The 57,671-nt window shown below is 70.4% G+C and carries 51 protein-coding genes (1 of these 51 running past the window's edge); 19 read left to right on the forward strand and 32 right to left on the reverse strand.

Annotated elements, in window-relative coordinates:
• Window positions 1–300 precede the first annotated feature (300 nt).
• Window positions 301–1,353, reverse strand: coding sequence for a hypothetical protein (locus tag AB0I41_RS12660; RefSeq protein ID WP_357105679.1), 1,053 nt, complete (start codon window positions 1,351–1,353; stop codon window positions 301–303).
• A gap of 584 nt (window positions 1,354–1,937) precedes the next feature.
• Here AB0I41_RS12660 and AB0I41_RS12665 point away from each other — a divergent pair.
• Complete coding sequence (locus tag AB0I41_RS12665; RefSeq protein ID WP_357105680.1) at window positions 1,938–2,666, forward strand: sulfotransferase; 729 nt, start codon at window positions 1,938–1,940, stop codon at window positions 2,664–2,666.
• 64 nt (window positions 2,667–2,730) lie between these two features.
• On the opposite strand, the gene AB0I41_RS12670 is transcribed toward AB0I41_RS12665, so the two are convergent.
• Window positions 2,731–3,777 carry a transposase family protein gene (locus AB0I41_RS12670; RefSeq protein WP_357105940.1) on the reverse strand — a complete coding sequence of 349 codons (1,047 nt, stop codon included), beginning with the start codon at window positions 3,775–3,777 and terminating at the stop codon, window positions 2,731–2,733.
• A gap of 206 nt (window positions 3,778–3,983) precedes the next feature.
• Between AB0I41_RS12670 and AB0I41_RS12675 the strand changes: the two genes are divergently transcribed.
• Both AB0I41_RS12675 and AB0I41_RS12680 read left to right on the forward strand, forming a co-directional pair.
• On the forward strand, window positions 3,984–4,589 hold the full coding sequence (locus tag AB0I41_RS12675; protein WP_357105682.1) for a hypothetical protein: 606 nt from the start codon (window positions 3,984–3,986) through the stop codon (window positions 4,587–4,589).
• 129 nt (window positions 4,590–4,718) lie between these two features.
• Entirely contained in the window at window positions 4,719–5,174 is a 456-nt protein-coding gene (locus tag AB0I41_RS12680; RefSeq protein ID WP_357105685.1) for a DUF4304 domain-containing protein, read from the forward strand.
• Between the two features lie 119 nt (window positions 5,175–5,293).
• Here AB0I41_RS12680 and AB0I41_RS12685 read toward each other — a convergent pair whose 3' ends face one another.
• The 3 genes from AB0I41_RS12685 to AB0I41_RS12695 form a co-directional block, all read right to left on the reverse strand.
• Window positions 5,294–5,764, reverse strand: coding sequence for a hypothetical protein (locus AB0I41_RS12685; RefSeq protein WP_357105688.1), 471 nt, complete (start codon window positions 5,762–5,764; stop codon window positions 5,294–5,296).
• A 509-nt stretch (window positions 5,765–6,273) separates the two neighbouring features.
• The gene (locus AB0I41_RS12690) at window positions 6,274–6,879 is read right to left on the reverse strand and encodes a hypothetical protein (RefSeq protein WP_357105689.1); all 606 of its coding nucleotides are present in this window, start codon (window positions 6,877–6,879) and stop codon (window positions 6,274–6,276) included.
• Between the two features lie 306 nt (window positions 6,880–7,185).
• Window positions 7,186–7,509: a hypothetical protein gene (locus AB0I41_RS12695; protein WP_357105692.1), complete on the reverse strand. Its 324-nt coding sequence runs from the start codon at window positions 7,507–7,509 to the stop codon at window positions 7,186–7,188.
• On the opposite strand from AB0I41_RS12695, the gene AB0I41_RS12700 reads away from it, so the two are divergent.
• Window positions 7,508–7,825, forward strand: coding sequence for a hypothetical protein (locus AB0I41_RS12700; RefSeq protein ID WP_357105695.1), 318 nt, complete (start codon window positions 7,508–7,510; stop codon window positions 7,823–7,825). The genes AB0I41_RS12695 and AB0I41_RS12700 overlap by 2 nt on opposite strands.
• Before the next feature lie 311 nt (window positions 7,826–8,136).
• On the opposite strand, the gene AB0I41_RS12705 is transcribed toward AB0I41_RS12700, so the two are convergent.
• The 3 genes from AB0I41_RS12705 to AB0I41_RS12715 form a co-directional block, all read right to left on the reverse strand.
• A complete protein-coding gene (locus tag AB0I41_RS12705; RefSeq protein ID WP_357105697.1) occupies window positions 8,137–8,571 on the reverse strand; it encodes a hypothetical protein in 435 nt (144 codons plus the stop codon).
• Window positions 8,572–8,696: 125 nt separating this feature from the next.
• The gene (locus AB0I41_RS12710; protein ID WP_357105700.1) at window positions 8,697–8,951 is read right to left on the reverse strand and encodes a hypothetical protein; all 255 of its coding nucleotides are present in this window, start codon (window positions 8,949–8,951) and stop codon (window positions 8,697–8,699) included.
• Window positions 8,948–9,262 carry a DivIVA domain-containing protein gene (locus tag AB0I41_RS12715; protein ID WP_357105702.1) on the reverse strand — a complete coding sequence of 105 codons (315 nt, stop codon included), beginning with the start codon at window positions 9,260–9,262 and terminating at the stop codon, window positions 8,948–8,950. Before AB0I41_RS12715 ends, AB0I41_RS12710 begins: the two co-directional genes overlap by 4 nt.
• A 276-nt stretch (window positions 9,263–9,538) precedes the next feature.
• On the opposite strand from AB0I41_RS12715, the gene AB0I41_RS12720 reads away from it, so the two are divergent.
• Complete coding sequence (locus AB0I41_RS12720; RefSeq protein WP_357105705.1) at window positions 9,539–10,375, forward strand: helix-turn-helix transcriptional regulator; 837 nt, start codon at window positions 9,539–9,541, stop codon at window positions 10,373–10,375.
• A gap of 14 nt (window positions 10,376–10,389) precedes the next feature.
• Complete coding sequence (locus AB0I41_RS12725; protein WP_357105708.1) at window positions 10,390–10,596, forward strand: DUF397 domain-containing protein; 207 nt, start codon at window positions 10,390–10,392, stop codon at window positions 10,594–10,596.
• A 70-nt stretch (window positions 10,597–10,666) separates the two neighbouring features.
• Here AB0I41_RS12725 and AB0I41_RS12730 read toward each other — a convergent pair whose 3' ends face one another.
• Window positions 10,667–11,284 carry a DUF6082 family protein gene (locus AB0I41_RS12730; RefSeq protein ID WP_357105711.1) on the reverse strand — a complete coding sequence of 206 codons (618 nt, stop codon included), beginning with the start codon at window positions 11,282–11,284 and terminating at the stop codon, window positions 10,667–10,669.
• Window positions 11,285–11,470: 186 nt separating this feature from the next.
• On the reverse strand, window positions 11,471–12,886 hold the full coding sequence (locus AB0I41_RS12735; RefSeq protein ID WP_357105714.1) for a hypothetical protein: 1,416 nt from the start codon (window positions 12,884–12,886) through the stop codon (window positions 11,471–11,473).
• A gap of 259 nt (window positions 12,887–13,145) precedes the next feature.
• On the opposite strand from AB0I41_RS12735, the gene AB0I41_RS12740 reads away from it, so the two are divergent.
• A complete protein-coding gene (locus tag AB0I41_RS12740) occupies window positions 13,146–14,933 on the forward strand; it encodes an endonuclease/exonuclease/phosphatase family protein (RefSeq protein ID WP_357105716.1) in 1,788 nt (595 codons plus the stop codon).
• A 451-nt stretch (window positions 14,934–15,384) separates the two neighbouring features.
• The gene (locus AB0I41_RS12745) at window positions 15,385–16,527 is read left to right on the forward strand and encodes a site-2 protease family protein (protein ID WP_357105719.1); all 1,143 of its coding nucleotides are present in this window, start codon (window positions 15,385–15,387) and stop codon (window positions 16,525–16,527) included.
• A 15-nt stretch (window positions 16,528–16,542) separates the two neighbouring features.
• Here the strand turns inward: AB0I41_RS12745 and AB0I41_RS12750 are convergent, their stop codons facing one another.
• Window positions 16,543–17,139 carry a TetR family transcriptional regulator gene (locus tag AB0I41_RS12750; RefSeq protein ID WP_357105722.1) on the reverse strand — a complete coding sequence of 199 codons (597 nt, stop codon included), beginning with the start codon at window positions 17,137–17,139 and terminating at the stop codon, window positions 16,543–16,545.
• Between the two features lie 64 nt (window positions 17,140–17,203).
• Here AB0I41_RS12750 and AB0I41_RS12755 point away from each other — a divergent pair, with 64 nt between their 5' ends.
• Window positions 17,204–17,590 (forward strand): nuclear transport factor 2 family protein, encoded by a 387-nt coding sequence (locus AB0I41_RS12755; protein ID WP_357105725.1) that lies wholly within the window; start codon window positions 17,204–17,206, stop codon window positions 17,588–17,590.
• Window positions 17,587–18,069 carry an anthrone oxygenase family protein gene (locus tag AB0I41_RS12760; RefSeq protein WP_357105727.1) on the forward strand — a complete coding sequence of 161 codons (483 nt, stop codon included), beginning with the start codon at window positions 17,587–17,589 and terminating at the stop codon, window positions 18,067–18,069. The genes AB0I41_RS12755 and AB0I41_RS12760 overlap by 4 nt, the downstream gene beginning before the upstream one ends.
• Before the next feature lie 65 nt (window positions 18,070–18,134).
• Here AB0I41_RS12760 and AB0I41_RS12765 read toward each other — a convergent pair whose 3' ends face one another.
• The 4 genes from AB0I41_RS12765 to AB0I41_RS12780 all read right to left on the reverse strand — a co-directional run bounded on the left by AB0I41_RS12765 (window position 18,135) and on the right by AB0I41_RS12780 (window position 22,472).
• Window positions 18,135–19,013, reverse strand: a complete 879-nt coding sequence (locus tag AB0I41_RS12765; protein WP_357105730.1) for an AraC family transcriptional regulator — start codon at window positions 19,011–19,013, stop codon at window positions 18,135–18,137.
• Window positions 19,014–19,240: 227 nt separating this feature from the next.
• Window positions 19,241–20,485, reverse strand: coding sequence for an FAD-binding protein (locus tag AB0I41_RS12770; protein WP_357105732.1), 1,245 nt, complete (start codon window positions 20,483–20,485; stop codon window positions 19,241–19,243).
• Complete coding sequence (locus AB0I41_RS12775; protein WP_357105734.1) at window positions 20,482–21,228, reverse strand: hypothetical protein; 747 nt, start codon at window positions 21,226–21,228, stop codon at window positions 20,482–20,484. The genes AB0I41_RS12770 and AB0I41_RS12775 overlap by 4 nt, the downstream gene beginning before the upstream one ends.
• A 314-nt stretch (window positions 21,229–21,542) precedes the next feature.
• Window positions 21,543–22,472, reverse strand: coding sequence for an LLM class F420-dependent oxidoreductase (locus AB0I41_RS12780; protein ID WP_357105736.1), 930 nt, complete (start codon window positions 22,470–22,472; stop codon window positions 21,543–21,545).
• A gap of 141 nt (window positions 22,473–22,613) precedes the next feature.
• Here AB0I41_RS12780 and AB0I41_RS12785 point away from each other — a divergent pair, with 141 nt between their 5' ends.
• Both AB0I41_RS12785 and AB0I41_RS12790 read left to right on the forward strand, forming a co-directional pair.
• The gene (locus AB0I41_RS12785; protein ID WP_357105739.1) at window positions 22,614–22,919 is read left to right on the forward strand and encodes a metalloregulator ArsR/SmtB family transcription factor; all 306 of its coding nucleotides are present in this window, start codon (window positions 22,614–22,616) and stop codon (window positions 22,917–22,919) included.
• Between the two features lie 2 nt (window positions 22,920–22,921).
• On the forward strand, window positions 22,922–23,464 hold the full coding sequence (locus AB0I41_RS12790) for an SRPBCC family protein (RefSeq protein ID WP_357105742.1): 543 nt from the start codon (window positions 22,922–22,924) through the stop codon (window positions 23,462–23,464).
• Window positions 23,465–23,595: 131 nt separating this feature from the next.
• Here the strand turns inward: AB0I41_RS12790 and AB0I41_RS12795 are convergent, their stop codons facing one another.
• A complete protein-coding gene (locus tag AB0I41_RS12795; protein WP_357105745.1) occupies window positions 23,596–24,810 on the reverse strand; it encodes an FAD-dependent monooxygenase in 1,215 nt (404 codons plus the stop codon).
• 70 nt (window positions 24,811–24,880) lie between these two features.
• On the opposite strand from AB0I41_RS12795, the gene AB0I41_RS12800 reads away from it, so the two are divergent.
• Complete coding sequence (locus tag AB0I41_RS12800; protein WP_357105748.1) at window positions 24,881–25,459, forward strand: helix-turn-helix domain-containing protein; 579 nt, start codon at window positions 24,881–24,883, stop codon at window positions 25,457–25,459.
• Between the two features lie 34 nt (window positions 25,460–25,493).
• Here AB0I41_RS12800 and AB0I41_RS12805 read toward each other — a convergent pair whose 3' ends face one another.
• From AB0I41_RS12805 to AB0I41_RS12835, 7 genes are all read right to left on the reverse strand, one after another.
• Window positions 25,494–26,465 carry a TIGR03560 family F420-dependent LLM class oxidoreductase gene (locus tag AB0I41_RS12805; RefSeq protein ID WP_357105750.1) on the reverse strand — a complete coding sequence of 324 codons (972 nt, stop codon included), beginning with the start codon at window positions 26,463–26,465 and terminating at the stop codon, window positions 25,494–25,496.
• Between the two features lie 115 nt (window positions 26,466–26,580).
• A complete protein-coding gene (locus tag AB0I41_RS12810; RefSeq protein ID WP_357105753.1) occupies window positions 26,581–27,618 on the reverse strand; it encodes a hypothetical protein in 1,038 nt (345 codons plus the stop codon).
• Entirely contained in the window at window positions 27,618–27,887 is a 270-nt protein-coding gene (locus tag AB0I41_RS12815) for a hypothetical protein (RefSeq protein WP_357105756.1), read from the reverse strand. The genes AB0I41_RS12810 and AB0I41_RS12815 overlap by 1 nt, the downstream gene beginning before the upstream one ends.
• A 496-nt stretch (window positions 27,888–28,383) precedes the next feature.
• Complete coding sequence (locus tag AB0I41_RS12820) at window positions 28,384–28,761, reverse strand: hypothetical protein (protein WP_357105942.1); 378 nt, start codon at window positions 28,759–28,761, stop codon at window positions 28,384–28,386.
• Between the two features lie 209 nt (window positions 28,762–28,970).
• The gene (locus AB0I41_RS12825) at window positions 28,971–29,870 is read right to left on the reverse strand and encodes a carbohydrate ABC transporter permease (protein ID WP_357105758.1); all 900 of its coding nucleotides are present in this window, start codon (window positions 29,868–29,870) and stop codon (window positions 28,971–28,973) included.
• Complete coding sequence (locus AB0I41_RS12830) at window positions 29,867–30,853, reverse strand: sugar ABC transporter permease (protein ID WP_357105761.1); 987 nt, start codon at window positions 30,851–30,853, stop codon at window positions 29,867–29,869. Before AB0I41_RS12830 ends, AB0I41_RS12825 begins: the two co-directional genes overlap by 4 nt.
• Before the next feature lie 69 nt (window positions 30,854–30,922).
• Window positions 30,923–32,209 (reverse strand): extracellular solute-binding protein, encoded by a 1,287-nt coding sequence (locus AB0I41_RS12835; protein ID WP_357105764.1) that lies wholly within the window; start codon window positions 32,207–32,209, stop codon window positions 30,923–30,925.
• A 387-nt stretch (window positions 32,210–32,596) separates the two neighbouring features.
• On the opposite strand from AB0I41_RS12835, the gene AB0I41_RS12840 reads away from it, so the two are divergent.
• The 3 genes from AB0I41_RS12840 (at window position 32,597) to AB0I41_RS12850 (ending at window position 36,781) form a co-directional block, all read left to right on the forward strand.
• Window positions 32,597–33,628: a hypothetical protein gene (locus tag AB0I41_RS12840; RefSeq protein WP_357105767.1), complete on the forward strand. Its 1,032-nt coding sequence runs from the start codon at window positions 32,597–32,599 to the stop codon at window positions 33,626–33,628.
• Window positions 33,629–33,901: 273 nt separating this feature from the next.
• Window positions 33,902–34,264 (forward strand): hypothetical protein, encoded by a 363-nt coding sequence (locus AB0I41_RS12845; protein WP_357105769.1) that lies wholly within the window; start codon window positions 33,902–33,904, stop codon window positions 34,262–34,264.
• A 3-nt stretch (window positions 34,265–34,267) separates the two neighbouring features.
• Entirely contained in the window at window positions 34,268–36,781 is a 2,514-nt protein-coding gene (locus tag AB0I41_RS12850; protein ID WP_357105773.1) for a DUF4132 domain-containing protein, read from the forward strand.
• 106 nt (window positions 36,782–36,887) lie between these two features.
• On the opposite strand, the gene AB0I41_RS12855 is transcribed toward AB0I41_RS12850, so the two are convergent.
• The 7 genes from AB0I41_RS12855 to AB0I41_RS12885 all read right to left on the reverse strand — a co-directional run bounded on the left by AB0I41_RS12855 (window position 36,888) and on the right by AB0I41_RS12885 (window position 49,711).
• Window positions 36,888–42,899: a ThuA domain-containing protein gene (locus tag AB0I41_RS12855; protein ID WP_357105776.1), complete on the reverse strand. Its 6,012-nt coding sequence runs from the start codon at window positions 42,897–42,899 to the stop codon at window positions 36,888–36,890.
• Window positions 42,900–42,997: 98 nt separating this feature from the next.
• Window positions 42,998–43,849 (reverse strand): sugar phosphate isomerase/epimerase family protein, encoded by an 852-nt coding sequence (locus AB0I41_RS12860; protein WP_357105779.1) that lies wholly within the window; start codon window positions 43,847–43,849, stop codon window positions 42,998–43,000.
• Entirely contained in the window at window positions 43,846–45,021 is a 1,176-nt protein-coding gene (locus AB0I41_RS12865; RefSeq protein ID WP_357105782.1) for a substrate-binding domain-containing protein, read from the reverse strand. The genes AB0I41_RS12860 and AB0I41_RS12865 overlap by 4 nt, the downstream gene beginning before the upstream one ends.
• A 31-nt stretch (window positions 45,022–45,052) precedes the next feature.
• Window positions 45,053–46,066 (reverse strand): ABC transporter permease, encoded by a 1,014-nt coding sequence (locus tag AB0I41_RS12870; RefSeq protein ID WP_357105784.1) that lies wholly within the window; start codon window positions 46,064–46,066, stop codon window positions 45,053–45,055.
• On the reverse strand, window positions 46,063–47,088 hold the full coding sequence (locus AB0I41_RS12875) for an ABC transporter permease (protein ID WP_357105787.1): 1,026 nt from the start codon (window positions 47,086–47,088) through the stop codon (window positions 46,063–46,065). The genes AB0I41_RS12870 and AB0I41_RS12875 overlap by 4 nt, the downstream gene beginning before the upstream one ends.
• Window positions 47,085–48,587, reverse strand: coding sequence for a sugar ABC transporter ATP-binding protein (locus AB0I41_RS12880; RefSeq protein ID WP_357105789.1), 1,503 nt, complete (start codon window positions 48,585–48,587; stop codon window positions 47,085–47,087). The genes AB0I41_RS12875 and AB0I41_RS12880 overlap by 4 nt, the downstream gene beginning before the upstream one ends.
• On the reverse strand, window positions 48,584–49,711 hold the full coding sequence (locus tag AB0I41_RS12885) for a Gfo/Idh/MocA family oxidoreductase (RefSeq protein WP_357105792.1): 1,128 nt from the start codon (window positions 49,709–49,711) through the stop codon (window positions 48,584–48,586). Before AB0I41_RS12885 ends, AB0I41_RS12880 begins: the two co-directional genes overlap by 4 nt.
• A 132-nt stretch (window positions 49,712–49,843) precedes the next feature.
• Between AB0I41_RS12885 and AB0I41_RS12890 the strand changes: the two genes are divergently transcribed.
• The 3 genes from AB0I41_RS12890 (at window position 49,844) to AB0I41_RS12900 (ending at window position 53,420) form a co-directional block, all read left to right on the forward strand.
• On the forward strand, window positions 49,844–51,028 hold the full coding sequence (locus AB0I41_RS12890) for an ROK family transcriptional regulator (protein WP_357105794.1): 1,185 nt from the start codon (window positions 49,844–49,846) through the stop codon (window positions 51,026–51,028).
• A gap of 517 nt (window positions 51,029–51,545) precedes the next feature.
• Window positions 51,546–52,337, forward strand: a complete 792-nt coding sequence (locus AB0I41_RS12895; protein ID WP_357105797.1) for an SGNH/GDSL hydrolase family protein — start codon at window positions 51,546–51,548, stop codon at window positions 52,335–52,337.
• Between the two features lie 306 nt (window positions 52,338–52,643).
• Window positions 52,644–53,420, forward strand: coding sequence for an MFS transporter (locus AB0I41_RS12900; protein WP_357105800.1), 777 nt, complete (start codon window positions 52,644–52,646; stop codon window positions 53,418–53,420).
• Window positions 53,421–53,785: 365 nt separating this feature from the next.
• Here the strand turns inward: AB0I41_RS12900 and AB0I41_RS12905 are convergent, their stop codons facing one another.
• Window positions 53,786–56,458 carry a DEAD/DEAH box helicase gene (locus tag AB0I41_RS12905; RefSeq protein ID WP_357105803.1) on the reverse strand — a complete coding sequence of 891 codons (2,673 nt, stop codon included), beginning with the start codon at window positions 56,456–56,458 and terminating at the stop codon, window positions 53,786–53,788.
• Window positions 56,459–57,503: 1,045 nt separating this feature from the next.
• Window positions 57,504–57,671: the final stretch of a hypothetical protein gene (locus tag AB0I41_RS12910; RefSeq protein WP_357105806.1), read on the reverse strand. The gene runs 183 nt beyond the window's last position; only the last 168 of its 351 coding nucleotides appear in the window; its start codon lies off the right edge, out of view; it ends in the stop codon at window positions 57,504–57,506.

The following is a 57,671-nucleotide window of genomic DNA, read 5'->3' on the forward strand; positions in this document are numbered from 1 at the left end:
TCGGCCAGGGTTCGGTCGGCGGCAGCCTCGACGGCTGGTCCGCAGCTGACGTCTGTCCGGTCCTGAGCCTACCCATGATCACGTGCACGGATCTGCCGCCGAGCGGGCGCGCCGGAAGGCAGGAACGACGTCATCCTCCGACGAGGTCTGGCGCAGGCATCGGCTCGATCGCCGTGCACGCACATGCCGAATTGAGTACGCCGTCTGTCGGCTGGTGTCGTGGGCTCGGTCTCCGGTCCTCTCAAGAACTGTGGGCGACCTGGTGTGCTCCGAGGTGCTCGACGACCTCCGTTCGCGGCATTAGAACGGATGAGCGTACCGAGGGCCTTTCCTGCGGTCGTAGATCTCGCGCAGCCAGGGCTGGCGGACCTCGGGCAGCCGGGCCAACGTGGAGAGGAACACGTCCCGGTCGGGTCGGAACGGCCCGAATGGCATCAGCGGCGGAGGGTCGTCGCGACGGGCGTCGTCGGGGATCGTGCCGGCTCCCGGTACGGGCCTGCGGTCGTGATGGAAGGCCAGATACGCCCAGACGTCCCAGGAGAGCGGCACCATGTCTGCTGTCTGGGACGGCGCCCAGTGCTCGCCGGTCTGCGGGTGTTGCGGGACGAGGGCGAGGTCAGCGGTGATGGCAGGCAGGCCGGGTCCAGCCAGGGTTAGGGTCTTGGTCGGCGGTCCCGGCGGGAGCAAAGCGTCGAGCACTCGGCGGAAAGTGTCGGCGACAAGGCCGTCAGGGACAGTTACCCGGGTGCCGGCCGACACGGCCAGCAGGCGGGCCAGCGCTGCCGCGACGGCGGCCGCCCACAGCGGGTTCCACTGCCCAGGCGGCTCGACCGGCGGTATTCCTGGCCGTTGCTCTCGCAGTGCCTCCCAGCCGGCCGTCCGATGGGGGGAGGCGTCGCCGGTGACAGGGTGGACCGCCTCTGGGTCCAGCCACACCGCCTGCCAGAACCCGCAGTCGTCGATGCGGGTCGCCACCGGCCGTCCGCATCGTGCACACGCCAGATTGAGGCCGTCTCGGCCGTCCAAGCCGCAGCAGTGGCCACCGGACCGCTCCGGCATGAAGACGGTCCCGCGGACGTCGCCCGGCGCGACCACGACAGCTCCTCGAGGCCCCCACGACAGCGCGTACACCGGCGCGTACACACCACGGGCTTCCGCCTCAGCCGTACCGACCTCGGCCCAGGGCCGCCACGGCGGTCCGAAAGGATCGGGATGCACTGCGTACGTCCGGGGCTCCATCAGTACACCGAGCAACCCGTGGCCGTACTGCTGGCCGGCGTGGATAGGAAGCGCCACCCGCGATACCGGCACCGTGAGCGTGGCACCGCAACCCCCGCACGCGAACACCGTCATGCAACCCCCCGAGTGCTCACGCCCAAACTATCTTGCAGCGCAGCCCACGTGTTCACCGCGGTTTACCGGAAAGGCCACGTGCACGCTGCTGCCGCCGTCCGCGCATGCTGACCGGCCGAGGCCACCACGCTCGGTAGCTGGCCGCCGAGTTGGACGGCTTCCGGACATGTCGAGATCAGCGCGTCGCTGTGTGAGGGATGCGGCGCGTTGGGAAGGTTCGATAATTCGTTGCTCGCTTGTTGGAGCCGGCCGTCCGGCACGCACTCGGTGCGGCGGGTGCGGGTCCGGACCGTAGCAGCGGGTGAAAGGGATAAATGGCTTGCACAGGCGCCGGGCTGAGCGCTTGACTGCTCGCCATGCCTTCCCCCTCACCGATCTTCGTTGCGGGTACGGGTCGTTCGGGAACGTCACGGGTCGCCGACATCATCGGCGAACATCCGCTGATCCATCGGATTCCCATGGAGACCCGGTTTCTCATCGACCCGGGTGGCCTGCGGGACCTGGCCGACGCGCTCACCGATCGATACGACCCCACCGTCGGTGAGGACGCCCTGCGCCGGCGGAGCGACTTCCTCACCGTACGAGTGCCCGGCCGGCGCGACGATCGCGGCAAAACCGTTCCCGAGCTGGTCGGCGAGCGGCGCTACCGGGACGCGGTGCAACAGCTCTGGCCGCAGTTGATCGCGTACACATACGACGAACCTGCGCTCGCGGAAGGCTTCGGGAACGCCGACCGGCCTGCCGGGCCGTTCGGGCCGCTGAGCCGCCGGCGGGTACTTCCCAGGTATTTCAGCGACCGGGGCGAACTGCTCGGAATCTTGCGGGGCCTGATCGACACCATGTTCGGCGGAGCAGCCGCCGACGCGGGCAAGCCGACCTGGTGCGAGAAGACACCGTTCAACCTGCTGTGCATGGAGTTCCTCTGGGAACTGGTCCCCGAAGCGACCATCGTGCACATCAAGCGTCATCCGGTCTCAGTGCTCGCATCCCACCTGGCCCAGCCATGGGCGCCGCCCACCGTCGACGGCGCGCTCGCCTACCTCAAGCCGGTCTACCACCGATGGCTCACCTGGAAGAACACGGTCGACCTGACGGGCAGGCGATACGTCGAGGTGAAAGCAGAAGATCTCGCAGCCGACTGGCCCGGGCAGCGCCGCGCCTTGTTCGAACGGCTCGACGTCGACGACTTCGCCACCCCTTCAACGTTCCAGTCGCACAAGCTGACGAACCGCAACGACCAATTCGACGACGAAACCCGCGAGTTCATCGAAGAAGCACTCGGCAAGGTCATCCCGGCCATGGGATATGAGTGACGGCTCTGGCTCTCCACCTTGACGGCGCCGCGTCGCGCCCCTCGAACGCCCGGTAAACGCTGCTTCAGCCGAACCGCATCGCAGACCACTCGTTCCTAACTTTCCGGCCGTCTCTTGAGCCCGCGCTTACGAGGTTGTGCACGATTAGGACCCGGTGATGCTGTCTGTCGGGTTTGGTTGTTGGTGGGCTACCGTTCGGCGCTGCGGTCGGAGACCAGGCTGGCGATGGCAAGCATGGTGTCGTTGAAGTGTTCACGGCGTCCGATGTAGCGCTGCAGAGGCCGCCACGCCTTGGGTTCAGCGATGGCGTGTTCCACACAGATCCGTTGTGAGGACTGGGATTTACGCGCAAGGTGTATTCGGCCCGCTGGGCGTTGGTGGCGTCCGCCGGTGGTTTCTTCGGCGGGGCGCTGATCTGGTCGCTGAAGTCGCGGGCCAGGCCTTGGTAGCCGGAGTCGACCCTGGCCCGGACTGTCGGGTACTGCCGTAGCAGGTCTTCGATGCCCTCGGTGCGTAGCGCGGTGGCGTCGTGCATCCGCCCTGGCCGGGTGGCCCCGCACCACAGCAGCCGCCCTCGTTCGTCGCTGATCACGGTGGGTTTGATGGTGTTCTGTTTCTTCTTGCCCGACACGAACGCCCGCCGTCCAGGGCGGTTGGCCTTGGGTCGTCTGACCTGGACCTCGGTGCCGTCGATGCGTAGCTCGACATCGTGGGCGGCGGCGTAGGCGAACACGTCTGCGAGGGTCTTGAGCCGTAGGCCGGGCTTGCCGGGTACGGCGAAGCCCCGGGCTGCCAGCAGCGGCCGGATCTCACCCACCGCGCGGGTGATGGTGGACCGGTCCACCTTGTACAGGAGGGCGACCGCGGCATGTGGCAGTTGCAGACGCAGACAGGTCAGGGTGGCGATGACCCGGTCGGTGAATGCCAGCTCGCGCCCTGGCCCGGCTCCGGCCTCACGCAACCGGTCGCCTCCGCGGCGTTGGCGCAGCCTGGACTCCTGCTGGGCGGCCCACGGGTCGGCCAGCTCGATGATGAGCTTGCCCAGCCGACGACGGTCGATGCCGGTGAAGATACGATGAGACAAGGCCGCGCGGGCCCATCCTGACGTCACAATCAAGATCGTCCCGCGCGGCCACCTTCATGATCAAAGCAGGTTCCGCCATCTATCGCGCACCAGGTCGTTATGGGCGGGTGCACGCTTCTGCCGCAGAGCGCTCGCTACGCACCGTGATGACCATTGATTGGAGCGGACGCACGGTCATCGGACCTGCCGGGAAGCCGCCGCTGGAGCTGGCGGCACGTCGGTACCGTGACCCGGTGACCCTCGTTGACGATCTGCGGCGTTGCGCCGATGCGTCGGGAGGTCCGCTCGCCAGGCTCGACGCAGGCGGTGACCGCTTCGGTCCTGTCGCTGCGATCCTGTCCGGCTCGGGCGGATACGTCAGTGTCCGCCAGCGGGATCACGATGGTTACACGGTGCCTATCTGGGCTGGTGACGAGCTCGAGGCCTGGGGGATCACGCCGAGGTTGGACGACATCGTCACCACCATGCGCAGCTGGCAAGCCGGCCACGCGGTGCAAGCCCTGACCGAAGCGTCGCCATACCTGACGACCGTCGATCAGCAGACCGCTGTCGACATCCTGTGGGGCCTGCTCTCTGGCAACAGCGATCCGCACGTGAGCGCGATCGTCACTGCGGGGGCGGCCCATCCGGTGCTGCGCGCCCAGAGACCGTGGATAAGCCACGCCACCCTGCACCTGCTCCATCCCGGAGATCCTGCCGGTTCGACGCGCCGCGGCTTGGCGTTCCTGCCGGTCGATGAGGCCAGGTTCACGGTACTCGTATACGGCGGTCCCACTGGCCCCGTTCAAGACGCTGAAACGGCTGCGGCAACGGCGGCTGCGGCAGCCTCGGCGTGGTGATCGGACGGCATCCGCTCCTGCCGCACTGCGCGCGCTCATGCCGATGAGCGGAAGTGTCCCTTGTAGCGTTACCCGCGGCACGAAAGCCCGTCGTAACCCTGCCTAAGCCCCCGGGGCGGAACGGTCGACATGACTCCTCGCGACGCGATGAACCAGGCACTGAAGGGTGCAGTCCGCGAACACCTGCGACCGCGAGGGTTCACCGGTGCAATGCCGCACTTCCGCCGCCGCTCGTCGCAACAAACTTGCCTGCTGAGCATCCAGTTCTACTCCTCGGGTGGCAGTTTCGTTGCCGAGGTTGCCGAGTGCGGACCTGACGGTTACGAGACCAGCTGGGGAGAGCGAAAGACTCCCCAGAAGGTGACTGCACAAGACATACCCGATCCGCGACTTCGCCTCGGCAGTCCGAACTTCCCCGACGGTGACCATTGGTTCATCTTCGGGCCTCGAAACTACGAACCCGGCGCGGCAGTCGTCCATCCCCGTGAGCGGTATGACGCCATCGCGACACACCTCATCCAACTCATCGACGAGCAGGCGGAACCCTTCTGGCGTGAGCAACTGGATGCCCGCACCTCGGCGTAGAAATCTGGCTCTTCTAGCAGGCGCTCCAACGTCCGGTCATGCCGCAGACCGCGCGTCACGCAGCGTGGTCTGGCGAGCCGCGCGATCCACGGCAGGTGCCCTGGCCGGGGGCAGCATCTCTAACTCGGGCTGACCGCTCCACGCACCGCGACCGCGATGGCGAGCCAGACGACGTACGCGACGACGCTGACGCCAACCATGATCAGCGCCTTGACGACGGATGGGGTCCGGGTGCGGGCGTCGGCCAAGTTCGCCACGAAGCCCAGCGCTCCGATCAGTCCACCAAGGGCCCCACCGACAGCGACCAGCAGGATCGGCAGCGGGGCCAAGACTCGCAGGACGACCGGTACCGAGGGCCCGGTCCGATGCTGGACGCCGTTGACCTCCACCGTCGGGTAGGGGTCAGCGAACGCGCTGCGTACAGTGGCTTCGACCGCACCACCGGCCACTGCCGACAACGCGTACTGGCGCTTGCCCGTCCTGGGGGCCGGCACTCCGCCGACGGTGACGGCAGTGCGGCCCCAGAAGGCGTTGGTAGTAACGACAATCGGGCCGGCTACGCCGTCGATGCTGATAGGTTCCGTGTTCACCGACATGATCGTAAGAAGCGTGCTCAGCCGCGTCTACCCCGTCTACTCGGAGGCCTCGCCCGGTCACCGAAGCGGCCATGCCGCCGCTCCGGTCGCGTGCGCGCCCGGCGTGTCCCATGCCAGAACTCGTCGCACGCTTGGTGAGATGGGAGTCTCAGGCTCTGGCGCGAACCTGGTGATCGGCGTTTGTTGATGCCGGTCGGCGAGGAGGACCAAGCGGCGGAGTAGGTCGGGGTTGGCTCGGCCGCACATCTCCCTTTTGATCATTTTGATGCTTGCTCGACATTGTGCTGCACAAAACCGCCGGGCGCGGTGACTCGTCGATTCGGCATCCCTCTGGATCATCCCGGAAAGACGGCTTCACAGCGCCTCGGGCATCCGGATCTGCCGCCGGGCGGAGCGCACCGGGCAGACGGCCCTCCGTCACCGTCCGCAAGGATGCCCTGCTGTCGCCGGCTCACGCCGAGGTGAGGGCGTTCGTGAGTGGAAGTTGGCAGGTGGGCGTCTGGTCACGTCGGCGTGCGGGTGTTCAGCTCGGTGATCTGCAGGCCCCAAGGCCGAGCGCCCTGGAATCTGTTCTTCCACAGCCCGTGCCGGACGAGGAACACGTACCAGTCACCGTCGAACGGCTCGAAGACAAAGCCCTCGGCGTCGTCGTTCATCGGAACACGCCCTGGGCACCAAGCGAACCCAGCGCCCCGCGCCATGCCGGGGTCACGCACCCCGAACAACACGCAGCCTTGTGCTCGGCTGATGGACTCGAACGAGTAGAGCCCCACGTCTCCATGGCCTAACGAGGGGGTAGCCGCCTCCTCCACGGCCACTCGCTCCAACTCCGACCGGTGCACCGAGAACGTCGCGCGCCCAACCAGGTCACCCGACGCCGCCGTCCAGCTCGCCGCGAATACGGTCGGCACCAGGAGCAGGGGCCACAACCGCCCCAGACGGCGACGACGAGGCCGAGGTAGCGCCACGACGTTCGACACACCCACCACCAGCCACGCCATGCCGACCAGTGACCAGGCCACCAGTGCCGCCACCAGGACATCGAAGTAGCCACCGGGCACGCTGACGCCCCAGAGCAGCAGCACCGCCGGCGCCACCACTGCAGCCACCGGCGACCACGGAGACCTCCACCACCCCACCGCCACCAACCCCCTTAGTCAAAGGACCCTGAGCGCCCTCCGGTGGTCATGACGGCACCGCCGCCGGCCCACCAAGGACGGCTTGAAGTGGCACCACCGGGGGTGGCCCTACAACGAGTTCGATGAAAGTACCTATAGAGGCAGGTGACCACCCCCTGACGGACACGCTCGCATACCGAGAACAGTGCGTCGCTATCTTGTTCGTGGATCATGGGGAGGGGATCGACGTGGCTCTACTGATCGACGCAGACATCCTCTTATGCCGCTGACCGGGCGTCACGGTACGTGACAGAGACGCACCAACGCTGGGCGCGCGGTCGTGCCGAGATGAGTGCCTTTCCCTTTGTGGCAGGCGCTGTGCGGCCCGGGGATCGGCGAGGTGATCGAGCCGAAGTTCAGCGCGTGCAGCTTGGCGGCGGTGAGGTTGTGCAGGGCCGGCACCTCGGGCACCAGCGCGCAGAGCAGCACCGTCTTGATCAGCTTGTCGAGCTGGAACTGCTGGTGCCCGGCGGCCTGCTCCTCGCCGATGCCGTTGGGGTTGAACAGGATCGGGCGCAGCTTCTGGGTGTAGAGGGTGCGGGCGGACTGGAAGAGCTGCATGAGTTTGGGCCGGTCGGGCAGCGAGGGCGATCTCGCCGAACCGGCCCTGGACGCTGCGCATGACGTGCGCCAGGGCTTCACGCTCGGTGCCGCCGACCTGGGGGCCGAGGAAGTCCTCCAGGTTGCGCTGCTGGGCGACGAACGAAATCAGCGGCAGCGGCCGGGTGGCGTCGGCCGACTCGACGAGCTTGTTGAGCTTGGCGCCCTCGGTGTTGACGAAGGTGTGGTCGCTGATCTTGGTGGAGAGCCAGAGGATCAGCTCGTCGAGGAAGAGCACCAGCGCGTCGTACCCGAGGGCCCTTGGCGTGCCGGGTGATCATCGCAAGGCCGGTGTCCAGGTCGAGGTACTCGCCGCTGCGGACCGCGCCGGTGAAGAACGTGCTGGTCAGCGCGCTGACCAGCCGGTCCCGCTCGGCGGTGCCGGGCGGCGCCGCCGCGGCGGCGGCGTAGCTCTGCGGGGTCCAGCCGGCGGCCCGGGTGACCAGGGCGGCGAGCCCACCACCGCCGGCCGCGGGGGCGCCGCCGCCGTCGTGCAGCGCGGCGATGGACCGTTTCGACCGGGCCGGCCTGCCGGGCGGGTAGTCCCACGCTCACCACAGCCGCAACCGCCGGGAGCACTCGCGGCGATCAGCGCTGCGCCCGGGCGTCTTCCTTCCGCCCGGCCACCGGCCCCGTTACGCCCCGCCCGGCGCCCCTGCGGGCCAGCAGGTCTTCGGCGATGAGCAGCCCGGCCGGGATGAAGCCCAGCAGGAAGCCGCTGGGACCGATGAGCAGCGCGCACCCGGCCGCCCAGCCGCCCAGTGTCCAGCCGACGTAGGCGGGCGGGCGTTCGCCGCGCTGCCCCAGCCGCGCCACGAGGAGGCCGAACAGGACCAGGGGGACGACGAAGCCCCCGGGCAGCGCCCAGAACATGGACAGGGGCGCGTCACCGCCTTCGCCCGAGCGCAGCCCGCCGGTGAGCCACTCGCCCCAGTAGGGGTGGGGCAGGAAGACTGCGGTGTGCAGGATGCCGATGGCCGCCATCGATCGTCCGGCGCCGATCGTCAATCGCTTCTTGGTCATGTCCCCAGCCTTCGCCTCCTGCCCGGGGCCGCGCCTCCCCCGGGAGAGCGGCCCCGGTCCCTCGTGGGAGGAACAATGCGCATGGGCGCGTGCCGGGGCGTGCGGCGATCCGCGGCCGACCATGCTCACCGCGGCCGGAACCGCCGGGAGCACTCGCCGTCGTGGTCGGGCCGGAGCAGGCACCGCCGGCCGCCGGGCATGAGCCGGTCGCAGAAGACCCAGTGGCGTACGTTCTGGCTGTCCTCGGGCGAGACGGTGGTGCCGCCGGGGTCGGTTTGCGGCAGGATGTGCGTCCAGTGCGCCACCACCCGTGCGAGCCGCTGGGCGGAGACCAGGTCGCTGACGACCACCGGCAGGTGGATCACCCACCGCTCGCTCACCGGTCGTACCCGCGCTCGCTGCGGGCCCGGGCCTGCTCGGACTGCCAGCGGCGCAGCGCGTCCTTGACCCGGTCGGTCTCCCGCCGGCTCTGCGCGAGCGCGTCGTAGACGACGGCCAAATCACCGGCGACCCGGTCGAGGAACTCAAGCACCTCCTGCGGGTCGAGCCCGCGCCGGCCCAGCGGGGTCGGCCGGAACCGCCGCTCGCGCACCTGCCACGGCCGCAGCGGATGGTAAGCCGCCGAGCGGTAGCAGGTCGGCCCGCTGACCGACCGCTGGCGACGCCGGACACGCCGGAAGAAGACGCGCATGACAGGACCTGCCTCTCACCGTCGAGCTTGACCTGTGGATGGGGTGGGCCCACCGGCCCGCCGCGCACCGGCGGACCCACCCCGGCACCTGCCACCGCAGCCTGAAGATCAGCAGCACGACAGCAGGGCCAGTCGAACAGTCCGGAAGCGAGCATTTTTCGTCACTCAGCCGATCCGCGACCTCACTCATCGTGCAGCGAGCCACGCCCTTTGCGCAACTCCCGATTAGGGACAATGTCGTTGCGATGTCGGTCCTCTTCCGGAACACTGACGACCATGACTGGAAGTCCGACTGTCCGACGTCGACGCCTGGCCGCAGCGCTGCGTCGCCTCCGCGAGCAGACCGGGATGACCGCCGACCAGGCCGCGAAGGAAATCGGCATCTCGAAGTCCGCCCTGAGCCGGATCGAAAATGCCCAGGTCTCCGTGATGCCACCGGTCGCCCGCGGTCTCCTTGAGCTGTACGGAGTGGAGGGCGAGGAGATCGACGCGCTGGTCCAGGTAGCGCGAGACGCCCGCAAGCGCGGCTGGTGGCAGGCGTACGACGATGTGCTGCCGGAATGGTTCGAGGTCTATGTCGGACTGGAGGCTGAGGCGTCGGAGATCCGCGCCTTCCAGCCGCAACTGATCCCCGGCCTGCTTCAAACAGCCGACTACGCCCGCGCCGTCATCCGTGCCGAGCACCCAGACGCCCCCACCGAGGAGGTGGAGCGCCGAGTCGAGCTGCGGATGCGCCGCCAGACGAGCGACACCCCGCCGAATCTCTGGGTGGTGCTGGACGAGGCGGCCCTGCGGCGGCCGGTTGGCGGAGCGGAAGCGTTCAAGGCCCAGTTGCGCCGACTGGTCGAGGAGGCCGAGCAGCCCGGCAACACCCTCCAGATCCTTACCTTTGCCGCCGGCGAGTACGGTTCGATGGGCAGCGCCTTCAGCGTGCTGGCCTTCCCGGAGCCTGCCGACCCGGGGGTTGTCTACATCGAAACCCGCGCGGGTAGCCTCTATCTCGAAGGCCAACAGGTCAGGGAGTACAGCCGCGTCTTCGAGCACCTGGTCGCCACGGCGGCGAGCGCTCGAAAGTCGCGCGACCTGATCCAGGGGGCGATCAACGAGCTATGAGAGGACGGCGCGCGGTGGAAGAGCTCAACACGGCCCGCGTGACCTGGCGGAAGAGTACCCGCAGCAACGGGTCCGGCGACTGTGTCGAGGTCGCCGACAACCTGGCGGGCAAGATCGGACTGCGGGATAGCAAGGACCCGATCGGACCGATCCTCGCGTTCAGCCAGGCGGCATGGTCGCACTTCGTCGCCGGCGTCAAGCACGGGACGTTCGCCAACTGAGTTTCAACCCTGAGGGAGTGCCGTCCGGTCGGGCAGCACCCCCTCAGGCCGAACCAATCGGTGCGCCGGTTTACTCGGCCGCTGGCGCGGAAGGCCTTCTCAGCCTCGCCAGCGCGCGCAAATACTCGTCTTCCACAATCTTGTCGAACGCTGCAGGCTTTGCACCGGCGTGCACGACAGCTCGCGTCAGCCGAGCATGTTCCCAGAACTTCAAACCGATCTCGGTACTGAACACGTCAGCCGCCAGCAATCCCCTTACCTGACTCTCGGGGATTCCACCGAGCTGCCAGGTTGAGGCCCAGTAGTTCAGGATGAGGTTGATGTACGCCCGACTCCTCCGCGACTCAGGGTCAGAATCGCCTGACGACAGCGACCCCCAGCACTCCATCAACGAGGGGTCATCTATGGCCATCTTCAACAACATCGCATGCTGGTCGCGCTGCGCGTATTCCAACGAGATTCGCAGTTGCCTGTTCTGAATCATGGATGTGGCGACCACCCCGACCAGGGCAAGCGCCGAAACAAAAACGGAGACCGAACCATACGCCTGCCCGATATTCGCTAAGCGAACCCAGTCGGTCTCCGAGCCAGAGATGTAGCCTATCAAGGGTGGCGACACAACTATCCCGAATCCTCCCAGAAGAGTCACAATCACCGCAATAGCTATTCTGCGCCTGCCACCCATCATTCACGCAAGAATAGTTCACTTATTTAGATGGATCAAGATCCGATTGATACCGGGCTATGGCAGATCTGGCACACGCGCGGAACACCCGGCAGGTTCAGCCGGCGCGGGTCAACGCGTGAAGAACGACTTCGGCGGCCCAGATAGTTTCGCTGGAGTTCGACGTACTGGCAGATGATCGCCAACGAGTCAGAGCGTGACGCCGCTGTAGTGCGGGACCTGGCAGTCCTCGTACCCGCCGTACCCGGTGAGCAGCGTCGGGCCGGCGGGCGAGTGCGGATCCCCCACCACGAAGTACGGCACCTGTGTGCCGTCGGCGGAGGTGGCGAAGAACTGGTGGACCGCCAGGCCGTCCGGGTCAAAGAACGTCGGCTCCCGCTTCAGTGCCTCGACCGCGCCGCCGACCTGTCCGAGCCGCAGCGTCGCAGACTGGAGGAACCCTGCCGAGGCGAGCAGGTAGGCGTCGCCGTGGTCCGGGTCGGTGTCCACGATCCAACTCTGGTCGTCGTCCGGCAACCCGGCGAGCGGCTCCCGCCGCCAGCCCGTCTCGCCGGGCGTCAGCACCTCCAGCCGGCTCTGCACGTCGACGAGGGTGGCCAGGATCAGGTGGTTCCGGGTCCAGACGTGGTAGCTCAGCGCCGTGCGGTCGTCCGGCCGGAACAACACCGCCAACTCCCGCCCGCCAGCGAGGAATTCGTCGAACCGGGTCGCCAGCAGCGCCCCCGCCGGATGGGTCACCCCGCCGACCGCCCACGGCGAGCGCAGCCGGATCAGCAGCCACTCCCGGTGTACGTCCCACTCGGCGTCCTCCGGCACCGCGATCCGGAGCCGCTCGCCCGCCTCCGTCAGCAGATAACTCTCGCTGCGGTAGAAGTCCAGGCTGCAGCCCACAAAGTCGCGCTCAAACCCGGGTGTCGGGTCGTGCGAGGCGCCCACGCCCACGTCATCGGCACGGCCCTCGTAGACGACCTCAGCCTCGGCCAACGGCGTGCCCCGCCGCCACCGCTTGGTGATGCGCGGGTACCCGGAAGTGGTTAGCGACCCAGGCCCGAAATCGGTGGCGACGTAGATGTGGTCCGCGTCGATCCAGCAGACATCGCACTTGGCCTCCGGGAGCGTGAAACCGTCCTCGACGAAGGCACGGCGGCCCAGGTCGAACTCCCGCACCACGACCGCGTCCGCACCGCCCCGGGACAGGCTGATCAGGCAGCGCTGGTAGCCGGGACGCAGGACCGTCACTCCGCTCCAGACCCAGTTCTCACCCTCCTCGGCGGCCAACGCATCGACGTCGAGCAGCGCGTCCCAGTCCGGCTCGGACCGGCGGTACTGGTCGAGCGTGGTCCGCCGCCAGATCCCCCGCGGATTCGTCGCGTCCTGCCAGAAGGCGTAGAAGAAGTGGTCGCCGCACCACCCGGGGTAGGGAATGCGATCGTCGGCGTCGAGCACCTGCCGGATCTCGGTCCGCAGGGCGGCGAACCGCTCGCTCCCGGCCAGCGCGGTTACGGCCTCCGCGTTGCGGTCCCGCACCCACCCGGCGGCGTCCGCACCATCAAGATCTTCCAGCCAGAGGTACGGGTCGTCGTTCTCATCGATCAGCGTGGCCACTTCGCAACTGTCCCCGACGACTGACCCGCATCCATGTCCAGCGTCAGGATGGCGACTCAGGCATCCCGGGATGCGACGCGGGAGACTTCAGCCGTGTCCCGGACCACCGTCGTCGGCGAAGAACTCGGCGGCCCTGGACCGGATGTCTACGTGCTGTCCTATCTGCTGTCATGTCGCGGCCACCGGCAACACATCAGATACCTTCAATGTCAGCCCGGCCGGCCCAGCGGTCGGGCTTTCATCGGAAGAAGGAGCACCCGTGCGAACGGTACGACTCAGGCTGGCCACGACCAGCCTGGCTGTGACAGCGATCGCGGCGACCATCCTGGTTGCGCCGGCCCCGGCTCTTGCGGCCCCGACGACCATCCACGCCGTTCAGGGCACCACGCGCAAGTCGCCCCTGAGCAACACGACCGTGACCGTGACCGGAATCGTGACGGCGATCCGCTCCGGCGCCGGATTCTGGATCCAGGACGCCAACCCGGACGGCGACTCGCGTACCAGCGAGGGCCTGTACGTCTACACCGGTGCCACGCCGAAGACCGCCGTCGGTAACAAGGTCACGGTGACCGGGCGGGTGTCGGAGTTCTACCCGGGCGGCTCGTCGGCCGGTGGCCAGTCCATCACGGAGCTCACGTCGGCGTCGTGGTCCACCGTGTCCACGGGCAACCCGCTGCCGGCGCCGGTAGCGCTTACCGACGCGCTGATCCCGAACGCCTACACCGCGACCGGCAACCTGGAATCGCTCACGCTGAACCCGTCGGCGTACGCGCTGGACTTGTTCGCATCCCTCGAGGGTATGCGGGTCGAGGTGGGCAACGCCCGGGTGGTCGGCCCGACCACCCCGTACAACGAGCTGTGGGTGACCGCGAAGCCCAACCAGAATTCGACCCCGCGGGGTGGCACCGTTTACGGGTCGTACTCGTCGCAGAACTCCGGCCGGGTCAAGGTGAAATCGCTGCTGGCCAGCACGTTCCCGCAGGCCGACGTCGGTGACGTGCTCACCGGCGCCACCACGGGCCCGCTGGACTACGACCAGTTCGGCGGATACCTGATCGCCGCCACCAGCCTCGGCACTCTGCAGGACAACCGGCTGGCCGGCGAGCAGACCGCGGCGCAGGCCGCTGATCAGCTCGCCATCGCCACCTACAACGTGGAAAACCTCGACCCGACCGACCCGCAGTCGAAGTTCGACCGGCTCGCCGCCGGGATCGTTGCGAACCTGCGCTCCCCCGACGTCGTCGCCCTTGAGGAGATGCAGGACAACAGCGGCCCGACCGATGATGGAGTCGTCGCCGCCGATCGGACCTTCACCAAGCTGATCAACGCCATTATCGCCGCTGGTGGTCCCAGCTACGGCTACCGCCAGATCAACCCGCAGAACGGCCAGGACGGCGGCGAGCCCGGTGGCAACATCCGCGTCGGCTTCCTGTTCAACCCTGCCCGGGTGGCGTTCACCGACCGTCCCGGCGGCACCGCCACCGCCGCGACGACCGTGGTCAACAACGGTGGGAAGGCCCAGCTGTCGTACTCGCCCGGCCGGATCAGCCCGACCGACAGCAACTGGTCGGCCACCCGGAAGCCGCTGGCCGGCGAGTTCACCTTCCAGGGCCAGACGGTCATCGTGATCGCCAACCACTTCAGCTCCAAGGGTGGCGACCAGCCGCTGTACGCCCGGGTCCAGCCGCCCACCCGCAGTTCGGAGACGAAGCGGCAGGCGCAGGCGAGCATCGTGAACACGTTCGTCAAGCAGATCCTCTCGGTGCAGCCCACCGCCCGCGTGGTGGTTCTCGGTGATATCAATGACTTCGAGTTCTCCACCACCATGGCCAACCTGGTGAGCGGCACCAGCCTCACCGACCTGGTCACCACCCTGCCGGCGGGCGAGCGCTACAGCTACGTCTACGACGGCAACTCGCAGGTGCTCGACCACATCTGCATCAGCTCGTCGTTCACCGCCTACGACTATGACGTCCTACACGTCAACGCTGAGTTCGCCGATCGGGCCAGCGACCATGACCCGCAGGTTGTCCGCGTGCGCGTCTGACCCGCCCGCGCCCGGGTCCCGCCGCTGGGCGGGGCCCGGCCGACGACTACTGGCCGACGCATCCATGTCCGCGCGCGTGTCGGCATGGCGACTCAGGCCGCCCAGGGTGCGAGGTGGGAGACTTCGGCCGTGTCCCGGACCACCGTCGAACTAGTGGCCGAAGCCGCAGGCGCAGCTCCTCGGCGGACATCACCGCGCCGCGGGCATCCAGCAGCGCCACGATCTCGTTACGCACCGCCTCCAGCGCCGGATTGCCCAGCCAGGTCCTGGCGTGAGTGTTGAGCGGCTTGCGTGCCGCTCCGGCTCAGCTCTCGCACCCTACCGTTCGCCTGCCCGATCAGCGGAAGGCCGCCGGCCACCACTCGGAAGGATGTTCGGTCGGCACGGCCAACCGGTCGGACGGTAACGCCGGCCTTGGCATGAGACGGCTTCCCGGGGGTATGACGGGGGCATGAGGGCGACCTTCCGGCTTGGCCGGATCGCGGGCGTACCCGTCGGAGTCAACTGGAGCGTCCTGTTCATCTTCCTGTTGATCGCCTGGGCGCTGGCGGCCAACCAGTTCCCCAGGGCCTACCCACACCGGCCCACCTGGGAGTACGTGCTCGCCGGGCTGGTCGCCGCGGTGGTCTTCTTCCTCGGCCTGCTGGCCCACGAGGTCTCCCACGCGGTGATCGCCAAGCGCAACGGCCTCCAGGTCGAGGGGATCACCCTGTGGCTGTTCGGGGGCGTCTCCGAGCTGCGCGGAGAGGCGCGTGATCCCGGCGCGGAGCTGCGCATCGCCGGGATCGGCCCGCTGGTCAGCCTGCTGGTCGGCGCCTTCTTCGGCGCCATCGCCGTGGTGCTCACGCTGGCCGGGCAGCGCGGCCTGGTGCTCGGCTCGCTGGCCTGGCTGGCCGGCATCAACATCCTCCTGGCGATCTTCAACGTCCTGCCGGCGGCGCCGCTGGACGGCGGCCGGCTGCTGCGCGCCGCGGTGTGGAAGGCCACCGGCGACCGGACGAAGGCGTCCGTGGTGGCCGCGCGGGCCGGCTGGGTCCTCGGCGCGCTGCTGATCGGCCTCGGGCTCGTGCAGTTCCTGACCGGCTTCGGGGTCGGCGGGCTCTGGCTGGCGCTGATCGGCTGGTTCCTGATCGGGGCGGCCGGCGTGGAGGAGCGCCAGGCCCGGATGGGCAGCGCCCTGCACGGGGTGCGGGTCGGCGACGTGATGACCCCGCAGCCGCAGACCGCCTCGGCGGACATGACGGTGGCCGACTTCATCGACCACTACCTCTTCGCGTACCGGCACTCGACGCTGCCGCTGACCGAGGACGGCCGGCCGATCGGCCTGGTCACCCTCGACCGGGTCCGCGGCATCCCCGCCGACCGTCGGGGCACCGCCACCCTGGGCGAGGTGTCCTGCCGGGCCGAGGATCTGGTACTCGCCCGGCCGGAGGAGCAGCTCAACGACCTGCTCCCCCGGCTCAGCCAGTGCGCGGACGGCCGCGCGCTGGTGGTCACCGACCAGCGGCTGGTCGGCATCATCTCGCCCAGCGACATCAGTCGCGCCGTGCAGCGCGGCAGCCTGCGCGACCAGATGGCCGGCAGCCGCCGCTAGGCCGCCCGGGCGCCGTCAGGCGGGCGAGGACGGGGTGGCCCCGTACACCCGCAGGACGCTCACACGCAGCGCGGCCTCGGCGGCGGCGGCGGACATCCGGCCGGCGGCGACCTCGTTTCCGGCGGCGTGCCCGAGGGCGACGGTGGCGGCGATCAGCCAGGCCGGCGTCACGGCCGGGTCGAACTCGCCGGCGCGCTGCCCGCGTCGGATCAGCCGTTCCAGCCGCTCGAACACCGGCACATGCAGCTCCACAGCGTCGGTCTCGGGGATGGTGCTCAGCAGCGGAAGCTGCTCGAAGGCCCGCCAGTTGACGTCGAGCAGCCGCAGCAGCGCCTCGACGGCCGGGCCCTGGTCGAGGTGGGCGGCGTCCATCGCCGCCACGACCTGCGCGGTGATCCGGCGCGCCACGGCGCCGAGCAGCGCGTCGCGGGACGGGAAATGGGCGTAGACAGTCTGCCGGGAGACTCCGGCCATGCTCGCCACCTCGTCCATGCTGGCGTGCGGCCGCCGTTCGCCGAGGATCCGGATCGCCGCGTCGAGGATGGCGACCACGCTGCGCCGTCCCTCGGCACGCATCCGTCGCGGCCGTTCTCCGGAATTCACCTCTGACACGCTTGTCAACGCTACACGGAAACCCTTAACCTTTACGGCATCGTCAAGGCTAAGGGGAAGCGACATGACAGCACTGCCCGGCAGCGACCTCGCCGGCTACCTACGGTCCTACGTACAGGAGATGGCCTTCGGCGAGGAAGAGCCCGCCGTCGTCCTGGACCGTTACCACACCCCGGACCTCGTCTGGCACAACGACGGCCTCCCGCTCAACCGGCAGCGGCTGATCGACCACGCCCGACCGGCCCGCCGCAACGCGACCGAATGCCGGCTCGACATCCACGACACACTGACCTGCGGTGACCGGGTCGCGGCCCGCTACACCCTGCACGCCGTCTCGCGTGGTCGCCCGGTGGCGAGCGACATCCACCTCTTCGGCCAGCTCGCGCCCGACGGTCGGCTGCGCCGCGTCGACACGCTCACCCGGACGCTCACCGTCAGGCAAAAGGCGTGACCGAGCACCCACGACTGGTCCCCGCCGTACGCGCGCTCGCGCTGCTCTTCACCGGCCTGCTCGCCGGGGCCTTCGGTTACGGCGCGGTCAACGTCGCGCAGACCTTCAAGGCCGTGCCGCTGGACGTCCGGCTCACCTTCCACACGGCGCTGATGAAAATGAACGGCCCGGTCATGCAGACCACGATGGGCCTGGCGATGCTCAGCTCGCTGGCACTGGCCGTGCTGCTGCGCGGCGCCGCCCGACGGCTGGCCGCCGTCGCGTCCGCACTGGTGGCGACCTCATTCCTGGTCACCCGGTTCGGAAACGTGCCGATCAACAGCCAGATCAAGGTGTGGGCCGTCACCTCGGCCCCGCCCGACCACGCGGCGATCCTGCGCCGCTGGGAGCTGTTCAACGACGTGCGGACCGTCGCCGCCCTGGTGGCGTTCCTGCTGCTGCTCACCCTGGTCACCCCGCTGGTACGGCAGGCGCGGTGAGAACCATCCACCGCGCCTGCCGGCGTCGCCAGCAGGCGCGGTGAGGTGCGGCCCGCCCCGCCCGGCTACAGCACGGTGTTCGTGACGGCCCGCTCCACCGGGATCCACAGCTCGGTGTCCACGTGCGCGCCGTCCTCCGAGATCCGGTTACGGGAGATCTCCGGTCCCGGCCGGCCCCGGTACGGGTTGGACGGGAACCACTGCGTGAAGACGTCCCGCCACAGCTCCTGCACGGCGGCCGGGAACTCGCCGGAGGTCTCGAAGACCGCCCACGTCCCGGCCGGCACGGTCACCTGGTCCAGGTCGGCCGGCGCGTCCGCCCCGGTGACCACCCCGTGCCAGTAGTCCAGCTCGGTGCCCTCCGCCCGGTCGCTGCCCAGCCTGTCGCTGACGTTGACGATCCCCGCCGGCTCCTGGTCGGACAGGGCCGCGATCCGGGCCACCGTCTGCTTGTCGATGCTCCGGATGAACTCCACGATCGCCGGGTTCATCCCCTGGTGCACCAGGGGCACCCGGGCCCGCCGGCCCACCAGCCGGAACTCCGGCTTCTCCACCACGCGGTACCGCATGCTGCCACTCCCTTCGACGACGAGGCGGAAGGACAACCGCTGCTGGGAGCGCAGCACCGCGCCGGTCCGCCGGGCCTCACCGGGCCCGACCCCGTGCAGCGCGCGGAACGCCCGGGTGAACGCCTCGGTCGAGCCGTACCCGTAGCGGACCGCGATGTCGAGCAACGTCCGTTCGCCGGCCATCACCTCGGCGGCGGCCACGGTGAGCCGCCGGCGGCGGACGTACTCGGACAGCGGCATGCCGGCCAGCGCGGAGAACATCCGCCGGAGGTGGTACTCCGACGTGAGGGCGATCCGCGCCAGGTCGGCGACCTCGATCCGCTGGTCGAGGTGACGCTCGACGTGGGCCATGGCCTCGTTCAGCCGCTCCAGCACCTGGTCTCCTTCCCGTTTGCCGAGATCCACGCTAGGCAGCCGGGCGCGCCCGTACCCGACACCTCGTGCCCGCTTCGGTCGGGGGCTGCGGAGAGTGGTGTCCGTCGGCGCGGACGCCGCGCGCCCGGTTGTTGCGCTACGGAGAGTGGTGCCCGACCGCCACACACTGCTGACCGTCATGCCTGTGAGTCAACGCCCGGCCCGACCCGCCCCGGGGGTACGCCGGCTCAGCGCGGGAAGTAGCGGTCGAGCAGGTCGGTGCGGAACGTGCCGGTCGGGTCCAGCTCGGTCAGCAGGGCGGCGAAGTCGGCGTACCGGGGGAAGGCGGCGGCCACCGACGCCGGGTCCAGCGTGAACACCTTGCCCCAGTGCGGTCGGGGCGCGAAGGGGGCCAGCCGGTCCTCCACCTCGGCGACCACCGGCAGCACCGCCGCCGGGTCGTCGACCCAGGTGAAGTGGACGGCCAGGCTGTCCCGCCCCTGCTGGGGGCTGAGCCACAGGTCGTCGGCGGCAACCGTGCGCAGCTCACCGACCTGGAGCACCGCGGCGATCCGGTCCCGCATCCCGTCCAGCGCGGCCAGCGCCCCGGCCGCTGCCGCGCGGGGCAGGTGGTACTCGGACTGGAGCTCGTCGCCGCTGCTCGGGGTGAAGCCGAGCCGGAAGTGCGGCAGCCGCTCGTGCCACGGGCCGGGCTCGCCGAGCTGGGCGGTGCAGGTGACCGGGTCCAGGCCGGGTACCGGGTGCAGCGGGGCGTCGGCGGCGACGGTGCCCAGCCAGTCCGCCGGGGGCGGCGGCTGGTCGGCGAGCTGCTTGCGCCAGACCTGGTCGATCCGGGACGACCGCCAGGAGGTGAAGCCGCTGACGCTGTACGCCGAGGCGAACGCCGCCTCGATCCGGTCGGCGGGCAGCTCGCGGCGGACGTACTGGCGGATCGCGAAGGTCGGCACCACGTCCAGGGTGACCCGGGTGACGACGCCGAGCGCGCCGAGCGACACCACCATGCCGGCGAACCGGTCGCCGTCGGCCCGGCCCACGGTGAGCAGGTCGCCGTCGGCGGTGACCAGTTCCAGGCCGGCCACCGCGGCGGCCAGGTTGCGGTTGCCGTCGCCGGAGCCGTGGGTGCCGGTGGCCACCGCCCCGGCCACCGAGATGTGTGGCAGCGAGGCCAGGTTGGCCAGGGCCAGCCCCTCGGCGTGCAGGCGGGCCGCCACGTCCCCGTACCGCAGGGCGGCGGCGACGGTGACCGTGCCGCGCTCCCGGTCGACCTCGACGGTGCGCGGCAGCCCGGTGAGCGAGACCAGGTCGCCGGCGGTGTCGCCGAGCCGGTTGAAGGAGTGGCCGGTGCCGACCGCCCGGACCCGGTCGCTGCCGGCCACCAGCCGGCGCAGCTCGTCCACGCTGGCCGGCCGGTGGAAGCGGCGGGCCGCGTACGTGACGTTGCCGGCCCAGTTGCGGCGGGGGACGTCGGTCACGAGGCGTCCTGGTCGGCGGCCTCGTCGGTCAGCGCCGCGGCGAGGGCGTCCAGCGCCTGGTCCACCTCGAGGGTGCCGTAGCCGCGCAGGTCGACCGGCAGGCCGGCCTGCCGGGCCTGGGCGATCTCGGACCCGGCCGTTCGGCGTCGCGTCGGATCGCCCGAGGCGAGCGCCTCCTGCCCGCGCCGGATCAGCGCGTCGACCACGTCGACCCGGTAGCCGCGCAGGCCGAGGGTGAGGTCGGGGTCGGGGAACGCGCCCCGGCGCAGCGCGCGGGCGTCGAGGAATCGGTCGCCGGCGTACCGGGCCAGGGCCGTCGCGATCTCCTCCGGCGACTCCCGGATCCCGGCGAGGTCGAGCAGCTCGACGGCCGGCCGGTCGTCGAGCGGGTGCCGGGCGTCCAGCGGGCCGATGCCGGCGCCGGTGGCCGGCACGGCGAGCAGGCGCGGGGCGGCCGGTACGCCCGAGCGGGGTGCCGGCTGGTCGAGCACCACCGCGGCCAGCTCCGGCCAGCGGATCGCCCGGCGCAGGCCCGGACGACGGACGGTCAGGCCGTCGGCGTCGACGACGAAGCGGAACGGCCGCAGCGCGCCGACGAGCACCACCACGCCGAGCGCGATCCCGCCGAGGGCCACCAGGGTCCGCAGCAACCCACCGCCGTCACCGACCGTCAACAGGACGATCCCGGCCAGAATGCAGATCGCCGGCAGCAGGTGCCGGCCCGGCCTGCGGTGCAGTTCCACGTCATACCCCCGTCGGTGACCACCGTGTGCATCATCCGGCACGGTTGTCGTCGCCGTCCACGGGGAAACAGGGCTCCATGAGCAGCTACCGCGACCCCACCCTGCACGGCGACCCGACCGCGCCGGTGCCGGCGCCCACGCCCGAGCCGGAACCCGCACCGCCGCCGGGGCCCGGTCCGGCGCCGCGCGGCCGGGCCGGGCGCGGTCTCGATCGTCACCCACCACCTCGACGGGTCGACCCAGGTGGTCACCGACCTGGACGGCGACCGGGACGGCCGGCTGGACACCGTGCTGCGCGAGCCGGCGCGGCCGGCTCAGAGCTGCGGCATCACCTCGGCGGCGACCAGCTCCAGGTGGTCCAGGTCGGCGAGGTCCAGCACCTGGAGGTAGATCCGCTCGCTGCCGGTCGCGGCGTACCGGCCGATCTTGTCGACCACCTCGGCCGGGGTGCCGGCGAGGCCGTTCTCGCGCAGCTCGGCGGCTTCCCGGCCGATCGCCTCGGCCCGGCGGGCGACCTCGGCGTCGTCCCGCCCGCAGCAGAGCACCAGGGCGTTGGACCAGCGCATGGTGGCCGGGTCGCGGCCGGTCTCGGCGCACGCCGCGCGGACCCGGGCGAACTGCGCCGCGGTGTCCTCCACTGAGGCGAAGGGCAGGTTGAACTCGTCGGCGTACCGGGCGGCGAGGCGCGGGGTGCGCTTCGGGCCCATCCCGCCGAGGAGGATCGGCGGGCGCGGCTGCTGCACCGGCTTGGGCAGCGCCGGCGAGTCGGTGACCGGGTAGTACGTCCCGAGGAAGTCGAAGGTCTTGCCGGCCGGGGTCGCCCAGAGCCCGGTGATCACCGCGAGCTGCTCCTCCAGCCGCGCGAACCGCTCCCCCAGGCTGGGGAACGGGATGCCGTACGCGGTGTGCTCCTCGGCGTACCAGCCGGTGCCGATACCCAGTTCGACCCGGCCGCCGCTCATCTGGTCGACCTGCGCGACGGTGATGGCGAGCGGGCCGGGCAGCCGGAAGGTGGCGGCGGTCATCAGCGTGCCGAGCCGGATCCGGGAGGTGTCCCGGGCCAGGCCGGCCAGCGTGGTCCAGGCGTCGGTCGGCCCGGGCTCGCCGGTCACCGAGCCCATCTTCAGGTAGTGGTCGGAGCGGAAGAAGGCTCCGTACCCGGCGTCCTCGGCGGCGCGGGCCACGGCGAGCAGCTGGTCGTAGCTGGCGCCCTGCTGGGGTTCGGTGAAGATCCGCAGTTCCATGTCCCGAGCATATGGACCGGGCGGCGTCGTCGTGTCCGGACCCGAACGGCAACCCCGGCCTGGCAGGGGTGGTGGGCCGCCAGCAGAGGGCTCCCCTTTCATTCCTTGACAGGCATATGAACGTTGCGGCATATTGTGGCAGTGACCGTCGACGCCTTCACCGTGCTGGCCGAGCCGACCCGACGCCGGATCCTCGACGCGTTGCGACGCTCCGAGTGCAGCGTCGGCGAGCTGGTCGACATGCTGGGGGTGAGCCAGCCGGCCGTCTCCAAGCACCTCAAGGTGCTGCGCGAGGCCGGCTTCGTCTCCTGCCGCACGGCGGCGCAGCACCGCATCTACCGCCTCGACGTACGCCCGTTCCGCGCCGTGGACGGTTGGCTCGCGCCGTACCGCGAGATGTGGACCGCGCACCTGGACGCCCTGGAGCGCCACCTCGACAAGGAGTGACCATGGACCGCGACTCGTTCCGACCCGGCCCCCCGGCCGAGATCGCCGCCGAACCCGACGGCGACCGGTGGACGCTGCTGTTCGTCCGCGAGCTGCGGCACGCGCCGGAGAAGGTGTGGGCGGCGCTGACCGACCCGGCCCGGCTGCGCGAGTGGGCGCCGTTCCTGGCCGACCGCGACCTCGGCGCCCCGGGCGCCGCGGTACTCACCCTGGTCGACGGCGACGCGGTGGTGGCGCAACCCGCGACGGTACGCCGGGCCGAGCCGCCCCACCTGCTCGAATACACCTGGGGCGACGACCTGCTCCGGTGGGAGCTCAGCCCCACCGGCCCCGGCACCCGACTCTGTCTCCGTCACACGCTCGCCGAGCGGGGGATGCTGCCGATGGTGGCCGCCGGCTGGCACCTCTGCCTCGACGTCGCCGACCACCTGCTCGCCGGCGACCCGGTCGGCCCGATCCGGGGCGCGGAGGCGAAGGAGTTCGGCTGGGCCGAGCTGCGCGACGCGTACGTCGACCGGCTCGGCGGGCAACCACCCCGGCCCTGACCGGCGGCATCTCGGCCCGCCGCTCCCTGCAGCCGCCGCCCGCCGGCCGCCGGCGCCCCGGCCCGCCGACCTCGGGCGCCGCGAACCCCGGCCTCGGGAGCTGCCGACCGCCGGCGCCGCGAGCCCCGGCCTCAGGCGCCGCGCGGCGCCGGGGCGGGATCCGGCAGGGTGATCGCATTCGCGGCCCGGCCGATCGGCTCGGCCACCCGCCGGATCATGCGCTCCCGGCCGGGCAGGTGTGGCATCAACCGGAGCATCAGCAGCTGGAACCGGATCTGCGCCGCCGAGCCGAGCACCATCCCCCGGAGGTTGCGGTCGGCGAGCCGCTGGTTCGCCTCGACGAAGGGGCGCATCCGCCGCTCGTAGTCGGCGAACCCGACAGCCGGATCGCCGCCCGCGTGGGCCAGGGCCGTGGCCAGCACGTACGCCCCGACCAGGCCGAGGCTGGTGCCCTGCCCGGAGGCGGGCGACGGCCCGTACGCCGCGTCGCCGACCAGCGCGATCGGGCCGGTGGACCAGCGCGGCATCCGCACCTGGCTGATCGAGTCGAGATAGAAGTCCGGCGTGTGGCGCATCGCCTCCAGCAGCTCGGGCACCCGCCAGCCCTGGCCCGCGAACGCCTCGGCCAGCAGCGCCTTCTGGGCGGCGACATCGCGGTCGCCGTGGCCGCCGGCCGGTGACCGGAACAGGAACAGCGCCCGGGCGTCGGGCGCGCCGGCGGTCCGGTAGACGCCGACGGTGCGCCCCGGGGTGACGTGCATCAGTTCGGTGCGGTCGAGGCCGAAATGTCCCGGCACCGGGAAGATCGCGATGTGGTGCCCGAGCGAACGCAGCTGGGACGCCGCCGACCCGAACGCCAGCCGGCGTACCGTCGAGCGCAGCCCGTCGGCGCCGATCACCAGGTCGAACATCCGGGGCTCGGAGCGTTCGAAGACCACCTCCACCCCGCTGGCGGTGGGGGTGAGCCGGGCGACGGAGTCGTCGAAGACGTACTCGACGTCGTCGGTGGTGGCCTCGGTGAGGACGCGGGCCAGGTCGCCGCGCATGATCTCGGCGTCGTCGCCCTCCCGGCCGCCGAAGATCCGGGCGTCCATGGTGGCGAGCTGGTTGCCGGCGGCGTCGACGAAGCGGGCGAGCCGCATGTCGGTGTCGTGCCGCCGGATGTGCTCGCGCAGCCCCATCCGGTCGACCACCTCCAGGGCCGCGCCCCGGATGTCCACCTTGTAGCCGCCGCCGCGCGGCGCGGGGGCGCGTTCGACGACGGTCGGACGGAAACCGTAGCGGCGCAGCCACCAGGCCAGCGCGGGGCCGGCGATGCCACCGCCGGAGATCAGTACGTCGGTCATGACCCGACTGTACAAACGTTTTAGACATCTGTGCAAGACGTTCGTGCCAGGGTTCCGCTAGGCTGCGGGCATGGGAAACCGGGAAGACCTGCTCGCCGGTGCCAGGCGCTGCCTGATGGAGAAGGGGTATTCGGGCACCACCGCCCGGGACATCGCCGCCGCCTCCGGCACCAGCCTGGCCGCCATCGGCTACCACTTCCGCACCACGAGGGCGCTGCTGGACGAGGCCCTGGTCGAGGCGATGGCGGACTGGGGCAACGAACTGCGACGCACACTCGCGGTGGAGGTCGGGCCGGGCGCCAGCCCCGAGGAGCGGTTCGAGGCAGCCTGGACCAGGGTGATCGAGTCCTTCGCCCGGCTCCGGCCGCTCTGGGCCATCCAGTTCGAGCTAATCGCGCAGATGGACCGGTCGCCTGAGCTGCGGGAGGCGTTCGCCACCGCCAACCACCAGGCCCGGATCGGGCTGGCCGAGGTGTTCCACGACCTCGATCCGGTGGCCGACGAGGCGCAGGCCCTCACCCTCGGCGCCTTCTACCAGACGCTGCTCGGCGGACTGGCGGCCCAGTGGCTGGTCGACCCGGACCGCGTCCCGTCCGCCGCCGACCTGACCCGCGCGCTGCGCACCATCACCGCCGAGTTCACCACCTGAGCGGGCGCCGGCGCGGACCGGCCCGAGGCCGCGATCAGCGCAGCTGCGGGATGACCGCGCGGGCGAAGAGCCTCATCGACTCCAGATCGGTCGGCTCGTGGAAGTAGAGCATCACGTACCCGATGCCGGCGCCGGCCAGGCCGCCGAACAGATCGACCAGCTCGCCGGGGGTGCCGACGGCACTGCCCGCCGCCACCTCCGCCCGGTCGCGGCCACCCAGGTGCGGGGCCAGCCGGGCGGTCACCTCGGCGTCGGTCGCGCCGGTGAAGACCGACAGGGCGGCGGTCTTCAGGATGCTGCCGTAGTCGCGGCCCACCTCGGCGCAGTGCCCGGCGAGCACGTCCAGCTTGTGCCGGTAGAAGGCCGGGTCGGTGTGGTCGGTCAGATTGCAGGCGTCGGCGTACCGGGCCACCGTCCGCAGGGTCCGCTTCTCGCCGGCGCCGCCGACCATCAGCGGCACGTACGGCCGCTGCACCCCGACCGGCACGTTCTGCGCGTCGCGTACCCGGTGGTGGCGGCCCTCGACGGTGGCGACCGGCCGGCGCAGCATCGCGGTCACCACCCGGGCCGCCTCGTCCAGCCGGGTCAGCCGCTCCCCCGTCGACGGGTACGGCTGCGGGAAGCCGTACGCGTCGTACTCCCGCTGGTCCCAGCCGGCGCCGAGGCCGAGGAACGCCCGGCCGCCGCTGGCCACGTCCAGGGTGGCGGCCATCTTGGCCAGCAGCGCCGGGTTGCGGAAGCTGTTGCAGGTGACGATCTGCCCCAGCCGCACCCGGCGGGTCTCCCGGGCGATGGCGGCGAGGCTGGTCCAGCACTCGAAGGTGGTCTCCGGCTCGCCCGAGACCGCCTGGAGGTGGTCGTAGAGCCAGACCGAGTCGTAGCCCAGCTCGTCGGCCTCGCGGGCCACCCCGACCATCGCCTCGAACTGCGCCACCGGGTCGGGCAGGTGGGTGAGGTCCGACCGCCAGCCCTGGGGCAGCACCACGCCCCACCGGATCCCGCTCATCGCCGCCTCGCTTCCCGTCGCCGTCGCTGGTCCGGCGAGGGTAGCGGCCCGCCGGGCGGGCCCCGCGCCGCGAGCGCCCGCCGGGCGAGCGGGGTCACTGCGGACGCGGCTGCCCTCACACGTACGGCCTGGTCGCGTACGCCGAACGCAGTGCCGCCAGCCCGGTGGTCCTGGGGGCGAGGGCGCCCCAGTTCGAGTTGAAGTAGTTGGTCCGGACGATCCGGGGGCCCCGCTCGGCGTTGAGCTGGGCGATGGCCGCCGGCACGGTGGCGATCCAGGCCGCCTGGTCGGGGAACTCGGCGGCCCGCACCCCCCACTCGGCGATGATCACCGGGCGGGAGAGCGCCACCGGCCCGAGGTCGGCCACCGCCCAGTCCTTGGTGCGGCGGAACCGGCCGAGCGCGGTGTGGCTCGGATCGGTGGCGTAGGCGTTCCACTGGAGGAAGTCCAGCTTCGCCATCAGCGGCTCCGGGTGGGTGCGCTGGAAGCAGGCCCGGTCGAAGCCGCCCGACCCGACCGAGAAGGTCGTACCGGCCGGCAGCGCGCGGGCCCTGAACCAGTTCACGATGTACGTCATCGCCTGCACCGCCCGGGCGTCCGACTCCGCCCAGCCGTACGACACCCCGGACTCGGTGGTGCCGAACTCGTGGTCGGTGTCCAGTTCGGAGGCGAGCTGGATGTTCACCCCGAAGCCCATGGTCCGATACTGCGACAGCGCCCGGGCGAGGAGCCCGTCGCAGCGGCCGGCGAGCACCTGGCCGTACCCGTACGCCTTCGGCCAGGTCGTCCCCGGCCGCTGCTGGATGGTCATCGCGGGCGCCGGGGCGGTGTAGCTGACGCCGTCCACGGTGAAGGTCTGCGCCGCCGTGGTGGTCGCGCCGTAGTGCTTCAGCTCCAGCACCACGTTGACCGCGAACCCGCCGCGGCCCAGGGTGAGCAGCCAGGGCTTGTTGTATCCGGGGAACGTGTAGCCGTCGGCGAGGCTGCGGTACTGGGTCAGCGAGCGGAAGTTGCCGCCGGCCATGTCGGCCGTCGGGTCGGCGTTGCCCGCGAGGTAGTAGCCGCCGAGCACCGGTGGGGCGAGGGCGAAGTCGGCGGTCGCGGCGGCGGCGTGCCCGGCCTTGTCGCGGACGGTCACGGTGACCCGGGGCATCACGCCACCGCCCGGTAGACGGCCACCGACCCGTTGTCCGACAGCCTGGTCCAGGTACGCCCGGTGTCGTCGGTGACGGTGACGGTGAGCGGATCGATGACGGCGTTGGCCCTGACCGGGGCGCTGCTGTTGCCCTGGGCGTCGGTCACCACGATGGTCACGGTGACGGCCCTGGTGTCCGGGTCGCCGTAGGTGACGGTCAGGGTCATCTGGTCGCCCGGGGAGTAGGTCGCGGCGTTCAGGCTCGCGGTGACGGTGGGAGCGGCCATGCCCGCCCCCTCCTCTCTTGCTCGTACGCCCGGCTCTCGCCGGTGCGCCCGGTCGAGGCGCGCCCGGAGCTGCCGCCGATCGGGGCGGAGCGGACGCCGGCGGCGTCGACCGAAGGTGGTGACGTCCTTGTCCGGTTCGGGAGCTGACACCGGCCCTGGCTGGCGCCCGGGACGGGGTCGACCGGGACGCGACGTGGCCGTGGGCGCGGTCGGACCGGCGGGGGCCGTGTCCGCCGCGACGGTCGGGCCGGGCCCGGCGATGGCGGCGTCCGGCGGCAACCGTGCTGTCGCCGCCGGGCCGGAGGGATGCGGCGTGGCCCGCCGTCCGCAGCCTCTCCACCTGCATAAACAATGCATCGGGCGGGGGTACGGCGTCCTGTCGGCTATCCGTCGGTGCGGCTGCCCGAGCGGGCGATTGCGACCCCGGCGGGGGCGGCCCGCTCGGTCGAGGTGGTCGGCGGGTGCCGCGACACGGGCACGGCCGGCTGCTCGGGGTTCAGCCCCGGCGTCGCCGGAGCAGGTGGGCGACCCCGCTCACCACCGTGGTCCCGATCCCGGTCCCGACGAGGACCAGCGCCGCCCCCACCGCCCAGAGCCCGCTGTCGTCGGTCGAGGCCGCGTGCACCGTCCAGGCGGCGGTGAAGGCGACCGTCAGCACCGGGGCGACCAGCCACGGGTTGAGCCGCCAGCCGGCGACGGCGGCGACCGCGGCGAGGGTGAGCACGCAGCCGGCGACCTGCCACACCGAGTACGGCCCGCTGATCGCGCCGGTCTCGGGGTCGATGGTGTAGCCGGTGTTCCACCCCAACCAGGCCCACCAGGTGGCGACGGCCGCCACAGCGAGGAGCAGAGCGGCGAGGAGGGCACGCGTCATCCTGTTCACGACCCGATCCTTCCGGTACGGACTCCGCCGCGGATGAGCACCCGTACTCACGATCGCCGTACCGGTGCGGTCCCCGGCACCTCCGCCGCCCGGCACCGTCGCCCGGCACCGCCGCCCGGCACCGTCGCCCGGCACCGCCGCCCGGCACCGTCGCCCGGATCCGGGACCACGGCGAGGCCGGTCGCCGGCGGCACGGCGGGTCAGCCCTTGACCGCTCCGCCCACGATGCCGCGTACGAAGTAGCGCTGCAGGCCGAAGAATACCGCCAACGGCAGGGCCATCGACACGAACGCCGCGGCGCCGAGGAGGTACCAGCCGCCGCCGAGGGAGTTGACCAGGTTGGCGATGGCCGCCGTCATCGGCAGGTTGTCCGAGTTCGCGAGCCCGATGTAGATCAGCGCGACGAGCAGGTCGTTCCACACGAACAGGAACTGGAAGATCGCCAGCGCGGCAAAGGCCGGCACGCTCATCGGCACCGCGAGCCGGAAGAAGGCCGTCACATGCGAGGCACCGTCCATGAACGCCGACTCGAACACGGCACGCGGCAGGGAGCCCATGAAGTTGCGGAGAAGGTAGACCGCGAACGGCAGGCCGTACCCGGTGTGGGCCAGCCACACGGCCAGGAACTGGCCGGTGATCCCCCATTCGGCGAACAGCTTCAACACGGGGATGAGGGTCGTCTGGAGCGGGACGACCAGGAGCCCGACGACCACCACGAAGAGCACGTCGCGGCCGGGGAACTCCATCCAACTGAACGCGTACGCGGCGAACGCCGCCACGAACAGCGGGATGATGGTGGCCGGGATCGCGATGAACAGGCTGTTGACGAACGCCTCGCCGATGCCGCTCTGCTGGAAGACGTCCCGGTAGTTCTCCATGGTGAACTGGTACGGCGGGGCGAACGCCGTCCACCAGCCGGAGGTGGAGAGCTCCGACTGCGGACGGAACGAACTCACCAGCAGGCCGACCGTCGGCACCGCCCAGATGACCATCAGGATGACGACCACCAGGTGCAGCACGAGGTTGCGGCGGGGACGGCCTGGCCGGCGGGTGGCTGCCGCACGGGTGTCGGGCGCCTTGGGCGTTGCGACCGTGGTCATCTGATCGACTCCTGGGCACGGAACTTGCGGATGTTGAACGCCATGATCGGGACAATCGCCAGCAGGAGTACGACCGCGACGGCGCTGGCCCGACCGAAGTCACCGAACGTGAACATCTGCTTGATCATGAGATTGGCGACGACCTCGGTGTCGTAGTTGCCGTTGGTCAGCGTGTAGACGATGTCGAACGTCTTCAGCGAAGTGATGATCATGGTGGTGGAGACGACCGCCAGGGTCGGGCCCAGCAGCGGCAGCGTCATCCGCCGGAAGACCTGCCACTCGTTCGCGCCGTCGACCCGCGCCGCTTCGAGCAGCTCGGGGTCGATCCCCTTGAGCGCCGCCGAGATGATGACCATGGCGAACCCGGTCCACATCCACACCATGACCGCGATCAGCGCGAACGTGCTGAGCCGGAATCCGGGCGACTGGAGCCAACCGACCGGCCCCAGCCCGACCGTTCCGATCAGGGCGTTGGCCGTGCCGGTCTGCGCCGCGCCCGGTGGCTTGTAGTCGTACATGAACTTCCAGATCACACCAGCCGCGACCATGCTGATCGCCAGTGGCAGGAAGATGATGCTCTTGGCCAGGGCCTCGTAACGGACCCGGTCGACCAGTACGGCGACCGCCAGACCCAACCCCACCGTGAACACGGTGAAGAACACCAGCCACAGGATGTTGTTGAGCAGGCCGCCCAGGGCATCGCCGTTGGTGAAGAACCAACGATAGTTGTCCAGACCCACGAACTTCGGGTCGAGTTCGTTCCTGCCGTACAGGCTCCGGATGATCGTGCGGATCGTCGGGTAGACCAGGAAGAAGCCGAGGAACCCGAGCGCCGGCACCATCCACAGCCACGGCCGGATCCGCCGCTGCCACCGCTCATCCGCGGGGCTGAGCAATCGCTCGGTGAGCCAGATGTACGCGATCAGGACGGCCGGAACACCCACCACCACCTCGACCGCCGTGAGCAGACGGGATTCCTCCACTTGCACCTCCAGGTCGGACCGATGGATCGGGGAGGTGGGGGCGGCGAGGCCACCCCCACCCGCGCCGGGCTAGGACGTGTACGCATCCTTCTGCGCGTTGTCCAGATCGGAGAGCACCTGGTCGACCGTCTTGCTGCCGTTGGTGAGCGCCACCATCGCCTTCCAGAACGCGTCGTTCATCGCGGTCGGCATGCTGTCGGAGGCGTCGAACACGAAGACCTTCGCGGTGGCGAGGATCTCGGCGGACCGCTTGCTGACATCGTCCGGGTAACTCGTGGCGTTCTTGTTCGCCGAGAGGGCTCCGCCGGCCTTCACCCAGATGTCCTGTGCCTGGGCCGTCACCAGGTACTTCATCAGCGACCTGGCGGCCGGCGTGCGGTGGAACATGCCGAACAGGTCGCCCGCGCCCTCGACCGCGCCCGAGTACTGCGGGTCGATGTCCGGGAACGGCATGAAGTTGTAGTCCTTGCCCGCGGTGTGCGACTTGAACTGGCTGAACCCGGTGATGAAGCTCGCCTGGTGCAGGAACTCGCAGCCGGGAGGACCGGCGAACAGCGGGTCACCGGCGTTGCCGAAGTTCGTGGCCACCGCCGTCCGGCTGCCCCCGTAGCTGTTGGCGACCACGTCGTTGACGTACATCTGGAAGGCGTTCTTGATGGCCGGGTCGGACCACTTGAGCTTGCCCTCGTACCACTTGGTGTAGGTCTCCGGGCCCGCGGTACGCAGTACCAGGTCCTCGATCCAGTCGGTGGCCGGCCAGCCGGACGCCGCGCCGGACTCCAGGCCCAGGCACCAGATGGACTTGGCCTGGCCCTGGTTCGCCTTCGCCTGGCTCATCAGGTCGGCCCACGTCTTGGGTGCGTTCGTGCCGTAGTCGTGGAGCTTGGGGTTGTACCAGATCAGCCCCTTGATGGCGGCCTTGATGAAGACGCCGTGGATCTTGCCGTCGGTCTTGCCCAGCTCGACCAGCGCCGGCGCGGTGTCGCGCTGGTAGGCCTCGACGTCCAGCACGTCGTCCAGCGGCAGCAACTTGCCCGCCTTGGCGTATTCGGCCATCTGGCCGGGGCCCGGCAGCCCGGCAAGGTCCGGCAGTACGCCGGACGCCACGCCGGTGGTCAGCACGGTGTTGATGTCGCGGGTGCCGGTGTACTTCACCTTCGCGCCCGTCTGCTTCTCCCAGGGCTCGACCATCTTCAGGAAGGCGGCCTGCTCGTCGCCGCCCCAGGTGCCGATCACGTTGACGGTCTTGCCCTTGAGATCATTCTCGTCCGAGGACGAGTCGTCCCCGTTGGAACAGCCGGTCGCTGCGAGTGCAAGCACGGCCAGCGGGACCATCCGCCGCAGCCACGGGTTCATGGGTACTCCTTCGCATTCACTCGGTACCTTGACTCCACACAGCCCGCCGGGCACCCGATGCGCCATGCTGTCCGCGTCACGGCGGAGCGGTACCCGGTTGCCAGGCACCGTCCGTCCCGTCGCAGGCCCAGCGCGTCGGCCTTCCGCGGCGGCAGTCGGTGCTGGTGGGACCGATGCCACTCGCGGCGGTCGAGAGCCCTGAAATTAACCGAGATTGAATCGAACGTCACCTGTGTGTGCAAGCAACGGCGGCGCTCCACAGGGGACTGATACCGGTTCGAGACGTTGCTGAGCGCGGCTCACGACCTCGGCCGGCCGTAGCGCCCGGTCGCGGGAGCCACCTCCTGAGCATTGACCGCCATCGCTAAATCTCCTACGTTCTGCGCCATGATTATCAATGTTCGCCGGTCTCTGGCGATGCTGGCCGCCTTCGTGGCGGTCACCGTCGTCGGCATGCCCGCTGCGGTCGCCGCAGGCCCACTACCCATCAACGACCTCGGCAGCGGCACCTATCTCGGCTTCCAGGGCGGGCTGTATCCCGCCGGCCGCAACACCATGCCCGAGGCCCACCGCACGGCTGGCGTCAACCGGGCCCTTCGCGTACGCCCCGTCGACACCACCGGCCAGCCGAGCGCCGACGGCAGGTACGTCCTCCTCTCCATCGGCATGTCCAACACCACCCAGGAGTTCTGCTCCGCGGAGACCGGCGGGCAGTGCGCGCCGTACTCCCTGATCGGCCAGGCCGCCGCGGACCCGCAGGTCAACCACGACAAGCTCGCCATCGTCGACGGCGCCGCAGGCGGCCAGACCGCGGGCACCTGGGATTCCCCGACCGACGCCAACTACGACCGGGTCCGGGACACCAGACTCGCGCCCCTCGGCCTGACCGAGCGACAGGTCCAGATCGCCTGGGTCAAGGTCGCCAACGCCAACCCGTCGGTGTCCCTGCCCGCGGCCAACGCCGACGCGTATCAGCTCGTGACTCAGCAGGGCGCCGTCCTGCGGGCGCTCAAGAAGCGCTACCCCAACCTGCAGCAGGTCTTCTTCTCCAGCCGGATCTACGGCGGCTACGCCACGACCAGCCTGAACCCCGAGCCGTACGCCTACGAGACCGGCTTCGGCGTCAAATGGGTGATCCAGGCGCAGATCACCCAGATGGCGGGGGGCGGCACCGACCCTCGGGCCGGCAACCTGGACTACGACGGCACCGCGGCGTGGGCGGCCTGGGGCCCGTACCTCTGGGCCAACGGTCTCCAGCCCCGCTCCGACGGGCTCACCTGGGCCCGCTCGGACTTCGGTTCCGACGGGACGCATCCGGCCACCTCGGGGCGGCAGAAGGTGGCAGACATGCTGCTCCGCTTCTTCAAGACCTCCCCACACACGGCCTGCTGGTTCACCGTCAGCGGCACCTGCGCCTAGCCCTCGGGGCGAGGAAGCCGAACAGGTCGAAGACCGCCGAGGCCCGCCTCGGCGGTCCAGGCCAGACCGCAGCACGCCGGCCCCCTGCGGCCGGTGGGCCGGAGGTGGCAGAACCCGAACCGCATTCCATTTCGGGGCGAGCAGGCGGACAACGTACAGGTATGGTCGATCCGTCAGTGATCGGGGTGCGGTGGGCGGGACGGGTGCGGGTCGGTGTTGGAGGTCAAGGTACGGGAAACGGTGACCGGCCCGGCTCGACATCGGATGCGAGACGTGCTGGTCGAGCTGGCGGACGACCGTACGACGGTGCGGGAGCTGATCCGGAAGGCCGTTGAGGAGCAGATCCGGCTGCTGGGCGTCGACGTCTCGCGGCGCCGCGACATGCACGATCGTCAGTATCTCCTGGCAGAAGAGATACAGGCGCAGGCAGCCAGCGGTGTGATTCGGCTGCCGGCTGCACCGCTCGCCCTTCCGGACATCACCGAAGCGGTGGCCCGGGCGCATCGGGCGTTCGAGCGGAACGTGTTCGTCGTCTTCGTGGCCGGACGCCAGGTCGACCGGCTCGACGAGGAGATCGTGCTGCGCCCCGGCGAGCCCGTCGTCTTCCTGCGGCTGACCGCGCTGGCCGGCGGATGATCCGTGGTTGACGTACCCGACATGTATGTCGACGCGGTCCGCGACGAGCGGGACGCGCTGTGGCGGCTGGTCGACGAGGCCAAGGGGCTGGCCAAGGCCGGTGACCTGGCGGGGATGCGGAGTCTCGCCGAGGAGGTCCGGCGGCGGCTGGGGGCCGGCGACAGTCTCGAGCGCACCGGTGGGCATCTCGGCTCGAACGTGGGGGACATCAGCGCCGCGCTGGACGACGTGTACGACGAGGCGTTTCCGGTACGCAGACCGGATGACCCGGCAGACGTGCTGGACGCCCCGTGGCCCACCGTCCGCCGTACGGCGGTGCTGGCATCTGCTGTGGACCACGTGGGCTGGCCGACACCACCGCTGGAACCGCTGGCCGAGCGGGCGATCGCCGCCAACGATGTGCGGCTGCTGCGGTTGTTGGTGCTGACTCCGCTGGGCCGCGCGGGTCGGGACACCGTGGTGCGGGTTCTGGACGCCCTGCACGCGGCGGGCGCGCTCGATGTCGAGGTCATCGAGCAGGCATTCGCCGACGACGAGTACCTGGGGAGGGCCCTCGGCGGGACCTCCCGGACGGACGGCGCCGTGACGTCGGCGCCCGCCACCTGCGCGGCAGTTGTCCGCGACTACTTCGACGAGCTGGCCTGGCGCCTGACCTCGCCACCCGAGCCCAACTGGGACGATCTGCCCGAGGTGCTGGTACCGCGTGGCCTGCGGTTCATTCTCCGGGCCCTGGACCGGCCGCATGATCGCCGGATGGCCGACCGTTTCGGCCCCGCCGAGCTGACCGAAGACGAGCGGTCCGCCCTGGTGGAACACCTGCGTGACCGCACCGCCGAGGAGCGGCGGTACGCCTTCGAGCTACGGCTGCCGGCCGGTGACGCGGAGGTGCTGTTGCCGGTGCTCGGGTTGTCGGGGGCGGCGCCCCTACTGCGACTGGTGCGGGCGACCGCCACGACGGAGGTGGCGCGGCAGGAGCGGGCCGCCATCCTGGCCGCCGCGCGCCAGGCCGGCGACGACGGTACGCGCCGACTACTGGAACTCTGCCCGAGCGAGTTGATCGCCGCCGCGTTGGGCTGGAACCGGGCGGCCGTCGAAAAACGGGTCAAGCACAACGCGCTGTCCGGCATCGCCGCGTTCGGCCTGCTGCCGCTTGCCGATGGCGAGACCGTGCTCGATCGTTATCTGGCCCTGCGCGAGGTGGCGAAGCGGGGCCCGAAGCTCGGCCCGAACCGCCGGCACAGCCACACCGCCGCAGTCGCGGTCGCCCTCGATCACCTGGCGCAGGTTGCCGGCTTCCCCGACGCGGGTCGCCTGGAGTGGGACTGCGAGGCTCGCATCGCCGCCGAGCCCCCCGGCGACTGGCACGTCGGCGACTACACCGTCGGGGTGCGGCTCTGCGACGCCGATCCGGTTGTCGCGGTCAGCAAGGCCGGCCGGATGCTGAAGTCGGTGCCGGCCGCGGTCCGCAACGACCCGCGCTACCCGCACACGCGCGAACACCAGGAACGGCTGCGTGACCAGGCCCGCCGGATGCGTACCGGGATGATCGAGCGGCTGGTCGCCGCCGGGGGCACGCTCACGCCCGATGAGCTGCTTCGCCTACGGCGCCTGCCGTCCGGGCAGGCGATGTTGCCCGCGTTGATCTGGCAGGACCGGTCGGGCACGGTCGGCCTGCTCGATCAGATCGACCTCGACGGCCCGGTCACCGCAGCGCATCCCCACCTGCTGTACGAGCGACGCCTGCTCGCCCACTGGCAGGCGGAGATCGTGCGGCGGCGGATCCGACAACCGGTGAAGCAGGCGTTCCGCGAGTTGTACCTGTTGACTCCGGCTGAGCGCGACGCCGTCGACGTGTCGCGACGATTCGCCGGGCACACCGTCGACGGCAAGGTGGCCGCTCAGTTGCTGTCCGGGCGCGGCTGGTCGACCCACCGCCAGTACCACGAGCACCAGGCGACCCGCCCGGTGACCGCCGGGATCACCGCCGCACTGGCCTGCGAACTGCACGGCTACCTCGGCGCCGGTGATGCGGTCGTCGGCGAGCTGCGCTTCCTCGCGGCCGACTCGGTGGTCCCCCTGGCAGAGGTGCCACCCGTGGCGTTCTCCGAGGTCATGCGCGATCTGGACCTCGTCGTGTCGGTGGCCGGTACCGAATCGCACGGGTACGCCTCGCCGCCGCACGCCGTGAGCCGGGCGCAACTGCTGGCCACCCTGATCGACGATCTCGGGTTGGCCCGGGTGACCGTCGACGGCACGTCGGCCGTGGTCCGGGGCTACCGGGCGACCTATCGGGTGCACCTCAACAGCGGCAGCATCCACGTCGAGCCCGGGAGCCACCTGTGCGTGGTGCCAGCCTCGTTCGGCGGCACCGCCCATCGAAGCCTGTTCCTGCCGTTCGCCGACGAGGACCGGATGACCAGTGTCATCCTCAGCAAGGTGCTCCTCCTCAACGAGGACGAGAAGATCACCGATCCGACGATTCTGGCCCAGCTCGATCGCGGGGCTCAGCTGAGCTGATCCCGGCATGCGCCGTGCCGCCCCGGAAGACCAGGTGCCGGAGCACGCGTGGCGTGCTCCGGCACCCGGTCGGGAACCGGCCGGCACCGGCTCCCCGACTATCGGGTCACAGCTTCGCCACGAGGTAGCCGGCTACCGCGAGCAGCTGCGTGCGGGCCGACTCGTCGGTGGCGGTGCTGGCCGCCGCCGCGAACCGGTCCAGGGCAGCCTTGGCCTGGTCCGTCCGGCCCGCCGCCGCCGTGCGCTTGGCCGCCTCGAGCTGGCCGAACAGGTCGTCGGCGAGCTCGTCGCTGAGCAGACCCTCCGCCTGGTACCGCCGCACCAGCGCCTGGGCGTTGTCGTAGGTGGCGACGACCTCGAAGGCGACCGTCACCTCCGTGGCGTTGCCGGCCAGGTCCGTCGCGACCACGGTCAGCTCGTGGCCGCCCGCGGTGGGCTCGACACCCGCACCGCTCTCGATCGCCACGCCGTCCAGGCGGAGAGCGACCGAGTCGACGCCGGACGCGATATCGCGCGCTGTCGCGGTGATCTGCAGCGACTTGCCGAGGTCGTACTTGCCGCCGTTCGCCACACCGTCGACGGTCACGACCGGGGCCGTGGTGTCGACGGGCAGGGACGCCGCTTTCAGCGCGGATACGTTGCCGGCCTCGTCGATCGCCCGGAACCGCAGCTCCCGCCGGCCGTCCTCGGCCACCTGGATCGGCTCGCGGTACTGGGTCCAGTCGCCGTCGTCCTGGGCGAACTCGATCCGGACCGGGCCGCCACGGTCATCCTTCGCCGAAGCTGTGACCGTCGGTGGCGAGGTGTACCAGCCGTGCTGGCCGTTCGGCTGCGCCGGGTCGACCGACACGGTCAGGCTCGGCGCCGTGGTGTCGAGAATCCGGAAGTAGTCGAACGCGACGGTGACCGGCTGCACCTGCTCCGGACCCATCGCCATCAGGCCGAACGAGGTCATCGCGGCGTCGTTGGTGACCGGCTGGCCGAGCGAGGTCCAGTTGACCCCGCCGTCGCTGATCTGGGCCGAGTAGGTGTTCCCACTCCGGTTCAGCCGCAGGTGGTACCAGCCGCTCTCGGACGAGTCGGCGATGTCGATCGACCGGTTGCCGCCGTTGCCGAACTGCGCGTTGCGTTCCGAGACGAGCTCGGCGTGCAGGTTGGTCGGCGTTCCGGCGTTGTTGTTGGCCAGGACGTCGAACTTCACGTAGTTGTCGTCGTTGTTGTAGACCAGGAAGCCGGCCAGCTGCCACCTGTGCAGCATCGCCGGGGTCAGCCTGGTCTCGATCGTCCAGTCACCGGCGGCGACGTCCGCGGGGATCTTCTGCAGGATGAAGTTCCGCGGCGAGGCGTTGTTGGTGCCGTTGATGTCGCCCGGCTGGGTCTCGATGCGCAGCGCACCGCCGCTCGTCGCTACCTTGGACGAGTCGTACCGCACCACCGCGTTCCACCGGCAGCCGTCGAGAGCGCTGCCGTCGAACTCGTCGCTGGGCGCGCGGACACCGTCGTCCGTGCCGTCCGGCGTGCTGGTGAAGTGGTCGAACACGGCGTTGACCTGCGCCGTCCCAGCGTCCCCGGCGGCCATGAGGCCGACGGTCGCGTTCGGGACGACGTTCGCGGAGCCGGCGAGCGCAGTCCAGGCCTGGCCGTCGGCGGAGTACGCGGCGGTCAGCTTCTGACCGTCGCTGACCAGTCGCAGGTGCGCGGTGGACGGGAAGTCGGCCGGCACACCCACGTTGGCATGCCAGGTCCGCGTCCCGCCGGCCTCGGTCTGGAACTCCATGACCCGGCCGCCGGACGAGGTGCGGGTGAACGCCACCTTGACGTAGTCGTTGTCGGTGCCGTGCATGAGCAGGCCGGCGTGCTGCCACTCGCGGTTGTGCGGGATGGTCACCTTCGTGGTGATCGTCCACGGCCCGGTCCTGGCGCGCTGACCGACGTAGCTGATCGGCCCGGTGGCACCCTCGTTGATGTCACCGTTGGTGACCGGCAGCACCAGCCCGCCGCTGGTGACCCGCACCGGCAGGTTCGGCGCGTTCCGCACCGTGGTCCACCGGTTGGTGTTCAGCGTGTCACCGTCGAAGTTGTCCGAGCCGCGGATGGCGCAGCCCGGAGCGGTCTCCGGCGGTGCCGGGTGGATGGCCCGGTCGACCAGCGTGAAGCCGCTGAACTTCACCTCGCTGGTGGCCGACGCGTGGTGCGCGGTGACCGCGAGGCCGATGTCCTGCGGGCTGGCCGCGCCGGGCAGCGTCACCGGGTCGCCGACCAGGGTGAACGACTTCCCGTCCTTGCTCCAGTACCCGTAGTACTTCCCGCCGTCCCGCACGATCCGCACCCAGGACGGGTAGCTCGTCGTGCTGGCGCCGGTGCTGGCGTCGAGCTGGCCGTTGCCGTCGGTGTCGCGCAGCCACTCGAACCCGGCACCTGCCCGCATCGTCATCGCCGCGTACCCGGGCGACTTGCCGGGCTGGGTGATGTCGTTGCGGACGATCAGACCGGCCTTGGCGGAATTGTTCGTGTTCGTCTGGCTCTCGATCTTCACCGTGGCGGTCCAGGTGTTGCCGGCCGCCGCCGGCAGGTACACCGAGCCGTACTGGTCGGTTCCCTGCCACATGTTCGCGCCGCCGGCGTTGATGATCCAGGTGTCCTGGTCCGGCCGGTCGAACGCGGCGGTGGTGTTGGTGTAGGTCTGCCAGGCTCCGTAGAGGTCACCGACCTCGACCTGCACGACGCGGGACTTCGTGCGGTAGCCCTTGTCGTTGGTCGCGACCGCGGTCAGCTGGTAGCGCTTCTCGGTGGACGCGTTCCAGGTCATGGAGTACGGCGCCGTGGTGTCGGTGCCGATCGACGTGCCGTCGACGAAGAACTCGACCTTGGTGATCGTGTTCGCCGCGTCGCTCGCGTCGGCGGTCACCTGGATCTCGCCCGGCTCCAGCTCGTCGGCCGGCGTCGGGGAGGTCACCGCGACCTTCGGCTTGCTCGTCGGCGAGACGCCCTTGCCGTCGGCCTCGATGAAGTTCAGGCGCCGCTCACCCGCGCCCGGGAACACCGCGTACAGGGTGAACGTCTCGCCGGGGTCGGACACCTCGACCGGGACGTCCACGTAGCCGCCACTTGTGGTCGCCGGCACCTGCGCGGTGCCGAGCAGCTCACCGTCCGGCGCGCCCCGCCGCAGCTCGATCCTGCTCGCGCCGGCGGCCGACACGCGCAGGACCAACCGGTCGACGTTGTGCAGGTTGACCGGGTCGTACGACGCCCAGGCGCCGTTCTGGCCGGTGATGGAGTTCGCATGGCCCTCAAGGTCCCGCGACGGGCCGACCGTCACGTTCGACGACTTGTCGAAGAACTCCGCCTCCCGCTGCTTCGGGAACAGCAGGGTGGTGTCCGAACCGGTCAGGCTCGGGATGCCACCCGCGCCGCCGGAGTCGGCGTAGCGGCCGTCGAGCGCGTAGAAGACGTTCATGTCCTCGCCGTGCCCGCCACCGAGGTCGGTGACCACCGAGCCGGTGCGCCCGTGCAGCGGTTCGGCCGGGTGCGCGTGCTCGTCGTGGCCCATCGCCGGCTGGATCACCACGTCGGCGTCGTCGATCTGGGTGTCCTCGGCGTCGCTGACCGACAGGTCCCAGCTCACCTCGTCGCCGAAGTCGAAGAACGCGCCGTTGGGCGGCAGGTTGAACTTGACCTTCGGCCGCGTGTTGCCGACCGTGATCGGCACCGTCGTCGTCCCGGTCTTGCCGGCCGGGTCGGTCACCGTGAGCCGGGCGTCGTAGACGCCGTTCCTGGTGTAGGTGAAGCTCGGCTTCAGCTCGGTGGAGTCGGCGACGCCGTCACCGGTGAAGTCCCACTCGTACCGCAGCTGCTCCTTCTCCGGGTCGGTGCTGCCCGAGCCGTCGAAGCGGACCTGCAGCGGCGCCTGGCCGGAGTCCGGCGACGCGCTGATCTTCGCCGTCGGCGAGCGCGAGCCGGAGATGTAGTCGATCCGGTACAGCCCCGAGTTCGGGTTGTCACGGCCGAAGCCGCCGCCCCAGTCCAACACGTACATCGAGCCCTCAGGACCGAACTTGGAGTCGATCGGCGCGAGGAACTGCTGCTGCGGCAGGAACGGGTTGACCTTCTCGACCCCACCCTGCCCGTTCGGGATGATCGAGTACATCTTGTTGCGGGCCCACTCGTAGAAGAACGGCTTGCCGTCGTAGTACGCCGGGAACTTGGTGTCCGACTGCAGGTTCGGGTCGTAGTGGTAGAACGGGCCGCCCATCGGAGCCAGGCCACCACCCTGCGGGATCACCGACGGCACCGAGGAACGCTTGTAGCCGTACCACATCTTCGCCGGCTTGGCCGGCGGCAGCTCGGTCAGGCCGGTGTTGCGGATCGAGTCGTTGATCGGCTTGGCGCAGTCGAAGTACGCGCCGACCGTCACCGGGCTCGTCCGGTAGTCGACGTCCCGGAACGGCTCGTTGTTGCCCATGCACAGCGGCCAGCCGTAGAAGCCGGGCTCGGTGATGAGGTTCCACTCGGCGATGCCGGCGGGTCCGCGGTCCGGGTTGTCGTTGCTGTTGTCCGGCGAGTAGTCCGCCATCCCGATGGCCCCGGTCTTCGGGTCGATCGAGAACCGGAACGGGTTGCGGAAGCCCATCGCGTAGATCTCCGGCCGGGTCTTCGGCGTGCCCGGCGCGAACATGTTGCCCGCGGGGATGGAGTAGGTGCCGTCCGGCTCGGGGTGGATCCGCAGAAGCTTGCCGCGCAGGTCGTTGGTGTTGGCCGAGGTCGCCCGCGCGTCGTGGAACGTTCCGTCCCGTTCGGACAGCGGCGCGTAGCCGCCGGACGGCTCGGAGTGCGGGTTCACGTCGTCGCCGACGCTCAGGTAGAGGTTCCCGTCCGGACCGAACGCGAGGCCGCCGCCGGTGTGACCGGGCTCATCGGGGAGCCGGCGCGCCGGCACCTCGAGCAGGACCTTCTCCGTGGCGCGGTCGATCTGCGAGCCCGGCCCGACGGTGAGACGGGACAGGCGGCTGAAGAAGTTCGCCGGGTCGCTGTCGTTCGTGCTCGCCGGCGCGTAGTAGATGTAGAGGTAGCCGTTCTGGGCAAAGTTCCGGTCGAGCGCGATGCCGAGCAGGCCGTCCTCACCGCCGGAGTACACCGGGATCGTGATCGCGGTGGAGGTGGTCTGGGTGCGCGGGTCGTACACCCGGATCTGGCCGCGTACCAGCTCGGTGAAGAAGACCCGGCCGTCCGGCGCGACGTCCATGGCGAACGGGGCGCTGGTGTTCTCGTCCAGCGACACCCGCTCGTACTTGTCCCACGTGGTCGCGCCGCAGTCGCCCTCGACCATGCCGGCGGCCCACTTCACACCGCCGACGATGTGCTGCACCAGCTGCGGCTCGCCGGTGTAGTGCGCGCCGAAGTGGCCCATGCCGGTCATCCAGGCACGGCCGCCGTCGTACGGCTTGCACCACGAGATCGGGTGGTCGTAGCCCATGGCGTTGCTGCCCGGGGCGTACGTCGTCTCGTCCATCGTGGCGAGCACGTGCGCGTCGCCTCGGACGTTGAGCGAGTAGTTGTACCACTCGTCGGCGCGTTCCCACCGCTGCGGCAAATGCGCGGTGGACGGGTGGCCCTGGTCCTCGACCCGGACCGTGCCGGGCTGCCCGGGGCTGGTGCCGGTGGCGGCGTGCCCGGGCATCAGCGCGCCGATCATGTTGTCCCACCACGCGTAGTTGCCGCGCATGTCGGTCGCGTTGTGGATGGCGACGATGCCGTTGCCGGCCTTCATGTAGCGCTCCATGGCCGCCTTCTCGCCGGCGGTCCACGGGTCACCCGAGGCCTGGAACATCACGAGCGCGTCGAAGTGGGACAGGTCCTCGTCGTTGAAGATCGACGAGTCCTCGGTGTGCTGCGAGGTAATGCCGGCCGCGGCGAAGGCGGACTGCAGCACGGGCACGCCCTGCTCGATGGCCTCCGTGTGCCGGAACTGCGTGGTCTTGGTGAAGATCAGGACGTGGGCTTGGCCGTGCGTACCCTCGTGTGCGAGCGACGGCGATGCGCTGAGCATGGACAGCGCGAGCGCGCCGACGACGGGTATCGCGAACAACCGTCCCCACCGGGGACGCCAGGTCACGTTCATGAGATGCGGTACCTCCTGGGACGCGAGGAACTACTGGGGTGGTCATGACCGTGCGGCGTGCCGGCGCCGTCGGACTGGGGTGGAGGTGGCTGTCGGCTCTAGGGCATCACCGCCCGCAGGAACTCCAGGCCGTCCACGGCGATCGCGTCCTGGCTCGCGGCGAGCGGACGCCAGATGGAGGCGGCGGTCGCGATCGTCGCGTTCTCCGCGGTGAACGACTCGATGCACAGCGGGCCGGCGTAACCCGCCTCGTCGATCGCGGCGAGGATCGCCGGCCAGTCCAGGTGGTCGGCGCCGGGCGTGCCGCGGTCGTTGCCGCACACCTGGACGTGTGCCACCCGGCCGGCGGCCGGGCGGATCGCCGCCGGGATGTCCGTCTCCTCGATGTTCAGGTGGTAGACGTCGAGCGCGACCCCGCAGTGCGCCAGGTCGCCGATCGCCTCGAGGGTCTGGCCGATGGTGTTGAGCAGGCTCGTCTCGTAGCGGTTGAGCGGCTCGACGGCCACCGTGACGCCGGCCGAGCCCGCGTACTCGACGACGGGGGCAAGGCTCTCCCGCAGCTGCGTGTACGCCGCGGCCCGCTCGCCCGGTGACAGCCGCCAGGTTCGGCCGACCGAGGCGTACGCCGGTCCGGCGATCACCGGCGAGCCGACCGTCGCGGCGGCGTCCACCACGCCGAACAGGTAGTCCTGTGTGGATCGGATGGTGGCCCGGTCGGCCGCGACCAGCTCACGACCGGGTGGCATCACGAGGCACACGGTGGCGCCGAGACCGTGGTCGGCGAGCACCTGGGCGGCCCGCCTCGGGTCCCAGTCGCCCGGGTTCTCCACCGGGAGCTCGAGCACGTCGAAGCCCCACCCCGCGACCTTGGCCGCGAGGGCGGCCAAGGTCGCGTCGGTCAGCGGCGAGGTCCACACCCACGTGTTGACCCCGAGCGGATGTCCGCTCACTTCCACGGTCCCGGGTAGCCCGGCATCTCCTCGCAGCCGCACATCGCGTAGTGCAGTGGCGGCATGTCCTGCTTGACGTACTCCTTGACGTCGTCGCCGGTGATCCGCGGCTGCGGCAGCACCCACTCCTTCGGCACCTGCTCGCCCTTGAGGATCTTCAGCGCGGCGATGATCGGGGTGCGCCACTGGTAGGTGGGATAGGTCGGCGCGACCGCGGTGAGGCCCTCGTCGGCCCACAGCCGCAGGAAGTCCTGTTGGTCCTCTCCGACGATGGCGGGCATGTCGGCCCCGGCGTCCTGGAACGCCTCGACCGCGGCGACGGCGGTCGCGCCGGCATCCATCCACACGCCGTCGAGCTTTCCCTCGCGCTGGATGTAGTCGGCCACGATGCTCTTGGTCTTGGCCGCGTCACCGTCGGTGAACTCCACACCGACCACGTCGAGCTCGCTGTCGGCGAAGATCTCGTTGGCGGCCGCCCAACGCTGCTCGAGCACGTCCACACCGGGCAGGATGCGCAGGGCGAGGACTTTGCCGCCCGGCTTGACCTTCTCCTTCAGGAACTCCGCGCCGTCCACGCCGAAGGCGAAGCCGCCGATGGGGTGGATGAAGGTGACCTGGCATCTGGTGTTGACGCCTCGGTCGAACACGATCACCGGCACGCCGGTCGCGCACGCCTGCTCGACGGCCGGCGTCAGCGTGGCGGTGGTGTTCGGCGAGATGATGATCGCGGCACAGTTCTTGGCGGACAGCGACTGGATGTCGCTGATCTGCTTGTCGTCCTTGGCCTCCGCATCCAGCACGGTGAACTTGGTGATCTCCGGGTGCAGCTTCACCTCCTGCTGCATGGTCTTGTAGCCCACCTGCCGCCACGGGTTGTCCACCGAGGCGTTGGAGAAGCAGAGGTTGTAGTTCCCGCCGGGCTTGGCGAACTTCGCGGTGTCGACCAGTTCCGGCTGGAGCATCTGCTCCCACGGCCTGCCGTCCGGGCCTTCCGGCTTGGCATCGCGGAACGCCCGCTGCCGGTCGTACTCGGTCTGGTCGAAGAACTTCGACCTGCTCGCGTCCGAACTGGATGACTTGCCGCCGGTGGGCTTGTCGTTAGGCAGGTCGCTCGAGCACCCGGCGAGCGCGAACGCGCCCGCCACGACCACCAGGGCCCATCTCTTGGTCATTATCGTTGATCTCCTTACTACCGGGGGGACTTCAGGAGGAGGCAGCTTGCGCAGGTTGCGCGCTGTTCCGCTGTTTCGGCCACAACCGCAGCCGCTGCCGCACGCCGCTGCCGAGAGAGGCGTAGGCGACGGCGGCGATGATGATCACGCCCTGCACGGCCGACTCGAGGGCGCCGCTCACGCCGAGCAGGTTCAGCAGCGTGAACAGGGCCTCCAGGGACAGTGCGCCGGCGGCGGCCGCCACCACCGACCCGCGCCCGCCGCCGAGAAGCACGCCGCCCAGCACGACGGCAGTGATGGCCCGGAACTCCAGGCCGTTGCCCACCTGCGCCGAGACGCCGGCGAACCCACCGAGCAGGATCGCGGCGACCGCGGCGAGCAGTCCGGAGAGGACGAACGCGAGCAGCCGGAGCCGGTCGACCTGGCCGCCGGACAGCCGCACGGCGGCCTCGTTGTCACCGACCGCGACCAGCGCCCGGCCGGTGCCGCCGCGCATGAACAGCGCCGCGGCCACCAGAATCGCCAGCAGGATGAGCACCGACCACGGGACCTCGCCGAGCACCGGGACATCCACGGCGCCGCGCCCGAACGTCCGGAACCCGGCGGACAGCGCGCCGCGTGGGGCGCCACCGGTCCACAGGAAGATCGCGCCGTCGAGCACGAGCAGCATGCCGAGCGTGACGATGAACGACGGCACCAGGAGTTTCGTCGTGATCAGCCCGTTGACCAGGCCGACCAGCAGGCCGAACCCGAGCACGAGCAGGATCACCCCCGCCGTTGCGGACTCGCTCCCGTCGATGAGCCGGGCCGCGATGACCACCCCGGCGGTCACCAGTGCGCCAACCGACAGGTCGAACCCGCCGGAGACGATGACGAAGTACTGCCCGATCGCGAGGATCATCAGCGGCGCGGCACGCTTGAGCAGCGCCAGGTAGCCGGACGGCTCGTCGTAGGCCGGGCCGGCGATCGCGAGGCCGATGAGCAGCAGAAGCAGGACGACGAGCACCGGCGCGGTGCCCTCGGCCAGGCGGGGACGCCAGGTCATGTCAACCTCCCGCGGGCGCGGTTGGCGGTCATGCGCCGGGCGTAGAGCGCGACCGCGGTCACGAGTACGATCCCGCGCACCACGTCCTTGAAGAACGGGTCGACCTCGAGGTCGTCGAAGATCGTGTCCAAGGTGGCGAGGATGAGGACGCCGCCGATGGTGCCGACGATGCCGCCCCGGCCACCGGCGAGCAGCGTCCCGCCGAGCACGACGGCGGCGATCGACTCCAGGTCGTACCCGGCGTCGGTGCCGACGTACGGGGCGCCCGATCCGAGCCGGCTGGCGAGATAGATCCCGGTGAGGCCGGCGGCGAGCGAGCACAGCACGTGCGCGGTGATGACGACCCGGCGGGTCGGCACCCCGGACAGCCGTGCCACCTCGATGTCGCCGCCGACGGCGTACATGTGGTAGCCGGAGCGGGTCCGCGACAGATACCACCAGGACAGCGCGGCGACGGCCAGCATGAGCAGCGCCGCGATCGGCACCGGGCCGATCCGGTCGTAGCCGAGGTGCTGGAAGCCGCGCGGTACGTCGCCGGCCGGGCCGGTGTAGTTGTCCTCGAGGTAGCCGCGCAGGATCAGCGCCACGCCGAGCGTCGCGATGAACGCGTTGGCCTTGAGGACGGTGATGACCAGCCCGTTGACCAGACCGACGCCGGCTGCCACGGCGAGCGCGAGCAGCACGCCGGGCACGACCATGCCGTCCCGCCCGGCCATCGTCTCCGCCGCGATCAGCGAGGTGAGGCCGACCAGGTAGGCGACGGACAGGTCGAGGGACCCGGTGAGGATCACCATCGTCTGCCCTATCGCGACGATGCCGAGTGCGGTGGCCCGGGTGAGGATGTTGAGGATGCCGCCCTGGTCGAGCAGGACCTCGCCGCGCAACCCGACGAGCACGCTGCCGACGACGAGCAGGACGACGAGTGCGAGGTAGATGATGACGGCCGGGGTGAGCGGCCGGCGCACCGCCGGCCGCGTGGCCTTCTGCCTGACCGGCGGGGTGTTCTCCTGAAGAGTGCTCACGCCACCTCACCGATCCCGTGCCCGGTGGCCAGCGCCATCACAGCCCCCTCGCTCGCGCCGGCAGGCAGCTCACCGGCCAGCGCACCGTCGTGCATGACAAGGATCCGGTCGCTCATTCCGATCAGCTCGGGGAGCTCCGAGGAGATCATCAGCACCGCCACCCCGCGCCTCGCGAGATCGCGCAGTAGCTCGTGCACGGCCCGCTTCGCGCCGACGTCGATGCCGCGCGTCGGCTCGTCGACGACCAGCACCCTCGGCTCGACCGCCAGCCACTTGGCGAGGACGACCTTCTGCTGGTTGCCGCCGGACAGGAAGCGCACCTCCTGGTGCTCGCCGCGGGCCACCACGGTCACCACGTCGAGCAACGCCGGCACGTCCGACCTCGCGCGGGAGCGCGCGCCGCGCAGCGCGGCGCGGCGCACCAGCAACGTGTTGTCGCGCACGGACTGACGAAGTGCCAGCCCGTCCCCCTTGCGGTCCTCGGTGACCAGCGCGATCCCGAGGCGCACCGCGGTGCGGGGCCGGGTCACCCGCTGTGCCACCCCGTCCACCTCCAACAAGCCGCGGGTGAACGGCTCGACGCCGAACACCGCGCGCGCGACCGCCGAGCGGCCAGACCCTTGCAGCCCGGCCAGCCCGACGATCTCCCCGGCGCGCACCTCGAGGTTCAGGTCGCGGACGCGGTCGTTGCCGGCGCCGCGCAAGGCGAGGCGGACCGGCCCGAGGTCGTCGGGGACCGCCCGGTCCGGGTAGTACCCGCCCAGGTCGCGGCCCACCATGTGCCGGACGAGGTCCTCCGAGGTCAGCTCGCCCGTCGGGGCGCAGGTGACGAACCGGCCGTCCTTGAGCACGGTGATCCGGTCGGAGAGGTCGAACACCTCGCGCATGCGGTGCGAGACGTAGAGGATCGCGATGCCCCGCTCGCGCAGCCGGCGCACCAGGTCGTAGAGCAGCTCGACCTCGTGATCGGCGAGCGCGGCGGTCGGCTCGTCCATGCCCAGCACCCGAGCGTCGGTCGACAGCGCCTTGACGATCTCCACGACCTGCCGCTGGGCGACCGACAGCGACGACACGGCGTCGGCCGGATCGATCCCGTCCTCGCCGAGCCAGTCCAGCAACTCGCGGGTGTCGGCCACCATGCGCCGCCGGTCGACCTGCATCCGCCGCACGGGCTCGCGGCCGAGGTAGACGTTCTCGGCGACGCTGCGATGCGGCAGCAGGGTGAACTCCTGGTGGATGATCGCGATGCCGGCCCGCTGCGCGTCGGTGGGGCTGGCGAAGGACAACTCGGCGCCGTCGACCTCGATGGTGCCGCCGTCCGGCCGGTGCACCCCGGCCAGCACCTTGAGCAACGTGGACTTGCCCGCGCCGTTCTCGCCCATCACCGCGTGCACCTCGCCGCCGCGCAGCTCCAGGTCCACACCGCGCAGCACCGGGACGCCGAGGAAAGACTTGCTGATCCCGGTCAGCCGCACGCTCGTCGTCCTGCCGGGCGTCATGCCGGCACCTCTCTCCACGCTCCGTCCGCGGCCGCCGAGGCCAGCACCGCGTCGGTGATCCGGACGGCGCGCAGGCCGTCCGCGAACGTGGGCAGGCCGTCCGGGACGTCCTCGCCGCGCACCGCCCGGTAGGTGTCGGCGACGAACGCGTCGAAGCAGTCCTGGTAGCCCTGCGCGTGCCCCGCGGGCAGCCGGACGTAGCGCGCGGCGGAGGGGTGCAGCGTTCCGGGGTCGCGCAGCAGCGTCTGGCCGCCCTCGCGCCGGCCGACCCACAGCCGCTCCGGGTCCTCCTGGTCGAAGCCGAAGCTCGCCTCGGTGCCGGACAGCTCCAGGTGCAGCCGGTTCTTGCGACCCGCGGCGACCTGCGACACCACCAGCGTGCCGACCATGCCGGCGGCGGTGGTGAAATGCACGGCGGCCAGGTCCTCGGTGGGCTTCCCGGTCCTGCGGGCGCGCTCGTGCACCACCGCGGTACGCGCGGACAGGCGGGCGATCCGGTCGCCCGTAACGAACTCGAACAGGTCGCACCAGTGCGAGCCGATGTCGGCGAACGCCCGCGACGGCCCGCCGAGCGCGGCGTCGACCCGCCAGTCGTCGTCGGACGGGCGGGACAGCCAGTCCTGGAGGTAGCCGCCGGTCACGCTGGCGACCACGCCGGCCTCGCCGGCGGCCAGCCGGGCCCGCAACTCGCGCACCATCGGGTGGAAGCGGTAGACGAACGGCACCGTGGCCACCCGATCGCCGGCCGCCTCCACCAGCGCCACGGCCTCGGCGCTCCCCGTGGCGAGCGGCTTTTCGCAGATGATGGGTACGCCGGCGGCGAGCACGGCGGCGGCGACGGGGGCGTGCGACGCGTTGGGCGTGCACACATGCAGCACGTCGATCTCGGCGTCGTCGAGCAGAGCCGCCAGGTCCGGGTAGCCCTCGTCCGCGCCGACCAGGCGAGCCGCGGCGGCGGCGCCCTCGGGGCGCGACGCCACCGCGGCCACGACGGTCGCCCCGGCGCGCCGGGCCGCCTCCGCGTGCACCTGCCCCATGAATCCCGCGCCTACAACCGCCACGCGCAGCGTCTGCTGCTCGGACTCGAGCCCACCAGACGCCGTTATCAGATCGGTCACAGACATGTGACGACGGTAACGGCGACTTATGACGATCGTCAATCAAAAGATGCGTCTCGATCATCCAGGCCTAGATGATCAACATCTCAAAACCTCGTGGCGGCCGACGTAACGCGGTCGCTTCGCTTTAATTGAGGGATGAACCATGGGCAAAGTGCCGCCCCGACGTCGCCCGGCGAGCTGCTTCGGTTGCTGCGCGACGGGCAGGCGCGCACCCGCGCCGAGCTGGCCACCGAGACCGGACTGGCCCGGTCGACCGTGCGCCTGCGTCTCGACACGCTCATGGACGCCGGGCTGGTGACCGACTGGGGCAACGACGCCGTCACCGGCGGCCGGCCCGCGAGCAGGTTCGTGTTCAACGCCCGCGCGCGGGTGGTGCTGGCGGCCGACGTCGGGGCCACCCACGCCACCGTCGCCATCGCCGACCTGACCGGTGAGCCGCTGGCCATCGAGAGGCTCACGCTGGACATCGCCGACGGCCCCGACACGGTGCTCGGCCTGCTCATCGACACCTGGCGACGGATGCGCGCCAACCACGGCCCCACCGCCCCCGTCGCCGGCGTCGGCATCGGGCTGCCCGGCCCGGTCGAGCACTCGACCGGCAAGCCGACCCACCCGCCGATCATGCCCGGCTGGAACGGATACGACGTGTCCGCGCGGATCGCCGCCGACTTCGCCGTGCCGGTCCTGGTGGACAACGAGGTCAACCTGATGGCGCTCGGGGAGCACGTCCGCTGCTTCCCCGACGAGGCGCACATGATCTTCGTCAAGGTCGCGACCGGCATCGGTGCCGGCCTGATCAGCAACGGCCAGCTGCACCGGGGCGACGTCGGCGCGGCCGGCGACCTCGGGCACATCCTGGCCCCGCACGCGGGCGACGTGCTCTGCCGCTGCGGCAACAGCGGGTGCCTGGAGGCCGTGGCCAGCGGCCCCGCCATCGCCGCGAAGCTCCGCGCCGCCGGCCTCCATGCGACGAACAACGCCGACGTCGTGGCCCTTGTGCAGGCCGGCAGCCCGATCGCCGGCCAAGCCGTGCGGCAGGCCGGCCGGGACATCGGCGAGGTGCTGGCCGCCGGCGTCAGCCTGTTCAACCCATCGCTGATCGTGGTTGGCGGGGCGCTCGCGCAGGCCGGCGAGATGCTGCTGGCTGGCGTGCGGGAGTCGATCTACCGGCGCTCGCTGCCGCTGGCCACCGAGCGCCTGCGCATCGTGACCTCACAGGCCGGCGCGAACGCGGGCGTCGTCGGCGCCGCAGCGATGGTCGTCCAGCATGCCCTTTCCCCCACCTTGCTGGACCGCGAGCTGGCAAACCATGCGGGGTGACGAGCAGCAGGGCGCTGACTGGGGCCAGAGACGCCCTGTGCAGGTGCTTTCCGAGCATGGGAATCCGCAGTCCGGCCCGGCCGCATCGCCCGTGGTGACGTAGCACACCGCCGTTGACCTGCCGCACACCGACTATCCGGTGCAGGTCGACCGGAACGCCTGCTCTACCGGGACCAGTACGCCAACCCGGTGCTGCCGACCAGCACCACCGGTCGGGAACTGGCTCGGCAGGCGCTGCCACCAGAGCTGTCGTCAGTGAGACGCGCGATCGCGCCCGAGTGAGCGACTGCGTGACCCGTTGTTGACCGGCGGCGGATGTCGCCCGCGGCCTTGACCATCATGGACTGTGGTGGGCTGAGTACGCCGATACGCGGCTTTTACGGTGAACCACGACTCCCTGATCGGCGAGGATCGCGATCGGGCCTCGGCCCGAATGTCCCGACAGGTCTTCCGGACGTGATGCATCCAGTGCTATCTATATAGCTCCGGATCATTCCTTCCGCCCCCGGAGGACGATGTGCTCAAATCCCGCCTCGTAACCCTCACCATGGGCCTGGCAACGGCGATTGCCAGCGTGATCGCGCTGGCCACGCCGGCCCAAGCGGCCTCCACCGTCCAATACGTCGCCCTTGGCGACTCGTACGCCTCTGGCGTGGGCGCCGGCAACGAAAGCGGCTCATGCCGGCGCAGCCCCAACGCCTACCCGTCGTTGTGGGCCACGGCCAACGCTCCCGCGTCGTACACCTTCGTGGCCTGCTCGGGTGCTACCACGACGAGCGTGCTCGACACCCAGGTGGGCTACCTGACGACCAGCACCACGCTGGTGAGCATCACCGTCGGTGGTAACGACGTCGGGTTCTCCGACGTCATGACCACCTGCGTGGTGTACGGCGAGTCGGCGTGCGTAGCGGCCGTCAACGCGGCCGAGGACAAGGCCCGCAAAGAGCTGCCGCCGAAGCTGGACAACCTGTACAAGGCGATCCGCGCACGTGCGCCGTCTGCCCGCGTGGTGGTTATCGCCTACCCGGTCTTCTACAAGCTCGACACCTACTGCGCCGGTCTCAGCGGCACGTCCCGCGCGAAGATCAACGAGGGCATCAACCTCCTGGATGACCTCACCAAGAACGCCGCTGTCCAGAACAGCTTCGTCTTCGCCGATGTACGCCCGATCTTCCGCGGCAACGAGCTCTGCGCCTACGGCCAGAAGTGGCTGCACGCGCTGAACTGGGCCGACACGAGCATCTCGTACCACCCGACGGCCGCCGGGCAGTCCGGCGGTTACCTCCCGACCTTCGCGGGTGCCGCGTGACGGCCCTCATGAAGACCTGCGGATGAGGTAGTTCCAGCGGGGCTCTGCCCCCTTCATCCCGGCGAGCCTGGCCCGGCCCGGCGCCACGCTGCCGTCCCAAGAGCTGTTGGGAGCCGATCCGACTTCCCGTGGTCAGCGGTCTCGCCGCTGACCACGGGCCGTCGGCGAATGGGGGTCCGGGTACGCCTGGGAGTCTCCGGCAACCGTTCCGCGAGTGCCCGGCGTACGCCAGGCAGGTCAAGAAGGCAGGTGGACCGGAGGTGGCCGAACCCGAACCACAGGCCAGCAGCTCAGGGGCCCATCGCGGTGCTTCTCCTGCTCGGCAGGATGCCGAATCAGGAGGTGTCCGGCCTCAGGGTCACTTCAACCGCGCCAACCGCCCGTACCGTTACCTGCCGCACAGCCCGCGCCCGTATATTCCCTGGGGTGACCCCGGCCTTCCCCGGCACCGTCAACCAGGTTCCCCCGTACGGCCCACGCCCCGGCGTCCGCCCGGTCTGGCTGCTGATCGGGCCGGCACTCGCCGCGTCGCTGGGTGCCTTCCTGCTCGCCGTCACCGTCGGGCCGGAAAGGGCCGCGATCCAGCGGGACATGCATCTGCCGACCTCGGTGATCCCCTGGATCTTCGTCGCCTACCTGCTGCCGGCGGTACTGGCGGTTCCGGTCGGCGCTCTGGTCGGCCGGCGGTGGCCGACTGCCGTCGCGTTGCCCGCAATCGCGCTGCTGATTCCCGGATCGCTGCTGACCGCGCTGGCTCCGGGGAGCGGTCCGCTGCTGGTCGGCCGCGCGGTGACCGGATTCGGGGCCGGTCTGGCCTGGGGCGTCACGGCCATGCTGGTTACGCAGGTGGGGGCACGGCGCGTGTGGGTGGCGCCACTCGTCGCCGGCGCGGTGGTGCTGGCGCTGGGTCTCGGACCCGTGGCTGGGGCGCTTCTGGAGCCGACGGCCGGTTGGCGGTGGCCTTTCGTGCTGGCCGTGCCGTTCGAGGTGGTGGCGTTGCTGGCCACCACCGTGAGCGGAATCATCGTGCTGATGCGGCGCGCGTCTCGGCCGGCTCAGCCTCCGGCCGCACCGTTGGCATGAAGAAACGGGCGGCGTAGGGCAGCAGCTCAGCCGCACCCGGCGACGAGCGCCGGCACCGGCTGCGTAAGCACTGTTCCGCACCACCTGCAGAGGTCGACGAGTACGGAGAGACCAGGGTCGGCCCGGCACGACATCCGGACATACTGTCCGGGTTCGTCGGGGCCCGGCTCACCGACGGCGCCGTGATGCCGCTGCGCTTGCGCAGTTCAAGCCGATGATCGGGAATCTCGCCCGAGCCCGGCTGGACCGGCCGACCGACGCCGATCCGGTCCGTGAGTTCCTCCACGAAGGGCTTACGGCCCGCTTGCAGCGCCCGGTCCGATCCCGGATGGTGATCGAGATCGTCGCCTATCCGGTCGCCGATGTCAGTCGAGGAGGTTCCTGATGTCAGCGGCGGTGAGTTGGGCGGAGGCGAACTCGCCCCCGTCGAGGACGCTGTTGAACAGTTCCTCCTTGCGCGCCTTGAGGGCCATGACCTTCTCCTCGATGGTGTCCTTGGCGACCAGCCGGTACACCATGACGTTGCGGGCTTGGCCGATGCGGTGGACGCGGTCGACGGCCTGCGCCTCGGCTGCCGGGTTCCACCACGGGTCGAGCAGGATGCAGTAGTCGGCCTCGGTGAGATTGAGGCCGAACCCGCCCGCCTTGAGGCTGATCAGGAATACAGGAGTGGTGCCGTTCTTGAACTCGGCGAGCACGGCCGCGCGGTCCCGGGTGGTGCCGTCGAGGTAGCTGCACCGGATACCGGCCCGTTCCAGCCGATCCCGGGCGGCACCGAGGAACCGGGTGAACTGGCTGAACACCAGGCTCCGGTGGCCTTCGGCGACCAGGTTGGTGACCTGCTCGGTCAGGACGTCCAGCTTCGTCGACGGCACGCCGCCGTGTTTCGGGTCGATCAGCGTGACGTCAAGGCTCGCCTGCCGCAGCAGGGTCAGCGATCGGAAGATCTCGAATCGGTTCTTTTCCAGGTCGCCGAGCAGGCCGAGGACCTTCTGCCGCTCGCGCTGCAGGTACGTCTGGTACACCTTGCGGTGCCGGCGGTCGAGTTCCAGCTCGAGGACCTGTTCCTGTTTGGCCGGCAGGTCGACGGCCACGTCCGTCTTGCGGCGGCGCAGCATCAGCGGCCGGATCCGGCGCCGCAGCTGGGCGAGCCGCTCGGTGTCGCGGTCCTTCTCGATCGGGACGCGGTAGTACTCGGTGAACCGGTCCGCACGCGGGAAGAGCCCGGGTGCCGTAATGGAGAACAGCGCCCACAGCTCGGTCAGGTTGTTTTCCATCGGGGTGCCGGTGATCGCCAGCTTGAACGGTGCTGGGAGCAGTCTCGCGCAGCGATGAGCCTGGGACTGGGGGTTCTTCACGAACTGGGCCTCGTCGAGCACCAACCCGGCCCAGTCGAGGGCCCGGTAGTCGTCGTGCTCCAGCCGGAACAGCGTGTACGAGGTGACCACGAGGTCCGCGCCGGCCGCCGCCTCGGTGAGGGAGACGCCCCGCCGCGCCAGGGTCTGGGTGATCCCGCGGACGATGAGCTCCGGCGTGAAGCGCGCCGCCTCGCTCACCCAGTTGTGCACGACACTGGCCGGGGCGACCACGAGAAACGGCGCGTCCGCGCGGGCATGGCAGATCAGCGCAAGCGTCTGCAGGGTCTTGCCGAGCCCCATGTCGTCGGCGAGGATGCCGCCGAGCCCGTGGTCACGAAGGGTGGCGAGCCAGCGGAACCCTTCCCGCTGGTAGGGCCGCAGCTCCGCCCGCACCTCCGCAGGAATCGGCTGGTCGGCTGCGGGGTCGGCTGCGGTCAGCGAACGCACCGTCCGTTGCCAGGTGGCGGCCTGGCCGGTGACCTCACCCACCTCGGCCAGCTCATCCCACAGGCCGGCCTGGAACCGGCCGACGCGCAACACCCCGGGTGGCGCGTCCTCGAGTGCCCGCGACTCAGTGATCAAGTCCCGTAGCTGCTGGAACTCCGGGCGGTCGAGCCCGAAGTAGGCCCCACTGGGCAGAATGAGGTACTGCTGGTCCTGCGCGAGCGCGACGAACAACTCGTCGAAAACGACCTGCTCGCCGCCGACACTGACCTGCACCGACAGGTCGAACCAGTCCTGCTGGCCGACCCCGTCGGAGCTGGCGAACGTGATGACCGGCGCCTCGTACGTCTCCTGGTAGTCAGGGACGGCCCCCGCCATCGGCGGGATCACCTCGACACCATCGAGGTCGTCGAGCCGTGGCACGACCTCACCCAGGAAGCGGATCATGGCGTCGCCGGCAAGCGTGGCCGAGGCGGCCAGCTGCGGACCGGCCGGGGAGGGCTCCAGAAGCTCCGGCACCGGCTTGGCGACCACCTCGGCGACCCGCCACAGCACCTCGTCACGGTGGTCAGCCTGTCCGACGGGTACCGCAGCTCGCAGCGGTTCGGGGTGACGGCTGTCCCCGACCGTACGGACCCACTCCCAACTGATCGACAGGCGGTGTCCCTGTGCCGGTGCCATGGTCAACGTCAACGTGGACGGTCCGACCTCGGGAAGGCGCACCGACGGGCCGGCCGCGACGACCTCCACCTGCCGGATCAAGTCAGGATAGAACCGCTCGAAGAACCGCGTCTCGTCCACTGCCGGGATCCGGACCGGCGATCCGGCCAACGCCTTCACCACGCCCGTCGGCATCGCCCCGGCCAGTGGCGCCAGCCGGAGCACCCGTGCCGCTGGCCGGGGCTCCGCCGCGCCGCGTTCCCCCCACCAGGCGACGCCGTGCGCCGGCTCACCGACGATGAGCGAATGCTCCGCTGCGACGGGCACGCCATCGGCCAGCAGGGTCGGCTCCAGCACCAGCCCCTCCTCGGTCCGGTCGACCCGCACCGACAGCCGAGCCGGACGGCGACCGACGACGACTGGCGCCGCCTGCTTGCCGGCCTGCACGAGCGGCAGCCCGGCCTCGTCGGCCTCCACCAGCAGGTCCCAGATCCGCCGACTCTCGAACGCATCGAGAGAAATCGTCTGCTGGTGGCCGCCGTAGTAGCGGTACGGATCGGCACCGGAGGTCGACAACCTGACGATCTCACCAAGCAGCCGACGGTGTCGCTCGGCCTCCCTCGACCGGCCAAGGTTCGCATAGCTCAACGTCGACCAACTGACGCCGGTGCGGACCCACCCGGTACGACCCGGCACGACCGGCCGCAGGACGACCCGGTGCGCCGGACTCCCGCCCTGGGCGGACGTCACAATCTCGAACTGCAGGCCCAGCATTGCCTGATCGGATGGCGGCGGGACGGCGGGATCAGCGGCGCCACGGACAAGGGCGGACAAGTCGGTTTCCCAAGCCGCCGTCTGCACCGTCTTCGGCACCTTCCGCTGACGGGGACGCTCGCCTTCGGACAACGCGGCCAGCACCACCGCTACGGGATGGTCGCACGACACCTCACCGCCGCACGGACAGGAACCCTCAACCGAGACGACGGAGCCGTCGGCGCCGGACTTCACCGACGTCGTCACCTCGTCGGCCCGTCCACCACGCAGTCGGCCGCGAGCCTGCCCCGTGGCCGGATCCCACCGCACATCGATGACGTCACCGCGCTCGACAAGTGCTCTCGCACGAACGAAAACCCTGGGACCGACCGCCTCGTACAGTGCCGCCTCAGCCACGCTCAGTTCCAGTCTCGCCATCAACACCCTCCCAGACTCCGCGCCAGCCACCGTAGCGAAGACGGCCGCCGTTCGTCCCCCACGACGTGCGGCACCGTCACCGGGCGCCCGAGGCGGCCCAGCCTGCCGGCCCCGTGCTCATGGAACTCCTCGGTCACCGCCAGATCGGCGTCACCAACGAACATCTACAGCCATGTCATGTGCACCGAGCTCGTGCAGGCCGTTGAGACGGTGGGAACGCGCTGTGGGGCGAGGGAAGCAACCGTCGCTGGTGGCTCGGCTACTTCCCTTCGAAAACGGCGAAGGGCGCCCGCCGTATCCGGCGAACGTTCTGGTCATCAAGGGTGGGGCGGAGGTACCACCGTGCGAACCGACCGGCAGCCATCGTCAGTGAGCCGTTGCCACTGCGTTCATGCAGGTCCCGTACGTTGTGGGAAGCCCGATGACCAAGCTACCGGCCGTCGAAGACGTCGTCGAGCACGAGTCTTGCCCGGCCTGGGACCTCTTCCTCGGGGAAGATCTCCGCGCACAGACCGAGGACCTGCTCGGCGCTGGTCAACCCGAGGTGGTCGACCAGGAAGCGGATGTCCTCGGCGTCCCGACGACGTGCGGCGAGCAC

The organism is Micromonospora sp. NPDC050200, from assembly GCF_040656135.1.
Lineage (GTDB): Bacteria > Actinomycetota > Actinomycetes > Mycobacteriales > Micromonosporaceae > Micromonospora.

Coding starts and splice junctions, on each gene's coding strand:
- AB0I41_RS12660 (WP_357105679.1), bottom strand. CDS start 1,353: ATGACGGTGTTCGCGTGCGGGGGTTGCGGTGCCACGCTCACGGTGCCG.
- AB0I41_RS12680 (WP_357105685.1), top strand. CDS start 4,719: ATGACTCCTCGCGACGCGATGAACCAGGCACTGAAGGGTGCAGTCCGC.
- AB0I41_RS12700 (WP_357105695.1), top strand. CDS start 7,508: ATGAGTTTGGGCCGGTCGGGCAGCGAGGGCGATCTCGCCGAACCGGCC.
- AB0I41_RS12695 (WP_357105692.1), bottom strand. CDS start 7,509: ATGCAGCTCTTCCAGTCCGCCCGCACCCTCTACACCCAGAAGCTGCGC.
- AB0I41_RS12705 (WP_357105697.1), bottom strand. CDS start 8,571: ATGACCAAGAAGCGATTGACGATCGGCGCCGGACGATCGATGGCGGCC.
- AB0I41_RS12715 (WP_357105702.1), bottom strand. CDS start 9,262: ATGCGCGTCTTCTTCCGGCGTGTCCGGCGTCGCCAGCGGTCGGTCAGC.
- AB0I41_RS12720 (WP_357105705.1), top strand. CDS start 9,539: ATGACTGGAAGTCCGACTGTCCGACGTCGACGCCTGGCCGCAGCGCTG.
- AB0I41_RS12730 (WP_357105711.1), bottom strand. CDS start 11,284: ATGATGGGTGGCAGGCGCAGAATAGCTATTGCGGTGATTGTGACTCTT.
- AB0I41_RS12745 (WP_357105719.1), top strand. CDS start 15,385: ATGAGGGCGACCTTCCGGCTTGGCCGGATCGCGGGCGTACCCGTCGGA.
- AB0I41_RS12755 (WP_357105725.1), top strand. CDS start 17,204: ATGACAGCACTGCCCGGCAGCGACCTCGCCGGCTACCTACGGTCCTAC.
- AB0I41_RS12780 (WP_357105736.1), bottom strand. CDS start 22,472: ATGGAACTGCGGATCTTCACCGAACCCCAGCAGGGCGCCAGCTACGAC.
- AB0I41_RS12790 (WP_357105742.1), top strand. CDS start 22,922: ATGGACCGCGACTCGTTCCGACCCGGCCCCCCGGCCGAGATCGCCGCC.
- AB0I41_RS12795 (WP_357105745.1), bottom strand. CDS start 24,810: ATGACCGACGTACTGATCTCCGGCGGTGGCATCGCCGGCCCCGCGCTG.
- AB0I41_RS12800 (WP_357105748.1), top strand. CDS start 24,881: ATGGGAAACCGGGAAGACCTGCTCGCCGGTGCCAGGCGCTGCCTGATG.
- AB0I41_RS12805 (WP_357105750.1), bottom strand. CDS start 26,465: ATGAGCGGGATCCGGTGGGGCGTGGTGCTGCCCCAGGGCTGGCGGTCG.
- AB0I41_RS12810 (WP_357105753.1), bottom strand. CDS start 27,618: ATGCCCCGGGTCACCGTGACCGTCCGCGACAAGGCCGGGCACGCCGCC.
- AB0I41_RS12815 (WP_357105756.1), bottom strand. CDS start 27,887: ATGGCCGCTCCCACCGTCACCGCGAGCCTGAACGCCGCGACCTACTCC.
- AB0I41_RS12820 (WP_357105942.1), bottom strand. CDS start 28,761: ATGACGCGTGCCCTCCTCGCCGCTCTGCTCCTCGCTGTGGCGGCCGTC.
- AB0I41_RS12825 (WP_357105758.1), bottom strand. CDS start 29,870: ATGACCACGGTCGCAACGCCCAAGGCGCCCGACACCCGTGCGGCAGCC.
- AB0I41_RS12835 (WP_357105764.1), bottom strand. CDS start 32,209: ATGAACCCGTGGCTGCGGCGGATGGTCCCGCTGGCCGTGCTTGCACTC.
- AB0I41_RS12840 (WP_357105767.1), top strand. CDS start 32,597: ATGATTATCAATGTTCGCCGGTCTCTGGCGATGCTGGCCGCCTTCGTG.
- AB0I41_RS12855 (WP_357105776.1), bottom strand. CDS start 42,899: ATGAACGTGACCTGGCGTCCCCGGTGGGGACGGTTGTTCGCGATACCC.
- AB0I41_RS12865 (WP_357105782.1), bottom strand. CDS start 45,021: ATGACCAAGAGATGGGCCCTGGTGGTCGTGGCGGGCGCGTTCGCGCTC.
- AB0I41_RS12870 (WP_357105784.1), bottom strand. CDS start 46,066: ATGACCTGGCGTCCCCGCCTGGCCGAGGGCACCGCGCCGGTGCTCGTC.
- AB0I41_RS12880 (WP_357105789.1), bottom strand. CDS start 48,587: ATGACGCCCGGCAGGACGACGAGCGTGCGGCTGACCGGGATCAGCAAG.
- AB0I41_RS12885 (WP_357105792.1), bottom strand. CDS start 49,711: ATGTCTGTGACCGATCTGATAACGGCGTCTGGTGGGCTCGAGTCCGAG.
- AB0I41_RS12890 (WP_357105794.1), top strand. CDS start 49,844: ATGAACCATGGGCAAAGTGCCGCCCCGACGTCGCCCGGCGAGCTGCTT.